50 protein-coding genes, 2 tRNA genes and 1 pseudogene (2 of these 53 only partly in view) are annotated in these 57671 nt (G+C 64.7%); 35 read left to right on the top strand and 18 right to left on the bottom strand.

Going from position 1 to position 57671, the window contains the following annotated elements; genetic code table 11:
* Positions 1-238, bottom strand: partial view of a 1,4-alpha-glucan branching protein GlgB gene (gene glgB / locus MTX34_RS13870; RefSeq protein ID WP_243594188.1) — the beginning only. Its footprint begins 1964 nt before the window's first position; 238 of the gene's 2202 nt are visible here — the first part of the coding sequence; the start codon lies at positions 236-238; its stop codon lies beyond the left edge, outside the window.
* An 11-nt stretch (positions 239-249) separates the two neighbouring features.
* Positions 250-2256: an alpha-1,4-glucan--maltose-1-phosphate maltosyltransferase gene (locus MTX34_RS13865; protein WP_243594187.1), complete on the bottom strand. Its 2007-nt coding sequence runs from the start codon at positions 2254-2256 to the stop codon at positions 250-252.
* A 205-nt stretch (positions 2257-2461) separates the two neighbouring features.
* On the opposite strand from MTX34_RS13865, the gene glgP reads away from it, so the two are divergent.
* Positions 2462-4984 (top strand): alpha-glucan family phosphorylase, encoded by a 2523-nt coding sequence (glgP, locus tag MTX34_RS13860; protein ID WP_243609750.1) that lies wholly within the window; start codon positions 2462-2464, stop codon positions 4982-4984.
* A 6-nt stretch (positions 4985-4990) separates the two neighbouring features.
* On the opposite strand, the gene MTX34_RS13855 is transcribed toward glgP, so the two are convergent.
* Positions 4991-7039, bottom strand: coding sequence for an ATP-dependent DNA helicase (locus tag MTX34_RS13855; RefSeq protein ID WP_243609749.1), 2049 nt, complete (start codon positions 7037-7039; stop codon positions 4991-4993).
* A 50-nt stretch (positions 7040-7089) separates the two neighbouring features.
* Positions 7090-8439: a nicotinate phosphoribosyltransferase gene (locus MTX34_RS13850; protein WP_243609748.1), complete on the bottom strand. Its 1350-nt coding sequence runs from the start codon at positions 8437-8439 to the stop codon at positions 7090-7092.
* 57 nt (positions 8440-8496) lie between these two features.
* On the opposite strand from MTX34_RS13850, the gene clpS reads away from it, so the two are divergent.
* The 8 genes from clpS (at position 8497) to MTX34_RS13810 (ending at position 14345) form a co-directional block, all read left to right on the top strand.
* Positions 8497-8856, top strand: coding sequence for an ATP-dependent Clp protease adapter ClpS (clpS, locus tag MTX34_RS13845; RefSeq protein ID WP_243594183.1), 360 nt, complete (start codon positions 8497-8499; stop codon positions 8854-8856).
* A 40-nt stretch (positions 8857-8896) separates the two neighbouring features.
* Entirely contained in the window at positions 8897-9466 is a 570-nt protein-coding gene (locus MTX34_RS13840) for a DUF2017 domain-containing protein (RefSeq protein WP_243594182.1), read from the top strand.
* 27 nt (positions 9467-9493) lie between these two features.
* On the top strand, positions 9494-10558 hold the full coding sequence (locus MTX34_RS13835; RefSeq protein WP_243609762.1) for a P1 family peptidase: 1065 nt from the start codon (positions 9494-9496) through the stop codon (positions 10556-10558).
* A gap of 59 nt (positions 10559-10617) precedes the next feature.
* Positions 10618-11247 (top strand): rhomboid family intramembrane serine protease, encoded by a 630-nt coding sequence (locus MTX34_RS13830; RefSeq protein ID WP_243609747.1) that lies wholly within the window; start codon positions 10618-10620, stop codon positions 11245-11247.
* Between the two features lie 112 nt (positions 11248-11359).
* Positions 11360-12118, top strand: a complete 759-nt coding sequence (locus MTX34_RS13825) for a cyclic nucleotide-degrading phosphodiesterase (protein ID WP_243594179.1) — start codon at positions 11360-11362, stop codon at positions 12116-12118.
* A 21-nt stretch (positions 12119-12139) separates the two neighbouring features.
* Complete coding sequence (gene rph / locus MTX34_RS13820) at positions 12140-12925, top strand: ribonuclease PH (RefSeq protein WP_243594178.1); 786 nt, start codon at positions 12140-12142, stop codon at positions 12923-12925.
* Complete coding sequence (gene rdgB, locus MTX34_RS13815) at positions 12918-13532, top strand: RdgB/HAM1 family non-canonical purine NTP pyrophosphatase (RefSeq protein ID WP_243594177.1); 615 nt, start codon at positions 12918-12920, stop codon at positions 13530-13532. Before rph ends, rdgB begins: the two co-directional genes overlap by 8 nt.
* A 15-nt stretch (positions 13533-13547) precedes the next feature.
* Entirely contained in the window at positions 13548-14345 is a 798-nt protein-coding gene (locus tag MTX34_RS13810; protein ID WP_243594176.1) for a triacylglycerol lipase, read from the top strand.
* Positions 14346-14347: 2 nt separating this feature from the next.
* On the opposite strand, the gene MTX34_RS13805 is transcribed toward MTX34_RS13810, so the two are convergent.
* The 4 genes from MTX34_RS13805 to MTX34_RS13790 form a co-directional block, all read right to left on the bottom strand.
* A complete protein-coding gene (locus MTX34_RS13805; protein ID WP_243594175.1) occupies positions 14348-14701 on the bottom strand; it encodes a DUF3817 domain-containing protein in 354 nt (117 codons plus the stop codon).
* On the bottom strand, positions 14698-15099 hold the full coding sequence (locus MTX34_RS13800; RefSeq protein WP_243594174.1) for a transcriptional regulator: 402 nt from the start codon (positions 15097-15099) through the stop codon (positions 14698-14700). The genes MTX34_RS13805 and MTX34_RS13800 overlap by 4 nt, the downstream gene beginning before the upstream one ends.
* An 89-nt stretch (positions 15100-15188) precedes the next feature.
* The gene (locus MTX34_RS13795) at positions 15189-15848 is read right to left on the bottom strand and encodes a maleylpyruvate isomerase family mycothiol-dependent enzyme (protein WP_243594173.1); all 660 of its coding nucleotides are present in this window, start codon (positions 15846-15848) and stop codon (positions 15189-15191) included.
* Between the two features lie 62 nt (positions 15849-15910).
* A tRNA-Leu gene (locus tag MTX34_RS13790) sits at positions 15911-15995 on the bottom strand.
* Positions 15996-16078: 83 nt separating this feature from the next.
* On the opposite strand from MTX34_RS13790, the gene MTX34_RS13785 reads away from it, so the two are divergent.
* Positions 16079-16867, top strand: a complete 789-nt coding sequence (locus MTX34_RS13785; protein WP_243594172.1) for a TetR/AcrR family transcriptional regulator — start codon at positions 16079-16081, stop codon at positions 16865-16867.
* On the opposite strand, the gene MTX34_RS13780 is transcribed toward MTX34_RS13785, so the two are convergent.
* Positions 16834-17565 (bottom strand): hypothetical protein, encoded by a 732-nt coding sequence (locus tag MTX34_RS13780; protein ID WP_243594171.1) that lies wholly within the window; start codon positions 17563-17565, stop codon positions 16834-16836. The genes MTX34_RS13785 and MTX34_RS13780 overlap by 34 nt on opposite strands.
* A gap of 435 nt (positions 17566-18000) precedes the next feature.
* Between MTX34_RS13780 and MTX34_RS13775 the strand changes: the two genes are divergently transcribed.
* Both MTX34_RS13775 and MTX34_RS13770 read left to right on the top strand, forming a co-directional pair.
* A complete protein-coding gene (locus MTX34_RS13775) occupies positions 18001-27300 on the top strand; it encodes a type I polyketide synthase (protein ID WP_243594170.1) in 9300 nt (3099 codons plus the stop codon).
* On the top strand, positions 27300-27692 hold the full coding sequence (locus MTX34_RS13770) for a holo-ACP synthase (protein ID WP_008715184.1): 393 nt from the start codon (positions 27300-27302) through the stop codon (positions 27690-27692). The genes MTX34_RS13775 and MTX34_RS13770 overlap by 1 nt, the downstream gene beginning before the upstream one ends.
* Before the next feature lie 77 nt (positions 27693-27769).
* Here MTX34_RS13770 and MTX34_RS13765 read toward each other — a convergent pair whose 3' ends face one another.
* Positions 27770-28411 (bottom strand): TetR/AcrR family transcriptional regulator, encoded by a 642-nt coding sequence (locus MTX34_RS13765; RefSeq protein WP_279393272.1) that lies wholly within the window; start codon positions 28409-28411, stop codon positions 27770-27772.
* A 385-nt stretch (positions 28412-28796) separates the two neighbouring features.
* Here MTX34_RS13765 and MTX34_RS13760 point away from each other — a divergent pair, with 385 nt between their 5' ends.
* Positions 28797-30077 (top strand): hypothetical protein, encoded by a 1281-nt coding sequence (locus tag MTX34_RS13760; RefSeq protein WP_243594168.1) that lies wholly within the window; start codon positions 28797-28799, stop codon positions 30075-30077.
* Positions 30078-30138: 61 nt separating this feature from the next.
* Entirely contained in the window at positions 30139-31518 is a 1380-nt protein-coding gene (locus tag MTX34_RS13755) for a dipeptidase (protein WP_243594167.1), read from the top strand.
* Here the strand turns inward: MTX34_RS13755 and bcp are convergent.
* Complete coding sequence (gene bcp / locus MTX34_RS13750) at positions 31507-31980, bottom strand: thioredoxin-dependent thiol peroxidase (protein ID WP_243594166.1); 474 nt, start codon at positions 31978-31980, stop codon at positions 31507-31509. The two genes, MTX34_RS13755 and bcp, sit on opposite strands and share 12 nt — an antisense overlap.
* Positions 31981-32057: 77 nt before the next feature.
* On the opposite strand from bcp, the gene MTX34_RS13745 reads away from it, so the two are divergent.
* Positions 32058-32279, top strand: a complete 222-nt coding sequence (locus tag MTX34_RS13745; protein ID WP_032375974.1) for a DUF3618 domain-containing protein — start codon at positions 32058-32060, stop codon at positions 32277-32279.
* Between the two features lie 92 nt (positions 32280-32371).
* Positions 32372-32445 (top strand) — tRNA-Lys (locus MTX34_RS13740).
* A gap of 507 nt (positions 32446-32952) precedes the next feature.
* On the opposite strand, the gene MTX34_RS13735 is transcribed toward MTX34_RS13740, so the two are convergent.
* Both MTX34_RS13735 and MTX34_RS13730 read right to left on the bottom strand, forming a co-directional pair.
* A complete protein-coding gene (locus MTX34_RS13735) occupies positions 32953-34008 on the bottom strand; it encodes an aldo/keto reductase (protein ID WP_243594165.1) in 1056 nt (351 codons plus the stop codon).
* Positions 34009-34032: 24 nt separating this feature from the next.
* Positions 34033-35025, bottom strand: coding sequence for a trans-acting enoyl reductase family protein (locus MTX34_RS13730; RefSeq protein WP_243594164.1), 993 nt, complete (start codon positions 35023-35025; stop codon positions 34033-34035).
* Positions 35026-35116: 91 nt separating this feature from the next.
* Here MTX34_RS13730 and MTX34_RS13725 point away from each other — a divergent pair, with 91 nt between their 5' ends.
* From MTX34_RS13725 to MTX34_RS13720, 3 genes and pseudogenes are all read left to right on the top strand, one after another.
* Positions 35117-35731, top strand: a complete 615-nt coding sequence (locus tag MTX34_RS13725) for a TetR/AcrR family transcriptional regulator (protein WP_243594163.1) — start codon at positions 35117-35119, stop codon at positions 35729-35731.
* Between the two features lie 139 nt (positions 35732-35870).
* Positions 35871-36062 (top strand): annotated as a pseudogene (locus MTX34_RS26140) (MerR family transcriptional regulator); the annotation flags it as partial.
* Between the two features lie 60 nt (positions 36063-36122).
* Positions 36123-37076, top strand: coding sequence for an alpha/beta hydrolase (locus tag MTX34_RS13720; protein ID WP_243594162.1), 954 nt, complete (start codon positions 36123-36125; stop codon positions 37074-37076).
* A gap of 48 nt (positions 37077-37124) precedes the next feature.
* On the opposite strand, the gene MTX34_RS13715 is transcribed toward MTX34_RS13720, so the two are convergent.
* Entirely contained in the window at positions 37125-37727 is a 603-nt protein-coding gene (locus tag MTX34_RS13715) for a TetR/AcrR family transcriptional regulator (protein ID WP_243594161.1), read from the bottom strand.
* A 94-nt stretch (positions 37728-37821) separates the two neighbouring features.
* Here MTX34_RS13715 and MTX34_RS13710 point away from each other — a divergent pair, with 94 nt between their 5' ends.
* Positions 37822-39054 carry an MFS transporter gene (locus MTX34_RS13710; protein WP_243594160.1) on the top strand — a complete coding sequence of 411 codons (1233 nt, stop codon included), beginning with the start codon at positions 37822-37824 and terminating at the stop codon, positions 39052-39054.
* A 361-nt stretch (positions 39055-39415) separates the two neighbouring features.
* Here the strand turns inward: MTX34_RS13710 and MTX34_RS13705 are convergent, their stop codons facing one another.
* Positions 39416-40135: an SDR family oxidoreductase gene (locus tag MTX34_RS13705; RefSeq protein ID WP_243609746.1), complete on the bottom strand. Its 720-nt coding sequence runs from the start codon at positions 40133-40135 to the stop codon at positions 39416-39418.
* 83 nt (positions 40136-40218) lie between these two features.
* Here MTX34_RS13705 and MTX34_RS13700 point away from each other — a divergent pair, with 83 nt between their 5' ends.
* From MTX34_RS13700 to MTX34_RS13680, 5 genes are all read left to right on the top strand, one after another.
* Positions 40219-40779 (top strand): TetR/AcrR family transcriptional regulator, encoded by a 561-nt coding sequence (locus MTX34_RS13700; RefSeq protein ID WP_243594158.1) that lies wholly within the window; start codon positions 40219-40221, stop codon positions 40777-40779.
* 368 nt (positions 40780-41147) lie between these two features.
* Positions 41148-42923, top strand: coding sequence for an alpha/beta fold hydrolase (locus MTX34_RS13695; RefSeq protein ID WP_243609745.1), 1776 nt, complete (start codon positions 41148-41150; stop codon positions 42921-42923).
* Positions 42924-43224: 301 nt separating this feature from the next.
* A complete protein-coding gene (locus MTX34_RS13690) occupies positions 43225-44118 on the top strand; it encodes a S9 family peptidase (RefSeq protein WP_243594156.1) in 894 nt (297 codons plus the stop codon).
* Between the two features lie 42 nt (positions 44119-44160).
* Positions 44161-45183 carry a DUF418 domain-containing protein gene (locus MTX34_RS26010; RefSeq protein WP_243594155.1) on the top strand — a complete coding sequence of 341 codons (1023 nt, stop codon included), beginning with the start codon at positions 44161-44163 and terminating at the stop codon, positions 45181-45183.
* A 279-nt stretch (positions 45184-45462) separates the two neighbouring features.
* On the top strand, positions 45463-46797 hold the full coding sequence (locus MTX34_RS13680) for an alpha/beta hydrolase (RefSeq protein ID WP_243594154.1): 1335 nt from the start codon (positions 45463-45465) through the stop codon (positions 46795-46797).
* A gap of 11 nt (positions 46798-46808) precedes the next feature.
* On the opposite strand, the gene MTX34_RS13675 is transcribed toward MTX34_RS13680, so the two are convergent.
* Positions 46809-47531, bottom strand: coding sequence for a MerR family transcriptional regulator (locus MTX34_RS13675; RefSeq protein ID WP_243594153.1), 723 nt, complete (start codon positions 47529-47531; stop codon positions 46809-46811).
* Between the two features lie 178 nt (positions 47532-47709).
* Here MTX34_RS13675 and MTX34_RS13670 point away from each other — a divergent pair, with 178 nt between their 5' ends.
* The 8 genes from MTX34_RS13670 (at position 47710) to MTX34_RS13635 (ending at position 54700) form a co-directional block, all read left to right on the top strand.
* A complete protein-coding gene (locus MTX34_RS13670) occupies positions 47710-48705 on the top strand; it encodes an alpha/beta hydrolase (RefSeq protein ID WP_243594152.1) in 996 nt (331 codons plus the stop codon).
* A complete protein-coding gene (locus MTX34_RS13665; RefSeq protein ID WP_243594151.1) occupies positions 48702-49691 on the top strand; it encodes a PHB depolymerase family esterase in 990 nt (329 codons plus the stop codon). Before MTX34_RS13670 ends, MTX34_RS13665 begins: the two co-directional genes overlap by 4 nt.
* 149 nt (positions 49692-49840) lie before the next feature.
* Complete coding sequence (locus MTX34_RS13660; protein ID WP_243594150.1) at positions 49841-50125, top strand: hypothetical protein; 285 nt, start codon at positions 49841-49843, stop codon at positions 50123-50125.
* Positions 50122-51060: an ABC transporter ATP-binding protein gene (locus MTX34_RS13655; RefSeq protein ID WP_243594149.1), complete on the top strand. Its 939-nt coding sequence runs from the start codon at positions 50122-50124 to the stop codon at positions 51058-51060. The genes MTX34_RS13660 and MTX34_RS13655 overlap by 4 nt, the downstream gene beginning before the upstream one ends.
* Entirely contained in the window at positions 51057-51878 is an 822-nt protein-coding gene (locus tag MTX34_RS13650; protein WP_243594148.1) for an ABC transporter permease, read from the top strand. The genes MTX34_RS13655 and MTX34_RS13650 overlap by 4 nt, the downstream gene beginning before the upstream one ends.
* Before the next feature lie 5 nt (positions 51879-51883).
* Positions 51884-53038 (top strand): sensor histidine kinase, encoded by a 1155-nt coding sequence (locus tag MTX34_RS13645; RefSeq protein WP_243594147.1) that lies wholly within the window; start codon positions 51884-51886, stop codon positions 53036-53038.
* The gene (locus MTX34_RS13640; RefSeq protein WP_243594146.1) at positions 53035-53655 is read left to right on the top strand and encodes a DNA-binding response regulator; all 621 of its coding nucleotides are present in this window, start codon (positions 53035-53037) and stop codon (positions 53653-53655) included. The genes MTX34_RS13645 and MTX34_RS13640 overlap by 4 nt, the downstream gene beginning before the upstream one ends.
* A 208-nt stretch (positions 53656-53863) precedes the next feature.
* Positions 53864-54700 carry a GAF and ANTAR domain-containing protein gene (locus tag MTX34_RS13635; RefSeq protein WP_243594145.1) on the top strand — a complete coding sequence of 279 codons (837 nt, stop codon included), beginning with the start codon at positions 53864-53866 and terminating at the stop codon, positions 54698-54700.
* 66 nt (positions 54701-54766) lie between these two features.
* Here MTX34_RS13635 and MTX34_RS13630 read toward each other — a convergent pair whose 3' ends face one another.
* Both MTX34_RS13630 and MTX34_RS13625 read right to left on the bottom strand, forming a co-directional pair.
* Entirely contained in the window at positions 54767-55132 is a 366-nt protein-coding gene (locus tag MTX34_RS13630) for an Lsr2 family protein (RefSeq protein WP_243594144.1), read from the bottom strand.
* Positions 55133-55410: 278 nt separating this feature from the next.
* Positions 55411-56619, bottom strand: a complete 1209-nt coding sequence (locus MTX34_RS13625; RefSeq protein WP_308198524.1) for an SGNH/GDSL hydrolase family protein — start codon at positions 56617-56619, stop codon at positions 55411-55413.
* A 427-nt stretch (positions 56620-57046) separates the two neighbouring features.
* Here MTX34_RS13625 and MTX34_RS13620 point away from each other — a divergent pair, with 427 nt between their 5' ends.
* Both MTX34_RS13620 and MTX34_RS13615 read left to right on the top strand, forming a co-directional pair.
* On the top strand, positions 57047-57619 hold the full coding sequence (locus MTX34_RS13620) for a TetR/AcrR family transcriptional regulator (RefSeq protein ID WP_243609744.1): 573 nt from the start codon (positions 57047-57049) through the stop codon (positions 57617-57619).
* A protein-coding gene (locus MTX34_RS13615) for an FBP domain-containing protein (protein ID WP_243594142.1) crosses the window boundary here: on the top strand, positions 57616-57671 show its 5' portion. It continues 433 nt past the right edge of the window; only the first 56 of its 489 coding nucleotides appear in the window; the start codon lies at positions 57616-57618; its stop codon lies off the right edge, out of view. The genes MTX34_RS13620 and MTX34_RS13615 overlap by 4 nt, the downstream gene beginning before the upstream one ends.

The following is a 57671-nucleotide window of genomic DNA, read 5'->3' as shown; positions in this document are numbered from 1 at the left end:
GCAACAGCACCGAGAAGAGCCCGTGCGCGACGTGGGTCAATTCGTGGTCGACGCCACCGATGCGGGCGACGACCTTCTCGGCGTCGGGTTTGAGCGCTCGAATCGCCGTGCCGCCCGGCATCGGGTGAGCGCCGAGTACGGAATGCGGGTTGTAGTGCCGCCCCGCGGCGATGAGTTCGAGATCGTTGTCGGACGGGGCTGCGACGGTGTCTTCGGGCGTCGTCGGATTCTCGGTCACGTTGAATCCCTTCACTTTCGGTTGCCGCGGTAGGCCAGTTCGATTCGTGCCGGGTAGGGGATGTGGGGGAGCGTGAAGATGTGCGCCACCGACGTCCAGGGCTCGAGCCGGACGAAATTGGTGTGGCCCCAGTCGTAGTGGACGCCGCTCACTTCGTCCTTGATCGTGAGGGTGTCCTGCCAGTCGTGGCCCAGAGCCGGCATGTCCAGGTGGATGGTGCCTTCCTCGGCTCCGAAGGGATTGAGGTTGATCACCACCAGGATCGAGTCACCGGTCTGCGGGTCGAACTTGGAGTAACCGATCAACGCCTCGTTGTCGATGCTGTGGAAGTGGATGTTGCGTAGCTGCTGCAGCGCCGGATGTGCACGCCTGATCGCGTTCAGCGTGGTGATCCAGGGCTCGAGCGACTCGCCGCGGGCGAGTGCACCCTCGAAGTCGCGTGGACGCAACTGGTACTTCTCCGAGTCCAGGTATTCCTCGCTGCCTTCGCGCACGGCCTGGTGCTCGAACAGCTCGTAGCCGGAGTAGACGCCCCAGGTCGGAGCCATCGTTGCTGCGAGAGCTGCTCGGAGAGCGAACATTCCGGGCCCGCCGTGCTGCAGGCTCTCGTGCAGGATGTCCGGGGTGTTGACGAACAGGTTCGGACGTGCGTCGTCGGCGCGTCGTGCATGCTCTTCGGCGAACTCGGTCAGCTCCCATTTCGCAGTACGCCAGGTGAAGTACGTGTACGACTGGGTGAAGCCGCGCTGCGCCAAGCCGTACATCCGTACCGGACGGGTGAAGGCCTCGGCGAGGAACAATACATCCGGGTCGGTCTTCTTGACCTCGGCGATGAGCCATTCCCAGAAGTCCGGCGGCTTGGTGTGCGGGTTGTCGACTCGGAAGACCTTGACACCCAGCGAGATCCAGTATCGGACCACGCGAAGCACTTCTTCGTAGATGCCACGGCGGTCGTTGTCGAAGTTGACCGGGTAGATGTCCTGGTACTTCTTCGGGGGGTTCTCGGCGTACGCGATAGTGCCGTCCGGCAGCACCGTGAACCACTCGGAATGCGTTGCAGCCCAGGGGTGGTCGGGAGCGGCCTGGAGGGCGAGGTCGAGTGCAACCTCCAGGTCGTGCTCCTGTGCGGCTGCGACGAAGGCGCGGAAATCGTCCTCGGTGCCCAGCTCGGGATGGATGGCGTCGTGTCCGCCGTCCTTCGATCCGATGGCCCACGGTGACCCGACGTCCTCGGGGCCCGGGGTCAACGTGTTGTTCGGGCCCTTGCGGTTGATGGTGCCGATCGGGTGGATCGGCGGCAGGTAGACGATGTCGAATCCCATGCGCGCGACGCGAGGTAACTGCTCTATCGACGTCGCGAACGTGCCGTGCCGCGGTGATCCGTCCTCGTTCCACCCCCCGGTCGACCGTGGGAAGAACTCGTACCAGGCACCGTTGAGAGCGAGATTGCGATCGACCCAGATGTTGACGGCACGCGAGCGGGTCACCAGCTCGCGCAGGGGGTGCGCGAACAACAGGTCGGCGACCGACGACGCGAACGCCGAGGACACGCGGGCCGGGAGCGGGCGGTCGGTGTCGCGCAGCGCGGCGGCGACGTCGGCCAGCAGTTGCCTGCTCTCGGCAGGAACTCCGGTGGCAGCGCGCAGGAACAGCCGTGCACCGATCTCCAGGTCGTTCGCGAGTTCGTGTGCACTCTGGCCCACTCCGAGCTTGGCTTCGACCGCATGGCGCCAGGTGCTGATCGGGTCGCTCCATGCTTCGATGCGACAGATCCAGTAACCCGGCCGAGAGGGGACGAACACCGCGTCGAACGTGTCGGGTTCGCGGCCCGGTGTCATCGGGATGCGTTCGAGTTTGCCTCCCGGTCCCCGCACCGACAGTGTGGCGGCCACCGCGTCGTGACCCTCGCGCCAGACGTCGGCGGAGACCGGAAAGGTCTCGCCCACCACCGCTTTCGCGGGGTATTTCCCGGTCGTCGTATCTGGAAGGACATTGTCGATACCAAGTCGACCTGTCACTTCACACTCCATTCTTCGCTAGAGGTATGGCTGCGCGGGCGCAACCTCTTGTCGAACCGATATTGGTGTGCTTCTACTCGTCAACCGTAGTGCAGCAGCGGAGATGGCGCGTGCGCCGACGCATACTTTCCGCGCCCTACGCAGCAGAGCAGATTTCACGTAAGACACCCATCGACACCGGTGTCCGTGGGTAGGGTTCGACTCTGTGAAAGCTTTGCGCCGATTCACCGTCCGAGCCCATCTTCCCGCCCGCTTGAATGCCCTCGCCGAGCTGTCGACAAACCTCAGGTGGTCGTGGCACTCGTCGACGCAGGATCTGTTCGAGCACATCGATCCACTGTTGTGGACCGAACTCGAGCGCGATCCGGTGGCCGTACTGGGAGCCGTCGCACCTGCGCGACTCGAGGAACTCGCGGTCGACGATCGCTTTCTGGCCGGGCTGGATGCCGCCGAGGCGGATCTGCACGACTACCTCGCCCGTCCGCTCTGGTACCAGAACGAGCTGTCCGAGGGTCGGGCTCTGCCGTCGGGTATCGGGTACTTCTCGATGGAGTTCGGCGTCACCGAGGTGTTGCCCAACTACTCCGGCGGCCTCGGAATCCTGGCCGGTGACCACCTCAAAGCCGCCTCCGATCTAGGTCTGCCGTTGATCGGCGTCGGGTTGCTCTACCGCTCGGGATACTTCCGCCAGTCCCTGACGGCCGACGGCTGGCAGGCCGAGCGCTATCCGTCCCTCGATCCACACGGTCTCCCGCTGCGGTTGCTCACCGACGACAGCGATTCTCCGGTGTTGATCCACGTGTCGATGCCGGGATCGAGGGTCCTGCGGGCGCGCGTGTGGATCGCCCAGGTGGGACGCGTCCCGCTGCTGTTGCTCGATTCCGACATCGCCGACAACGACCCGGAGCTGCGCGGGGTCACCGACCGGTTGTACGGCGGCGACCAGGATCACCGCATCAAGCAGGAGATACTCGCCGGTATCGGCGGAGTTCGTGCGATCCGGGCATACACGCGTGCACACGGATTGCCCGACCCGGAGGTGTTCCACATGAACGAGGGCCACGCCGGTTTCCTCGGCGTCGAACGCATTCGCGAACTCGTCACCTCGGGCGCGCTGGACTTCGACGCGGCGCTGGCCGCGGTGCGAGCCGGAACTGTCTTCACCACCCACACCCCGGTCCCCGCCGGAATCGACCGGTTTCCGGCGGATCTGGTGCGGCACTACTTCGGTAGTACGGACGGAGGGCCGGACTCGGCGCTGCTGCCGGGGTTGCCGATGGACCGAATTCTCGCCCTCGGCGGCGAGAGCGACGCCTCGGTGTTCAACATGGCGCACATGGGATTGCGTCTGGGGCAACGCGCCAACGGAGTCTCGAAACTTCACGGCATCGTCAGCCGTGAGATGTTCAACGACCTGTGGCAGGGCTTCGACGCCTCCGAGGTGCCGATCGGGTCGGTGACCAACGGGGTGCACGCGCCGACGTGGTCTGCCCGGGAGTGGGCACAGGAGGGGGAGCTGTCCTCGGAGCGCGTGTGGTCGACACGTAACGCTCTGCGTGCGCAATTGGTGGACGAGGTGCGGCGTCGGGTGCGGCGCTCGGCACTCGAACGCGGCTCCACTCAGGCCGAGATCAGCTGGACCGCGAATGTTTTCGATCCGAACGTGCTGACCGTCGGGTTCGCTCGGCGCGTGCCGACGTACAAGCGCCTGACCTTGATGCTCCGCGAACCCGAGCGGCTGCGCGCCATGTTGCTCGACCCGGTTCGCCCGGTCCAGTTGGTTGTCGCGGGCAAGTCGCACCCCGCAGACGACGGTGGAAAGGCGCTCATCCAGCAGATCGTCAAGTTTGCCGATCAAGCCGACGTACGGCACCGCATCGTGTTCCTGCCCGATTACGACATGTCCATGGCGCGCTTCCTGTATTGGGGATGCGATGTGTGGCTGAACAATCCGCTGCGACCGCTCGAAGCGTGCGGCACCTCGGGCATGAAGTCCGCACTCAACGGCGGTCTGAACCTGTCGATTCGCGACGGGTGGTGGGACGAGATGTACGACGGGGAGAACGGCTGGGCCATTCCCACTGCGGACGGCGTCACCGACGACAACCGCCGCGACGATCTCGAAGCCGCCGCGCTGTACGAACTGCTCGAACAGGCTGTGCTACCCAAGTTCTACGACCGCGGGGACGACGGGGTGCCGAGTCGCTGGATCGAAATGGTGCGGCACACCCTCGAACAGCTGGGCCCGAAAGTGTTGGCCTCGAGGATGGTTCAGGACTACACACTGGGCTACTACGCGCCTGCTGCCGAATCCGCCCGTGCAGCCTCGGCCGAGGATCATCGCGGTGCCACGGACGTCGCGTCGTACCGCCGCCGCGTCGAACAGGCTTGGGGCGCAGTGAAAGTCACCCGCGTCGACAGTGACGGCCTGCCGGACACCCCGGTGATCGGTGCGGAGCTCTCGCTGCGCGCCAACGTCGATCTCGGTGGACTGGACGCGTCGGACGTCGTGGTGCAGGCAGTGGTGGGCCGGGCCGATGACGAGGAGAACCTCACCGACATCAGGACGACGGCCATGGCGCACGTGGGAACCGAGGGCGGTGAGCACATCTATGCCGGGCAGACGTCGCTGCCGCACAGCGGTGCGGTGGGGTACACGGTGCGCGTGCTACCTCATCACCACGGTCTCGCCTCGGATGCCGAACTCGGGTTGGTGGCGACGCCGTAAGGGCAGCTACTTTCCGGCCAGGCGGGTGAGCGCCTTGCGGACCACCTCCGGGTCCGAGGTCTCCCAGAACGGCGGCAGCGAGGCACGCAGGTACCCGCCGTAGCGGGCGGTGGCGAGCCGCGAATCGAGAACGGCCACAACACCTTTGTCGTCGACGCTACGGAGCAGTCGGCCGACACCCTGCGCCAGCAGCAGGGCCGCGTGGTTGGCGGCGACCGCGAGAAAGCCGTTACCGCCGCGGGATTCGACGGCCTGCTGCCGGGCCACCAGCAGTGGATCGTCGGGCCTCGGAAACGGAATACGGTCCAGGATGACCAAACTCAGCGACGGGCCAGGGACGTCGACGCCCTGCCACAGCGACAGCGTCCCGAACAGGGAGGTGGCCTCGTCGTCGGCGAACTTCTGCACCAGTGCGCCGGTGGAGTCGTCGCCCTGGCACAGGATCGGTGTGTCGAGGCGTTCGCGCATCTCCTCGGCGGCGGCCTTGGCGGCGCGCATCGACGAGAAGAGTCCGAGTGTGCGGCCGCCTGCGGCGCTGACCAGGGACTCGATCTCGTCGAGGGATGACTTCGACAGGCCGTCACGTCCGGGCGGCGACAGATGCTTGGCGATGTACATGATCCCGGCCCGCGCGTGGTCGAACGGCGAGCCGACGTCGAGCGAATTCCACCTGATCGACCCGGTGTCGGACGGCGGTTCGACGCCGGACGCCATCGCGGTGTCACTGCGCGACGGCTTCTCTGCCGGCAGCCCCCAGTTGACGGCCAACCCGTCGAACGATCCACCGACGGTCAAGGTCGCGGAGGTGAGCACCACGGTGGACTCGGCGAACAAGCGCGCTCGCAGCAGTCCGCCCACCGACAGCGGAGCGATGCGGACGGTGCGTTTGACGTTGCCGCGGAAATCGTCGACGGCATGCCAGACGACGTCCTTGCGTTTGGCCGGATCGGGTTCGTCGAACGCCGTGAGAACACGGACAGCGCTGTCGTGCACCTCGTCGACCGCGACGAGTGCGGCGCTGCGGGCCGCGGCAGCCTCGGGATCGCTGGCCGCCATGCCCTGCTTGTTGGGGCCGATCGCGGTCCGCACCGCCCAGGCGGCGTCGCGGATGGAGGCGAGTGCGGGGCCGACGCCGTCGGGGAGGGACTGCCAGCGGCTCGGGGGTAACTCGTCCAGAATTGCGGCCCAGTTCTCGGCAGCTCCCTCGAGCTGGTCGACCGTCTCTTCTTCGATGAGTTTGGCGCTACGACGCGCCGCGGCGGTGACGGTTGCGGCCGACAGTTCCTCGGTGGCCACCCCGGTCACCCGGTCGACCAGTTCGTGGGCCTCGTCGACGACCACGACGTCGTGCTCGGGCAGGATCTGGATGCCGGTGATCGCGTCGATCGCCAGCAGGGCATGGTTGGTCACGACCACGTCGACCTGGGCGGCCTCGGTGCGGGCGCGCTCGGCGAAGCAGTCCTCGCCGACCGGGCAACGTGATTTGCCCAGGCATTCCCGCGCGGTGACGCTGACCTGACGCCAGGCTTGATCGCTGACCCCTGGCACCACGTCGTCACGGTCACCGGTCTCGGTCTCGGACGACCACTTCGTCAGCCGGACCACCTCTCGTCCCATGCGGGAGACGGCGAACGGGTCGAACAGTTCCGCGTCCGGTGCCTCCTGCGCAGCGCCGGTATGGATCTTGTTCATGCACAGATAGTTGTTGCGGCCCTTGAGGATTGCGAACTTCGGGCGACGGCCGACTGCCTCGGTCAGGGCGTCGGACAGGCGGGGTAGATCGCGGTCGACCAGCTGTCGCTGCAGCGCGATGGTGGCCGTCGAGACGATGACGGTCTTGCCGGATTCCACCGCGTGCCGAATGCTCGGCACCAGGTAGGCGAGGGACTTGCCGGTGCCGGTGCCCGCCTGCACCGCGAGATGCTCCCCGGTATCGATCGAGTGCGCTACCGCCGAGGCCATCGTCAGCTGATTGCTGCGTTCCTTGCCGCCGAGCGAGTGCACCGCGACCTGCAGTAGAGCGGGAACGGTTGGCAACTCGGTCTTCGACGGCACCGAAGCAGACTACTGCCGATCGCCCACCCGGTTCGGTATCGACACTGCAGTTACCCCTCGACGAAGCGGGTGGGGATCGCCGGCTCGCCCTGGGACAGTTTCAGGCCCTCCCACGGGAGGCTGACCAGCCGTCGGGCCAGCAGGTCACGGCCGTCGGTGAGGGTCGGAAGATCGGCGACCCGTTCTCCGCCGCGGACCAACGGGGTGGTCAACGTCTCCACCGTCAGATCGCTCTCGACGGTCGGGGGAGCGTCGAAAGGATGCACGATCTCCTCGATCGCGGTGCCTGTGCTCCGCGCCGTCCGCACAGCAGCCTTGGTACCCCCACGCGATTCCTTGTGGCTGCTCCGCTTGGCGACGGGGATGCCGTCGACGGTGACCAGCTTGTAGACCATGCCCGCCGTCGGAGCACCGGAACCGGTGACCAGTGACGTGCCGACGCCGTAGGAGTCGACCGGCTCGGCCCGCAGTGCGGCGATGGCGTACTCGTCGAGGTCGCCGGAGACGACGATCCTGGTCCTCGGCGCACCCAGTGCGTCCAGTTGGTCGCGAACCTGGCGCGCGAGTACGCCGAGGTCGCCGGAGTCGATGCGCACACCGCCGAGTTCGGGCCCGGCCACCTCGATGGCGTTGGCGACGCCCTGGGTGATGTCGTAGGTGTCGACGAGCAGGGTGGTGCCCACGCCGAGCGCGCGCACCTGAGCCGCGAAAGCGGACCGTTCGTCCGGGCCGTCGGCGGTGGTGTGCAGCAGCGTGAAGGCGTGCGCCGATGTACCAGCGCCAGGGACGCCGTGGCGTCGGACGGCTTCGAGGTTGGATGTCGCGGTGAATCCGGCGAGATATGCCGCCCGCGAGGCAGTGACGGCGGCCTCCTCGTGGGTGCGCCGCGATCCCATCTCGATGATCGGACGGGACTTGGCTGACGCCACCATCCGCGCAGCCGCGGAGGCGATCGCACTGTCGTGATTGAGGATGGAGAGCACGAGCGTTTCGAGGACGACGCACTCGGCGAAGGTGCCGCGGACGGTCAGGACGGGAGAGCCGGGAAAATACAGCTCGCCCTCGCGATAGCCGTCGATGTCGCCCGTGAACCGGTAGTTGCGCAGCCATTCGACGGTGTCGGCGTCGAGGAATTCGGCGACGATCCGCAGCTCGTCCGGGCCGAACCGGAACCGCGTGATGGCGTCGAGAATGCGTCCGGTGCCCGCGAGAACTCCGTATCGCCGGCCACCAGGTAGGCGTCGCGCGAACACCTCGAAGCTGCAGATGCGATCGGCGTAGCCGCTGGCCAGAGCCGCGGACAGCATCGTGTACTCGTACTGATCGGTCAGCAGCGCGGTGCTGGCACCGTCGCTGGAATTCGCGTGATCCGTGGTCGCGTCGTTGCTCACCTCGCCCACACTACGAGCGAAGGGGCGAGCGTGGGAGGCTGGCCCGACACGCCGTACCCTGTTGCCATGCCTTGGTTGACGGTGGATGGAACGCTTCTGCCCGTGGACGGCTTCTCGGCAGGTGAGGTGGTCGCCGCGTCACCGCAGGCGGTTCCGGCGCAGTCCGAGGCCGTTGCAGCGGACGAATCGCACGACACCCCCTGGGTCACCATCGTGTGGGACGACCCGGTCAACCTGATGCACTACGTGACCTACGTGTTCCAGAAGCTGTTCGGCTACAGCAAGGCCAAGGCCACCGAGCTGATGATGCAGGTGCACTCGGAGGGCAAGGCCGTCGTGTCCAGTGGTGAGCGCGACGCGATGGAGAACGATGTTCGACGGCTGCATGCGGCGGGTCTGTGGGCCACCATGCAGCAGGACAAGTAGTAGCTCGCCCCCTCTTCGTCAGATAAGGACATCAGTAACAGTGCGCACGTGGACGAGACGTAATTCGTTGTCCGGGGTCAAGATCAAATCCGAGATCGATGCTCGTGAGGCCGCCGTGCTCCGGTCGCTCGTCGGCTCCGTTCTCGGATTGCTGCGCGACCGCTCCGCCGCCGCCCCCACCGACGAGCTCGCCGCGCTGACCGGTCTGCGTACGGGCCACAACAGTCCGCCCGAGGATGCCGCGCTGGCGCGGTTGCTGCCGGACTTCCATCGCGCCGACCCGGGCCGCGACGAAGAAGATCCGGCCGACCTCAACGGTGCGCTGCGCGGACTTCACGAACCCGAGATCATCGACGAGAAGATGGCCGCGGGATCGATGATCCTGGCCACGCTGCCCGAATCCGGTGGCAAGATCGTGCTGACCCAGGAGCAAGCGGACGCATGGTTGACCGGACTCAACGACGTGAGGCTGGCGCTCGGCACGACGCTGGGGATCAATGCGGACACACCCGACGTCCTCGACGAGGGTGATCCTCGTGCTCCACATCTCGATGTCTACCACTGGCTGACCTGGATGCAGGATTCACTCGTACAGGTCCTCACTCCCTAGGACGCCCGCGTGACCGCTGCCTTCCAGATGCCCGGACCACGGGACAGTTTGACCGACGTCGCAGGTCTGCTGGTCGGTCATCATCACGAACTCGACGACGCCACGATGGGATCCGGTTCGGCCACCGGGTGCACCGTGGTGCGCGCCCTCGGAGGTGCGACGGCCGCCGTCGACGTCCGCGGCGGCGGGCCGGGAACACGCGAGACCGACCTGCTCGATCCGAGCCATTCCGTCCAGCACGTCAACGCGATCCTGCTGACCGCGGGGAGCGCCTACGGGCTCGCGGCCGCCGACGGTGTCATGCGGTGGCTGGAAGAACACGGCCAGGGCATTCCGATGGGCAGTCCCGACCACGTCGTTCCGATAGTGCCGGCCGCGGTGATCTTCGACCTTCCGGTCGGCGACTGGGCAGCGCGTCCGACGGCGGAGTTCGGCTATCTTGCCGCGGCAGCGGCGGCGACCGAATTCGCGACGGGATCGGTCGGTGCGGGTGTCGGTGCCCGCGCCGGCGTGCTCAAGGGTGGTGTCGGTACCGCCAGCACGGTGATCGAGGGCGGCCCTGCCGACGGGGTGACCGTCGCTGCGCTGATGGTCGCCAATCCGGTCGGCGCAGTGTTCGACCCACGCACCGGTCTGCTGTGGGGTGTCGGCACGCTCGGGCCTGCGTCGTTCGGCATGCGCACGCCCGACGTGAACCAGCTGTGGGCCGCGCTGGCCCTCGAACCCAAGGGCACTGCCCTGAACACCACGATCGGGGTCGTCGCCACCGATGCCGCGTTGTCGTCGGCGTCGTGCAAGCGGATTGCCGTTGCCGGTCACGACGGTCTGGCACGGGCCATTCGACCGGCACACTCGCCACTCGACGGCGACACGATCTTCGCCGTGTCCACCGGCACCAGACCCGTCACCGCAGAGTCCATGGTGCCCGCGGCGTTCTCGGCGGAACTCCCGGTACTGGCCGCGGTCACCGAGGCCGCAGCGATCGTCGTCGAGAAAGCAATCGTCCGAGCTCTGCTCGACGCCACATCGGTGGCGGGCATCCCCACGTACCGCCAGATCTTCACGTCCGCGTTCGGCGGATCGGGAGCCTGAGCGCAGCTCACTCGATACCTCTGCCCGGTACCGTGGAGGTACCGAATCCGGAGGCGATCATGAGCGAGATCAGTAACCGTCCAGCGCAGCGTGAGCGGCCGGTCTGGATGCAAGCCGCCATGCTGGTGGGAGCTTTCACCGTGCTGCTGTGGGTCATCGAGTTCATCGATGTGGCCAGCGGATCGAGACTCGAACGCAATGGCATCGAGCCGCGCTCGATCGAGGGGTTGTGGGGCATTCTGTTCGCGCCCGTGTTGCACGACGACTGGCAGCATCTGATCGCGAACACCGTGCCCATCGTCGTGCTCGGATTTCTGGTGTTGCTGTCCGGACTTGCGCGCGGTTTGGCCGCCACCGGGATCATCTGGGTGGTCGGCGGATTCGGCACCTGGCTCATCGCCGGTTCCTACACGAACACCATCGGCGCGTCGATTCTGATCTTCGGCTTCATCGCGTACCTACTGGTTCGAGGGTTCTTCACCCGCAAGCTCGGGCAACTCGCGATCGGCGTCGTGGTGTTCGTGCTGTACGGCAGCGCTCTATGGGGTGTGCTCCCTAGCGAACCGAACGTCTCGTGGCAGGGGCATCTGTTCGGCGCGGTGGGCGGAGTGGTTGCAGCTCGACTGCTCTCGGCCGACGCCAGAGCCGAGCGAGCGCGCGCGAAATCGCTCGATCGGCCCACTTCGTAGTCACGAGGTAACTGCAGACACATCTGTCGTCGGCGGTGAATTTCGCCGACTCGCGCTGTGAATACTGCCCGAACGTTTCGAGTGACGCACTCGGCGTGGCAGCATGGCTTTCATGCGAATTACCGTCCTGGGATGTTCGGGCAGTGTGTCCGGACCCGATTCGCCCGCGTCGGGCTACTTGCTGGAAGAAGAGGAGACCTCTCCGGTCGTCCTCGACTTCGGTCCGGGCGTTCTCGGGGCGTTGCAGCGCTACGCCGACCCGGGCGATGTGAGCGTTCTGCTCTCGCATCTACACGCCGATCATTGCCTCGACGTTCCGGGTCTGCTGGTGTGGCGTCGCTACCATCCCACTCCGCCGGAGGGGCGCGCGATCGTCTACGGACCGAAGGACACAGCGTTCCGGCTCGGAGTGGCCTCGGCCGAGTGCGGTGGCCAGATCGACGACATGTCCGACACGATCGATCTGCGTCGCTGGGTGGACGGGCGCACCGTCGAATTCGGCAAGCTGTCGATTCTGACTCGGCAGGTGTTTCACCCGCCGGAGTCGTACGGCATGCGAGTCACCACGGGCGCGGGCCGCACGTTCGCGTACAGCGGCGACACGGGAATGTGTCAGGCGGTGCGAGATCTGGCGCACGGGGCCGATGTGTTCCTGTGCGAGGCATCGTGGACCGACAGTCCCGAGCGGCCGGAGGGCGTGCACCTGTCCGGAACCGAGGCCGGCCGAATCGCTCGCGAGGCCGGAGTCGGGGAGTTGCTGCTCACCCACATTCCGCCCTGGACGTCCCGCGAGGACGTCATCGCCGAGGCCAAGGCGGAGTTCAGCGGACCGGTTCATGCCGTTCTTCCGGGGGACGTATTCACCGTCTGAGGACGCGCTAGGCTTCGAGTCGTGTCCAGACGAGAAGACGGCAGAGCGGACGACGAGCTCCGCAACATCAAGATCACCCGCGGATTCACCAGTCACCCGGCAGGGTCGGTGCTGGTCGAGTTCGGCAACACCAGGGTGATGTGCACGGCCAGCGTCGAGGAGGGCGTCCCGCGCTGGCGGAAGGGATCCGGCCTCGGTTGGCTCACCGCGGAGTACGCGATGCTCCCGGCCGCGACGCACACCCGCAACGGTCGCGAATCCGTCAAGGGCAAGGTCGGCGGACGAACGCAGGAAATCTCCCGCTTGGTAGGACGTTCGCTGCGTGCCTGCATCGACCTCGCCGCCATCGGTGAGAACACCATCGCACTCGACTGCGACGTGCTGCAGGCCGACGGTGGTACCCGAACCGCAGCTGTCACCGGGGCGTTCGTGGCGCTCAACGATGCGGTCACCTACTTGCGTGCAGCAGGACGACTGGCCGATCCGCAGCCCATCTCGTGCATGATCGCCGCGGTCAGCGTCGGCGTCGTCGACGGTCGAGTGCGTCTCGATCTGCCCTACGAAGAAGACTCACGCGCCGAGGTCGACATGAACGTCGTCGCCACCGACACCGGCACGCTGGTGGAAATCCAGGGAACCGGAGAGGGCGCGACGTTCCCACGCACCACCCTCGACAAACTGCTCGATTCGGCATTCGTCGGTATCGAGAAGTTGTTCGACGTGCAGAGGGAAGCTCTGGCGTTGCCGTACCCCGGCGATCTGCCCGAGCCCGCGGCCGCGGAATCGAAGAAGAAGTTCGGTGCCTGATACCAAGCTTCTGGTAGCAAGCCGGAACGCGAAGAAGCTGCGCGAACTCCGGCGGGTGCTCGATGCCGCCGGAGTGGTCGGAATCGAACTGGTCGGCCTCGACGAGGTGCCGCCGTTCCCGGAGGCTCCCGAGACCGGAGCGACCTTCGAGGACAATGCGTTGGCCAAGGCGCGCGACGGCGCGGCGGCCACCGGATTGCCCTGTGTGGCAGACGATTCCGGTATCGAAATCGATGCCCTGAACGCGATGCCCGGAGTGCTGTCGGCACGCTGGTCCGGTACACACGGGCAGGACGAGGCCAATACCGCGTTGGTTCTGGCGCAGCTGAGCGACACCCCCGACGAGCGCCGCGGAGCCGCCTTCGTCTCGGCGTGTGCCCTCGTGATTCCCGGCGGCACCGAGACCGTGGTCCGCGGCGAGTGGCGCGGTGCGGTTGCCCGAGAGCCGCAGGGGGAGAACGGCTTCGGCTACGACCCCATCTTCGTGCCCGAGGGGGACGGCCGCAGCGCAGCACAGCTGAGTCCCGAGGAGAAGGACGCCGCCTCGCATCGGGGTCGCGCGCTACGCACGCTGATTCCGGCGCTCGAAGAACTGGCAGGGACGTAGCTCGTGGATGCGCGCGTGATTCTGAGGCGTACTGCGGTGGTGCTCGCCGCCGCCGCGGTGTGCCTGGCGGGTACGCCTGCCTCGGCGGCACCTGTGTCAGGCTCCTTCGTCGAGGCTTTCGCCTACTCGATCGCGCACCCGGGAGTGACGCCTGCCGGCTCGAACGACTTCTCGTGCGTTCCGAGCGCGCAGCATCCCGAGCCGGTGGTGCTGGTGCACGGATTCCTGGAGAACTCCTATGCCAACTGGGCATCCCTGTCGCCGAAGCTGGCCGCTGCCGGATACTGCGTGTTCGCGATCGACTACGGCAAGACCGGACCGGTTCAGGCCCTCGGTGCGCTCGAACCCATCCCCGAGAGTGCTGCGGAACTGTCGACGTTCGTCGATTCCGTGCTCGCGGCGACGGGCGCGCAGAAGGTGTCGATCGTGGGCCACTCGAAGGGCGGCACGGTTCCGCGCTACTACGCCCGCTTCCTCGGTGGCGACCGCACCGTGGCGCGGATCGTGGCGTTGTCTCCGCCGAACTACCCGACGGCAGGTCCGCCGGTGCAGGACGACGTGCTCGAGCGACTGAACGAGGGGAGCGACACCGTCTCGGGAATCGACTACACCACGATCGTCACCCGATACGACCAGGTCGTCGTTCCGTACACGGCCTCCCTGCTCAGCGGAGCGGGAAACACGAACGTGGTGCTGCAGGACGTGTGTCCGTCCAATGCCGTCGAGCACACGGGAATCTCGTACGATCCGCTGGCTCAGCGGCTGGTGCAGAACGCATTGGATCCGGCGATCGCGCAGCCGATCGGCTGCTGACGTCAGACGGCGAAGTCGGCTTTGACCTGCTCGGTGCGCTTGTGCTCGACGTAGAAGGACAGGAACGGAATGGTCCCGGCGAGCAGTGTGCCGATCGTGCGGGCGGCAGGCCACCGAACCTTGATGGCGAGATCCACCGTGAGCACGAGGTACACGAGGTAGACCCAACCGTGCACGACGGCAATCCAATTGGGCACGTTCTCGACCTCGAAGATGTACTTCGCGACCATCTCGGTCACGAGAACGAGCAGCCAGATGCCAGTGGCGTAGGCCAGAACGCGGTAACGCAGCAGCGCGGACGCGATCTTCCGATTCTTGTCGGTGGACGGCTGTGTCTTGTCCGGTGCCGAACTCACGTGGTGCTCCTGTCGGTCCCGCGGGATTCGTTCAGCTCCGCGAGGTAGTTGTTGTACTCGAGTAGTTGCCTGGCCTCGGGATCGTCGAGGTCCGCAGCGTCGGTTGCCGGGGCGCCCCGCTGGGGGAGCAGGTCGAGCGGCACCTCGGTGGGCCCGTCGGGCCGAGCCGCCGCCGCCTCCTCGGGGTCCTCGTCCTCGAGGCGGACGAACTTGCGGTAGGCGTAGACCACGAACACAGCGAACAGGGGCCATTGGAACGCGTAGCCGAGGTTCTGGCCGTTGCCACCGACTGCCTCGAAGCGTTCCCATTGCCACCAGCCGAGGCCCAGGCACACCGCCGCGGACACGATGACCAGCGCGATCAGTGCTGGCCGACGGTTCGGGCGGGATGACGTCATCCCTCGACGGTACCGGAGGTACTACTACTGGAGGTAGTCGCGTGCTGCGGCCCGGCGGTGATTCTCACCATGGACGACTCGGGTGCGACTCATGCGCGACGACGGTTCGCCCGTGCTCGGGCGAGTTGCTCGGCACCGGGGCCGGTGACGTCGGCGAGAGCGCTGCTGCGCCCCGTCAGCACCAACGCCAGGGTGCCGGCGGATCCCTCGATGAGGGGTCCTTCGCCGCGGCTCCACTCCAGATCGGTTGCTCGCCACCGCAGTCGAAGTTCGGGGCCCTTGAACGGTGCGGCACCGCTCGCGGGCACCAGGAAATCGAGCATCGTGATCATGCGGTGGTCGGGAACGTGGTGCTCGATTCCCAGCGGCCTGCACACGTCGAGTCCGTGCACGATGACGTCGGACAAGGGGGCCAGCGGACCGTGGCCAGGCGGGGTGAATTTCTTGTCGGCGTGAGCTGTCAGGAGCGCGGGTAATTCGTCGCCGTGCTTGCGCCTCACACGCTGGGTCATCAGCTGATTGGCCCGGTCGAAGTTGCCTCGGGTACGTGCCATGGCAAGGCCGAACTGCCTGAGCGGGATGATCAACGGGACCACCAGATGGGCGGCGACGTCGCGCACCGTCCAGGCCTCGCACAGCGATGGGGTGTCCCATTGTTCGGGGGTGAGAGCCTCGAGAGTTCTTGCGAGAGAACGCCTCTCGTCTGAAATCTCGGCGAAGATCGCGTCGTTGTCGGGGTTTCTGGACATTCGAGCCGCCTTCACACGTCGGAACCTGCAGAAGTCTCGAGAAAAGCCGGGTCGAACGACCGTGGTGCGCGAGGGGGGACTTGAACCCCCACGTCCTGAGACACTGGAACCTAAATCCAGCGCGTCTGCCAATTCCGCCACTCGCGCGTGCCGGTGAAGTCTACAACCGATGCTCCGGTGCGCGCGACGCGGTTCTTCGAGCCAGGTCGACCTCCGATTAGGCTCGCCGGGTGGTGAAGAAGGAGAACTCGTTCGACCCAGCGCGCATCCTCGAGTTGCTGTGGCGAGTCGATGCCAAGCCGAGTCGAACCGGACTGAGCGTGGATGCGATCGTCGACGCCGCGATCGAACTGGCCGATGCGAGCGGTCTGGCCTCGGTATCGATGCGGAACGTGGCAGAGCATCTCGGTGTCGGTGCGATGTCGCTCTACACGCACGTGCCGGGCCGGGAAGAGTTGGCCGATCTGATGATCGATCGAGCACTCGCGGGCCTCTATTCGGACGTCGACGAGCCGTCCTCCGTCGCCGGCGGCTGGCGTCCTGCTCTGCGGTTCGTCGCCGAGCGCAATTGGTCTCTGTACCAACGGCATTCGTGGCTACTCGAAGCAGAGGGGGCACGCCCTGTGCTCGGTCCGCACACCAACGACAAGTACGAGGCAGAGTTGCGCGCCCTGGTCGGCATCGGCCTGGACGACGTCGAGATCGATTCCGTTCTCACGTTGGTTCTGACCCACGTCTCCGGTACCGCGCGAGCCCTTGCAGGCGTGAGGCGTGTGAAGGAGCAGTCGGGCCTGACCGATGCCCAGTGGTGGTCGGCCACGGCTCCGATCCTCGAACGGGTGATGGACCGTGATCGCTTTCCGGTGTCGTCTCGGGTCGGGACGGCCGCGGCGACGTCGTACGACGCCGCCAGCGACCCCGTGCACGCCTACCGGTTCGGGTTGGAGTGCATTCTCGACGGTGTGGAGGCGCTGATGTCGCGCACTCAGCCCACCGACCGGAGCGCTGCCCCGGAGTGACGCCGCTTGGGCCTGCGCAACTTGTGCTGGTATCGCCACACGGCATGCTCGAGTGAGGCGAGGTCGGTGCCGAGTGCGTTCGCTGCCGCGGTGAGAATGACGGGGGAGCGGTCTTCGGCGATTCCGGCGGCGAGGTTCTGATGGAGGGGTTCGAGTGCGTCGGCGACGAAGGAGTTCAGATGTGCGGCCGCTGTGTCGGTCCGCACCCCGAGATGCATGAGCATGCATTCCCAGGTGGTCTCGCCGAGACCGGGAATCGCGCAGAACGCCTCGAATTGTTGCTCGGTGTGCTGCTCGAAGTCGCTCGATCGGCTCAGTCCCACCGACACGAGCGTCTGTGCTGCCACGGCTGCAGCTGCTGCCTTGGTTCGGCTGTTGCCCGGAACGAACTGACGGTTGGACAGAATCTCGACGAGTACGTCAGGATCTGCATTCAGTTCGGCGAGCGTTGTCAAATCATCGAGTCGGTTGTCGCCACGATGCGATCGCCATCGCGCGAGCACTGCGCGGACCCCGCTGCTGGGTCCGCCGTAGGGTGCGCGAGCAGAGAAGATCGCATCCAGTAGCGCGACCTCGCTCTCGCCGCGCCACCCGGGCGTCCAGTGCGGCGAACGTGATTGTGACGCAACAGATTCGATATGCGTCAGCAGTGCGTTCAGTTCGTCTTGGGTGCAGATATCTGTAACCGATGAATACATGAATTCCCCCCGGAGTTCGTCGACCACTCTCCCGAGGAGTGGTTCGATCGCCCACGGTAGAGGGCGTCACCGACAAGCTCTGCGGATGACAAACTGTGCTCGACATCACATCACGAAAAGATAACGAAAAATGCGAGGGTTTCCTCATGTTTTTCGATACCGGGCGATGCTCTCGCCAGCGTGGATACGGGTTACCGGCGGGTCGGGTAAACAAAAAGTAAAGCCGCTTCCAGTGGCGTACTCGCTGGTAGCACTCGGACGTCCGAGCAAACCTGAGGATTTCCTCATGATTTTGTGTCAACCTTGAGCAGCGCGGAAGAGATCTGTCGACGAGGACCGGCTCACCGCTTCGCCCATGTAGCCCACGACGCACCCGGGCGGCCATTACAGCGAACGCCCCGACCCCCGAGGCGTCCACGAGAGGAATCTTCAGCCTTGACGATCAACGAGAGCACACCATCACACGGACGAGGCTCGCGAAGCACCGGCAACGCAGACAAATCCCCTAGAAGCAATGGCGGCTCTCGGACTCTGGCAGATCGTTTCGCCGCGGGCGAGCCGTACGCACTGGCCTTCGGTGGCCAGGGTGCACCGTGGCTCAGCTCCCTCGAAGAACTCGCTCGCGACTCCGCACTCGAGCCCGAACTGACCGATCTCGTCAACGAGGCTGCAGCCACTCTTGCGCCCGTTGCCGACGAGCTGCTGGTCGTCCGGTCTGTCGGCTTCGATCCGATCGGCTGGATGCTCGAGCAGGACCTCGCCGACGACGACACCGTCGGTTCGTACGGCCCGTCCGAGGCTGCACTGACCTCCGCTGCCGTCTCGCTTCCCGGAGTGTTCCTCACTCAGGTCGCAGCACTGCGCGCGCTGAAGCTGCAGGGACTCGATCCCGCCCAGACCCCGCCCGTCAAGGTCGTCGGACACTCGCAGGGGCTCATCGCCGCCGAATCCGTCGCAGCCGACGGAGCGCAGGACGCGAGCTTCCTCGCGATCGCCCAGCTCGTGGGTGCTGCTGCAGGCCTGGTCGGCCGCCGCCGCGGCATCATCGGTGCCGGAGACCGCGCGCCGATGGTCTCGGTCGCCAACGTCGAACCCGCGCGACTGCAGGCGATCATCGCCGATCTCGCAATCGATGGAGCGCCGGAGCGATCCGCCGCCCTCGCCATCCGCAACGGCCGTCGTCGCGTCGTACTCTCGGGCCCGCCTGCCCAGCTCGCCCGCGTGCAGGAGAAGTGCGAGCAGATCGCTGCCGAGGAAGAGCGCGACCGTGACGCGAAGAAGCGCGGCGGTGCCGTGTTCGCTCCGGTCTTCGAGCAACTTCCCGTCGAGATCGGTTTCCATCACCCAGCCCTGGAAGACGCGGTCGAACTCGTCAGCGCGTGGGCACAGCGGTGTGGACTCGACGTCGAGCTCGCTCGCGACCTCGCACAGAAGATCCTCGTGGACTCCGTGGATTGGGTCGACGCCATCGACGGTGTCGTCGACGCAGGTGCCGACTGGATCCTCGATCTCGGCCCGGGCGACCTGCTCACCCGCATGACCACTCCGGCGCTGCGTGGACAGGGCGTGGGCATCATCGCCGCGTCTTCTCGCGGGGGCCACCGGAATCTGCTCACCCCGGGAGCTGCACCCGAGGTTCAGCCCGCATGGTCGGCGTTCGCACCTACCCCGGTCACGTTGCCCGACGGCCGCGTCGTGGTCGAGACGTCCTTCACCAAGATGACCGGACGTTCACCGATCCTGCTGGCCGGCATGACGCCGACCACGGTCGACGCCAAGATCGTCGCCGCAGCTGCCAACGCAGGCCACTGGGCCGAGCTCGCCGGTGGCGGCCAGGTCACCGAGGACATCTTCACCGATCGCGTCGCCGAGCTCTCCACCCTCCTCGAGCCCGGCCGCGCCATCCAGTTCAACTCGCTGTTCCTCGATCCGTACCTGTGGAAGCTCCAGCTCGGCGGACGCCGCATCGTGCAGCGCGCTCGCGCAGCAGGTGCAGCCATCGACGGCGTCGTGGTCACCGCGGGCATCCCGGAACTCGACGAGGCAGTGGCCCTCATCGAGGAGCTGTCCGAGGCAGGCATCAGCTACGTCTCGTTCAAGCCCGGCACCGTGGCGCAGATTCGCGCCGTCATCCGCATCGCCAACGAGGTTCCGTCCTACCAGGTCAACGTGCACATCGAGGGCGGCCGCGCAGGCGGACACCACTCGTGGGAAGACCTCGACGACCTGCTGCTGACCACCTACGCGGAGCTGCGGTCACGGCCCAACCTCGTGGTCTGCGTCGGCGGCGGCATCGGCACCCCCGAGCGCGCAGCGGAATACCTCACCGGAACGTGGTCGGCAGTGCACGGCTACCCCAAGATGCCGCTCGACGGCATCCTCGTCGGCACCGCTGCCATGGCCACCCTCGAAGCCACCACGGCTCCCGAGGTCAAGCAGCTGCTCGTCGACACACCCGGAACCCCCGACTGGGTCGGTGCCGGTACCGCCAACGGCGGAATGGCCTCGGGCCGCAGCCAGCTCGGTGCCGACATCCACGAGATCGACAATGCGGCATCGCGGTGCGGTCGACTGCTCGACGAGGTCGCCGGCAACGCCGACGCCGTGGCCGAGCGTCGTGAGGAAATCATCGCCGCACTCGACGGCACCGCCAAGCCGTTCTTCGGTGACGTAGCCGAGATGACGTACCAGCAATGGCTCGCTCGCTACCTCGACCTCGCCATCGGAACCGACTCGCGCAGCGACTTCGATTGCGGTGGTGAGTTCACCGACGCCGTGTCCGAGGCACGCGAATCGGTGTGGCTCGATGTCACTTGGCGTACCCGCTATCTGGAGATGCTCCAGCGCGCCGAGGCTCGGCTGCACCCGGTCGATCGTGGCCCCATCCCCACCTTGTTCGCCGACGCCGAGGTTCTCGAGCGTCCGCGCGCAGCACTGAAGTCTCTGCTCGCGCAGTTCCCCGACGCCGCCGACGTGGTGCTGCACCCGGCCGACATCACCTTCTTCACCTCGCTGTGCCGCATGCCAGGCAAGCCGGTCAACTTCGTCCCCGTCGTCGACGGTGACGTGCGCCGCTGGTGGCGCAGCGACTCGCTGTGGCAGGCACACGACGCTCGTTACTCGGCCGATCAGGTCTGTGTCATCCCCGGAACCGTTGCCGTCGCAGGCATCACCCGCGTGGACGAGCCGGTCGGCGAACTGCTGAACCGATTCGAGAAGGCCACTGCGGACCAGCTTCTCGCCGAGGGCATCGAGCCCGCGGCCATCGCGAGCCGTCGCCACGCCGAGATCGCACCCGGACTGCTGGGCATCGTGCTGGCAGCTCCCGACGTCACCTGGGCCTCGCGGATGACGCAGAACCCCGTTGCACGCCTCGGCGATCCAGCCGACTGGACCGTCGATTCCGATTCGGTTGCCTCGCATCCGCAGACCGGCTCCTCGCTGACCGTGCTCGATGCCGAGCACGTGGAGCTGCTGGTTCCGCTCGCTCCGGGCAAGGAAGTGCGCATCCGTCTGACGGTGCCTTCCTCCACGATCGACGGCGGCGCTCCCGTCGTCACCGCACAGGACGCCCAGCAGGCCATGTCGGCTCTGCTCGGAGTTGCTGCCGGCCAAGAGCTTCCGGCCGTCAAGAGCGGTGTCGCACGGCTGAACATCGCGTGGATCCCCGACCTGATCGCCGACCACGCAGGCGTCACCGGATCCGGACTGCCGGACTCGCTGACCGTCAGCGGGAAGGCGGTTCCCGACGTTCTGGTCGGTGCCTGCTGGCCCGCCGTGTTCGCCGTCCTGGGTGCCACCCGCAACGCCGACGGCATCGACGTCATCGAAGGCATGCTCGATCTGGTGCACCTCGATCACAGCGTGAACCTGGTCGGCGAATTGCCCACCGACACCTCGATTCTCGTCGTCAAGGCGGCCGCCGGAGAGGTGCTCGACACCGACCTCGGTCGCGTCGTCGAGGTCACTGTCGAGATCGGTGCCATGCTCGGTGAGGGGCTCGATGCTCCCGCCGTCGCAACTCTCGTGGAGCGCTTCGCCATTCGTGGACGCACCGGCAAGGGCGAGCTCGTCGACCCGGCTCGTGCAGGCGGCTCCGTCGGTGCCGACGCCAAGGACACTCCGCGTCGTCGCCGTCGTCAGGCCACCATCGTGGCCCCGCGCAACATGGCTGCGTTCGCTCAGGTCTCGGGTGACCACAACCCGATTCACACCTCCGACGCCGCGGCGATGCTCGCCGGTCTCGGCAGCCCGATCGTGCACGGCATGTGGCTCTCGGCCGCAGCACAGCAGACGGTCACCGCAGTCGACCACGCGGACACCAAGATTCCGCCGCGTCGCCTCACCGCCTGGACGGCACGCTTCCTCGGCATGGTTCGACCCGGAGCCGAGATCGATGTTCGCGTCGATCGCACCGGATTCGACCAGGGTGCCGAGCTGGTCGAGGTCTCCTGCCGTGTCGCAGGCGAACTGGTCATGGTCGCCACTGCTCGCACCGCAGCGCCGAAGACCGTCTACGCCTTCCCCGGCCAGGGCATCCAACGTCCGGGTATGGGACTGGACGCACGGGCTCGGTCGAAGGCCGCTCGCAAGGTGTGGGAGCGTGCCGACAAGCACACCCGCAGCGCACTCGGATTCTCGATTCTCGCTGTGGTGCGCGACAATCCGACAACGCTCAAGGCGCGCGGTGTCACACACAAGCATCCCGACGGTGTGCTGCACCTGACCCAGTTCACCCAGGTCGCGATGGCCGTTCTCGGTGTCGCACAGGTTGCCGAACTGCGTGAATCCGGTGCGTTCGTGGAGAACTCCATCCTCGCCGGCCACTCGGTGGGTGAGTACAACGCACTCGCCGCCGTCGCCGGTGTGCTTCCACTCGAAGCCGTCCTCGAGGTCGTCTTCCAGCGTGGCTCGGCCATGCACGCACTCGTTCCCCGTGACGAGAACGGCCGAAGTGACTACCGCATGGCCGCCATTCGCCCGTCGCAGATCGGCCTGGCCGACGAGGACGTGCAGGGCTTCGTCGCCGGTGTCGCAGCAGAATCCGGTGAGTTCCTCGAAATCGTCAACCTCAACCTGCGCGGTTCGCAGTACGCCATCGCAGGTACGGTCGCCGGTCTCGGCGAGCTCGAGAAGAAGATCGCGATTCGCCGGGCAGAGTTCGGTGGCAAGGCCGCCTACATCATGGTTCCCGGCATCGACGTGCCGTTCCACTCCACGGTGCTGCGCGGGGGAGTCGACGACTTCCGCAACCGCCTCCAGACCTTGCTGCCCGAGCAGCTCGATCCGGCGATCCTGGTGGGGCGCTACATCCCCAACCTGGTGCCCAAGCCGTTCTCGCTGAAGCGCGAATTCGCGCAGGAGATCGCCGATCTCGTGCCGTCCGAGCCGCTGAACACCGTTCTCGCGGACTTCGATTCGTGGGCCGCACGGCCGAGCGATCTGTGTCGGGTGATTCTGACCGAGCTGCTGGCATGGCAGTTCGCCAGCCCGGTGCGCTGGATCGAGACCCAGGACCTGCTGTTCGCAGACGAGTCCGACGGCGGCATGGGCGTCGAGCGCTTCGTCGAGATCGGCCTCGGTGCAACGCCGACCGTCGCCAACCTCGCGTCGCAGACCCTCAAGCTGCCGGGTCGCTTCGGCCACCCGGTCGAGGTACTCAACCTCGAGCGTGAGGCCGCGATCGTCTACGGCACCGACACCGACCCGGCTCCGGCCGACGAGGAAGAGTCGACGCCCGTGGAATCTGCCGCTCCGGCAGCAGCTTCGGCACCTGCCGCGGCTCCCGCTCCGGCCGCAGCACCGTCCGGCGGACCTCGCCCCGACGACATCGCGTTCGTCGCGGCCGACGCGACCAAGATCCTCATCGGGCTGTGGACCAAACTGCAGCTCGATCAGATCGGGCCCGCCGACACCATCGAGGCACTGTGCGACGGCGTGTCCTCACGCCGTAATCAGCTGCTCGTCGACCTCGGTTCCGAGCTCTCGCTCGGTGCCATCGACGGCGCAGCCGATGCCGACATGGGCGCGCTCTCGGGCACGGTCAACAAGCTGGCTCGTACGTACAAGCCGTTCGGTCCGGTGCTCAGCGACTCCATCAACGACCACCTCCGCAAGGTCTTCGGCCCCTCGGGTCGACGCCCGGCCTCGATCGCCGATCGCGTCAAGAAGACCTGGGAACTGGGCGACGGCTGGGCGCACCACGTCACCGCCGAGGTCGCCCTCGGTACTCGTGACGGTGCTTCGGTTCGTGGTGGCGCGCTCGGCGGTCTGGCCGACGGCGCTCTCGCCGACGGCACTGCCGTCGACAACGTCATCGACGCAGCGGTTGCCTCGGTTGCCGCTCGTCGCGGAATCGCAGTGTCGATGCCGCAGGCAGGCGGTGGAGCCGGTGGAACCGTCGACGCTGCTGCTCTCGGTGAGTTCACCGAGCACATCACCGGCCGCGACGGCGTTCTCGCCTCCGCAGCCCGGTTGGTGCTCGAGCAGCTCGGACTTGCGGATGCACCGAACGCACTGCTGGCCGAGGATCCCGACGCGGCTCTGGTGGAGCTGGTCTCGGCCGAGCTGGGATCCGACTGGCCCCGCCTCGTCGCCCCCGCGTTCGACGCCAAGCGCGCCGTCCTGATCGACGACCGGTGGGCGACCGCCCGTGAGGACCTGGCCCGGTTGTGGCTCGGTACCGCAGGCGATATCGCTGTCGAGTCCTTCGCCGGCGCGGGCAATGCCGTTGCGTCGCAGGCACAGTGGTGGAAGGCCAAGGCCGACTACGAGAACAAGACTGTGCTGGCCGAAACCTTCGGACGCATCGCGGACATCGCGGTCGCATCCGAGGACAAGGGCCAGTGGACCGATCAGGTCGCAGTCGTCACCGGCGGCAGCAAGGGCTCCATCGCAGCTGCGGTGACGGCCAAGCTGCTGGCCGGGGGAGCGACGGTCTTCGTCACCACCTCCAGGCTCGACGACGAGCGGCTCGGCTTCTACCGCTCGCTGTACCGCGACAACGCACGCAGCGGAGCGTCGCTGTGGGTGGTTCCGGCCAACATCGCGTCGTACACCGACGTCGATGCACTCATCGAGTGGATCGGCAGCGACTTCATCGACACTGCCGGTGGCGCAAAGACTCTGGTCAAGGCCGGCGTCACACCGACAATGCTGTTCCCGTTCGCCGCACCTCGGGTCATGGGCGAGATGTCCGACGCCGGAGCTCGCGCCGAGATGGAAATGCGCGTGCTGCTCTGGTCGGTCGAGCGTCTCATCACCGGACTGTCGAAGGTCGGTTACGACACCGACATCGACACCCACCTGCACGTGGTGCTGCCGGGATCGCCGAACCGCGGAATGTTCGGTGGCGACGGTGCCTACGGCGAGTCCAAGGCTGCACTCGATGCGGTTGTCGCCAAGTGGGGCTCGGAGAAGAACTGGGCCGAGCGGGTGTCCATCGCCCACGCTCACATCGGGTGGGTGCGCGGCACCGGCCTGATGGGTGGCAACGATCCCATCGTCGAGGCCGTCGAGGCCGAGGGCGTACGCACCTGGTCGACCGAGGAGATGGCGACCGAGCTGCTCGAACTGTGCACACCTGCCGCTCGCCGTCAGGCCGCGCAGGAGCCCATCGTGGCCGATCTCACGGGCGGCTTGGCCAACACCAAGCTCAACCTCGTCGAGCTCGCTCGGGATGCAGCTGCGGCCGCTGCCGAGAAGACCGAAGAGGCAGTGGACAACTCGGTGATCGCGGCACTACCCGCACCGCCGCGGCTGTCGACGTCGACCACCGCTCCGGCGTGGCCGACACTCGATGTGGACCCGAAGGACCTGGTCGTCATCGTCGGTGCAGGCGAGCTCGGACCGTATGGTTCGGCGCGTACCCGCTTCGAGATGGAGGTCGACGAGCAGCTCTCTGCCGCAGGCGTTCTCGAACTCGCATGGAACACCGGTCTCATCGCCTGGGAGAACGATCCCAAGCCGGGTTGGTACGACATCGAGTCCGGTGACCTGGTGCCGGAGGAGGACATCGCCGACAAGTACCACGACATCGTGGTCGAGAAGTGCGGTATCCGCACTTACGGCGACGACGGCGCGATGGTCGGCAACACCGCTCCGCTGATGACCTCGATCTTCCTCGACAACGACCTCACGTTCGTGGTCGGAACCGAGATCGATGCCCGGTCGTTCGCAGCAGCGGATCCCGAGCACACGCTGATCACGCCGGTCCCGGATTCGAGCGACTGGCAGGTCACCCGCAAGGCTGGCACCGAGATTCGCGTTCCGCGCAAGATGAAGCTCACCCGCACCGTGGGTGGACAGATTCCGACCGGATTCGATCCCACCAAGTGGGGCATCTCGCCCGACATGGCCAGCTCGGTCGACCGAGTCGCCCTGTGGAACATCGTCACCACGGTCGACGCGTTCATCTCCTCGGGCTTCAACCCGTCGGAACTTATGCGCTGGGTGCACCCGACACTGGTCGCCAACACGCAGGGCACCGGCATGGGCGGCATGGAATCCATGCGCTCGCTGTACATCGACACCCTGCTCGGTGATGCTCGTGCGAACGACATCCTGCAGGAGGCTCTGCCGAACGTCGTTGCCGCGCATGTGGTCCAGTCGTACATCGGTAGCTACGGCGCGATGGTTCACCCCGTCGCTGCCTGTGCCACCGCTGCAGTCTCGGTCGAGGAAGGCGTCGACAAGATCAAGCTGGGCAAGGCACAGCTCGTGGTCGCCGGCGGATTCGACGACCTGAGCACCGAGGGCATCATCGGCTTCGGTGACATGTCGGCAACTGCCGACTCGGCAGCGATGACCGCCAAGGGCATCAGCGATCGCCGGTTCTCGCGAGCCAACGATCGCAGGCGCGGTGGATTCGTCGAATCCCACGGTGGCGGAACGATTCTGCTCGCTCGGGGCGATCTGGCACTCGAGATGGGCCTACCGGTCCTCGGAGTGGTGGCCTACGCACAGTCGTACGGCGACGGAGTGCACACGTCCATCCCGGCTCCGGGACTCGGCGCGCTCAGTGCCGGTCGCGGCGGCAAGGATTCGGCGCTCGCGCTCTCGCTCAACGCGCTCGGCGTCAGTGCAGACGATGTGGCCGTGATCTCCAAGCACGACACCTCCACCGCGGCGAACGACCCGAACGAGGCGGAACTGCACACCCGCCTCGCCAAGGCCATCGGCCGTTCGGACGGCGCTCCGCTGTTCGTCGTCTCGCAGAAGAGCCTCACCGGACACTCGAAGGGCGGAGCGGCTGCCTGGCAGCTGATCGGCCTGTGCCAGGTGCTGGCCAACGGAGTCATCCCGCCGAACCGCAGCCTGGACTGCGTCGACGACAAGATGACCGCGTTCGAGCACCTGGTGTGGGCACGGGAGCCGCTGCGCTTCGGCGACTCGGTACCGCTCAAGGCAGGTCTGCTCACCTCGCTGGGCTTCGGGCACGTGTCCGGACTCATCGCGCTGGTGCACCCGCAGGCATTCCTCGAGGCCGTTCCGGCGGATCGACGTGCCGCGTACATCGCCAAGGCGAACGAGCGGCGCATCGCCGGTCAGCGCAGGCTGATCTCCGCGATGGTGGGAGGAGATTCCCTCTACGAGCGGCCCGACGATCGACGGCTCGGACATGACGGGACGCCGTCCACGGCGTCACGCGAACTGGAGGCACACGTGTTGCTCAACGAGTCCGCTCGCCTCGGCGAGGACGATGTCTACTCCTCCGGTCTGCCGGGTGCCATCTGATGGCGATCCTGGGAGTGGGTTTCGACCTGGTGACGGTGTCCGACTTCGCCGAGCAGATGGAGAAGGTCGGCACGACGATGATCCGCGACAGCTTCACCGCGGGCGAGCGCCGTCATGCCGCAACGAAGAGTTCCGACCCGACCCGCCACTACGCAGCACGGTGGGCTGCCAAGGAAGCAGTGCTGAAGGCATGGGCGACATCGCGATTCGCTCGGCCGCCGCAGATCGGTGACAACCCGTATCCGTTGATCGAGGTCGTCAACGATGCGTGGGGCCGTCCGTCGATCAAGTTGCACGGCATGGCGCAGGAGTTCCTGCCGACGGTGAAGATTCATCTGTCACTGACCCACGACGGTGACATCGCCGCCGCGGTGGCGATCCTGGAGGAGTGAGTTCGCTCCGAAAACGAGTCAGGCCCGTCCGATCCAGGTGATCGGGCGGGCCTGTCGTTTGTGCGGGGTCGGGTTGGTCAGGCTCGCTCTGTATCGCTCGCCGAGCCGCCGGAGCGCCTGCTCTCTTTCTCGGCGACGAGCAGATACGCCATCATGATGCGTTTGAGCTCGGCGACGGCGTCCTCGTGGCTCTGGCCGTCCTGCACCGAGAAATTGAGCATCGAGTAGACGATGTGCACCAACACCTGAGCCATCAGGTTGCGTCGGTGCCGGGGTGTGCGCGGAGTCAGTGGACCGAGCATGCGGGAGACCTGATCGGCGAATTCTCGCTCATGGATCACTCCGGTCGCGCGTGTCGAGGGCGTCGACTGCATGGCGAGCCACACCTCACGGCGTGAGGGATCGGTCATCCACATGCCCGCCATGTGGTCGACGAAGTTGTTGAGGAACCGCACCCAGTCCAGCGATGGGACCTCACCGTCGAACTCGGCGAGCTCCTGCTGAACCCCGACAAGGTCTTGGCGATTGAGTTCGCAGACGATGACGTACTTGTTGGCGAAGAACTGGTAGAGCGTGCCGATCGGCAGTTCGGCTCGTGACGCCACCTCCTCGCAGGTGAACGACTCGAACCCCACGTCGCTGAGCAACTCGCGGGAAGCCTGCAGCAAAGCGTCGAACTTGCGTTGGCTGCGTTCCTGGGTGGGACGCCGTCGCGGCATGAGCTCCTGAGTCTGTGCCGTCGACTCGAGCGCGGCGTCGAGACGGCGCGAGGACTGGGCACGAGCAGAGGATTCCACCCGGTCAGGCTATCCGGCGCAGGTGCTCGGTATCCACAACTGGGTCCGACACGCGCGCCACGGCTGGAGGTCTCGGAAATAAACCTGGGTTCGACGACAATTTCTCGTTCCCCATACTGTGACAAACTCCAAGCCCGATCCGGACCGATTTAACCGTCAACAGGTATGGTTTGGTAGACAGAATCAAATTCCGTGCAGGGTGATCGTTATTCGGAACAACAGAATGGCGTTCATGGTCGGGTGCCTCCACCCTGAGCACAGGGAGACTGCCATGGCAACTATTGGTGTAGCGATCGAATCTGGCTCGATGCAGACAGTTCTACTCGAGCCGACCTCGGGCGTGGTGCTGGCCGATCGGACCGCCCCTCTCGACCCCGACGTGGCCTCCGTATTGGCGACAGCGATCGAGACCATGCGCGCCGAGGCAGCGGCGCTAGACACCGACGTGGACGCAGTAGGCGTGGTGTACCGAACCGAGGACGAGCGCGCCGAGTTCGCAGCCACGCTGGTCCACGAGCCCGTAGTTCTGTCCTCCGCGGCCGAGTCGTTCCTCGGTTGGCTCGAGCGCTCGAAGGAATTCGCCGACGCGAAGACCGTACTGCTGTATCACATGGGCGGCACGGGTGTCTCGATATCTCTCGCCGACGCAGCCGAAGCCTCGCTCACCCCGACCAAGACCACTGCGCTGGACTCGATGTCGCCCGAGCGCATCGGCAGCACCATCCCGCTGGCGTGGGAAGTGGTCGATCAATCCGGCAAGAAGCCCGAGTTCGTGGCCCTGTTCGGCGACTCGTCGAGCAATCGCGATCTCCTGGACATCCTGTCGCTCGGACTCGGCGTCCCCGTCGTGCGCGTGAGTCACGCGGACCAGGTCGCAGCGCGAGGAGCTGCGCTGCTGGCGCACGAGGGCGAGTCGGCACCGCTGGCCGTCGCGCCAGTGACGGCGGCCGCGGATTCGGAGCCGGTCGAGACCGTCGCCGCCGATGCCGGGCCCGAGGAGACCGTCGAGGTCGAGAAGGTTCCGGATCTCGTTGTGGTGCCAGCGCCGCTTCCGCCGTCTGCAGTGCCGCGCGTTGTGGGTGCACACCCGGCCCGGTCGGGAGGCTCTGGGCGCAAGCTCGTGTTCGCCGCTGTGCTGCTGGCCGGTGTGCTGTCGGCAGGTGTGGCTGTTGCTGCGACATTGCCGGGTGAATCCGAGACGACCGCCGAGCAGAGCGTGGATCGGCGCGATGCCGGGGCGGATCTGGTGGGGGCAACCCGGCCGGCGGATTCGACGACCCCGGACCCGGTTGCGATCGTGGTTCCGCCTGCACCGGTGATTGCGCCCCCGCCCGAGATAATTCCTCCGACAGTGGACCCATCGACAGTTGTCGAGTCTGCACCGACGACCGAGGCGTGGGCGACCCAGGATCCACCTCGCCAGGAGGTGGCGGCACCGGTACCAACACGGGTGGACCCGCCACAGTTCACCGTTCCCGTTCCCGTTCCGGAGCCGGGCAAGTCGCCCGAACAGCTCGAGCAGGAAGCGTGGGATCGGCACTGGCAGCAGACGGGTCAGTGGTTCGAGCAGGAGTTCTCCGGCCGCTGACGGTGACGAGTGATGACAGACTGGCGAGAGCCCGTCTGTCATTTTCTCGTTTGGAGGATTCATGCCCGCCGATGCTCGACCCGTCGACGTTCGATCTGCAATTGCATCGCAGATGCCCCGAGCGAAAGTTGAGTTGGCAGAGCTGGTCCGATTCACTTCGGTACACGATCCCCGGCAGTTTCCGGCCGAGCAATGCATCGGGGCAGCGCACTGGGTGCAGCAGGCTTTCCTGGATGCGGGCGTCCCCGACGTCCAGTTGATCGAGACGGTCGACGGCTCCCTGGCCGTTGTCGGTTCGCGTCCGGCACCCGCGGGAGCGCCGACCGTTCTGCTCTACTCGCACTACGACGTCCAGCCTCCAGGAGATGAAACGCTGTGGGACAGTGAGCCTTTCGAGCTGACCGAACGGGACGGCCGGTGGTACGGGCGGGGTTCGGCCGACTGCAAGGGCAACGTGATCATGCATCTGTTGGCGTTACGGGCGCTGGGGGAGTCGCTCGACGTCGGCGTGCGGATCGTCTGCGAGGGTTCGGAAGAGGTGGGTACCGGCGGGTTGGAAGCGCTCGTGGAGCAGCGACCGGAATTGTTCGCCGCAGACATGGTCGTCATCGCCGACACCGGCAACGCTCGCGTGGGTTCGCCGACGGTGACGACCACGCTCCGCGGTATCGCGAATGTCGTGGTGCACGTGGAAACCCTTGCCGGTGAGGTGCACTCGGGCATGTACGGTGGGTCGGCACCCGACGCGCTCGCCGCGTTGGTGCAGGTGCTCTCCACGTTGCGCAACGAGCAGGGCGACACCGTGGTCGACGGTCTCGACGGCACGCAGGCCTGGGACGGCGTCGAGTACGACGCCGAGCAGTTCCGCTCCGATGCCGGGGTGCTCGACGGCGTCGGGCTGGCGGGCTCGGGCTCGGTGGCCGAGGCGGTGTGGGCGCGGCCTGCTCTGACGATTCTGGGGATCGACTGCCCACCCGTCGTGGGGTCGGCAGCGGCGATCTCACCGCGTGCGTCGGCACGGCTCAATCTGCGGGTGCCGCCGGGAATGGATTCGCTGCGGGCTCAGGATGCGTTGGTGGCTCATCTGGAGGCGCGTACGCCATGGAATGCGCGGGTCACCGTCGAGCGTGAGGCGATCGGGTCGCCGTTTCGGGCCAGAACCGACGGGCCGGGTTACGCGGCGCTCTCCGAGGCGTTGGAGGAGGCATTCGGGCAACCGATGGGGACGGCTGGGCAGGGCGGGTCGATTCCGCTGTGCAACGCGCTGGCTCAGGTGTTGCCGAACGCCGAGATCGTGCTGATGGGCGTCGAGGAACCTCGGTGCCGGATCCACGCTCCCAACGAGAGCGTGGATCCGACGGAGATCGAGAAGATGGCCGTCGCCGAGGCGTTGTTCCTGCAGCGACTGGCCGGCTCGGGTAGTGGGGACTCAGACAGCTAGATCGCGACGGAGCTTGGCGACGTGGCCGGTGGCGCGGACGTTGTACTGCGCCACCTCGATCTTGCCGGCCTCGTCGACGAGGAACGTGGAGCGAATGACGCCCTCGTAGACCTTGCCGTAGTTCTTCTTCTCCCCGAATGCGCCCCACGCCTGCAGCGTCGACTTGTCTTCGTCGGAGAGCAAGGGGAACGTCAGCTCTTCTTTGTCGCGGAACTTGGCGAGCTTGGCGGGCTTGTCGGGGGAGATACCGATGACCTCCAGGCCTTCGCCGTTGAGCTCGGCGAGGCTGTCTCGGAAGTCGCACGCCTGCTTGGTGCAGCCCGGGGTGCTCGCAGCAGGGTAGAAGTACACGATCACCTTCTTGCCTGCGTAGTCGGCGAGAGAGACGTCGTTGCCGTCGGCATCGGGCAGGGTGAACGCCGGAGCGGTGTCGCCCGGCTCGAGCTTGCTGTATTCGGTCACCGCACGAGAGTATCGAAATGTCGTCGTGCTCTAGGCTCGACTGCGACCGAGACTATTTGCAACAAGTTGGAGGACACGTGGCCAAGGACACCGACCGAATCGAGCGCGAGATCGAGGCCGCTCGCAATCAGCTCGCCAGCACCCTGGACGAGCTGAGCGTCCGTGCCAGCCCCAAGAACATCGTCGCCAACACCAAGCAGTCCGTGGTGGCCAAGCTCAACGAGCCGGCAGTGAAATTCACCCTCCTCGGAGTCGGCGCAGTGGTGGCAGTTCTCGTGGTTCGCAGGATCTTCAACTGACGCAGCAGGTGCTCCGACCAGCCGATTTCACATCTGGCGGCATCTGCTGTTAATGTTTCTCCCGCACCGCAGAGAACACGCGGTGCGGATCGGCGCCATTAGCTCAGTTGGTTAGAGCAGCTGACTCTTAATCAGCGGGTCCGGGGTTCGAATCCCTGATGGCGCACACTGAAACACCCCGTCACCAGTTTGAAGCTGGAGGCGGGGTGTTTTGTTTTTCCTCGGCTTAGTCCCAGCTCATCACTTCGAGGGAAAAGCGGTGAGTTGAGTGCTCCTGGCCTGGTCGAAAAGACCGGGCACGTTGTGGACGGCGTGACAGCGACAGAAAGGGGAGATCGAAGTTCGCGACATCGATCGTCGACGACGGATGGTTGTTCCGCCGATTGGCGGAACGGCCGGCTTGCTGTGCCATTCCGAGCGTCGAGGCAAATACCTGACCTGGGTGTGGGTCGGCTTACAGGATTCGGTGCACCCCGGCGCGCTCCGCCTTCTGCGAACGGTCGACGGCGAGACTCGAGAAGTGGGGAAGCGCTTTTCGCCCGAAGTCAAGTCGCAACCGATGACCGAAACACTCGAAGTAACCACACTCCGGCCGGCCGCGGGTCGGACCCACGACATCATGGGTCACGCACGTTTCGGCGCGCCTGGATCGAGACGGTGAACGCCCCTCCGATCAGGCGATCGGGGTGAGTGGACCCATGAACCGACTCGCATCCCCGCCCAGCAGGTTGGGACGAATCTGTGCGTTGATCCAGTGGGGGACACCGAGTTCGACGGCGCTGACCGCGTCGAGCCGCGTGTACTGCTCATCGGTCAACGTGACGTCGAGCGCGCCGAGATACTCGTTCAGCTGAGCAACTGTGCGCGGTCCGACGATAGGAATCAGTGTGGCGGCGGATCGATCGCCCCGTTCCCGCAGCCAGGCCATCGATACCTGAGCGGCGCTCGCACCGGTCTGTTGTGCAATTGCCAGGACTTCGTCGATGACGGCCGTGCGCTGTGCAGAGTGTTCCGGAGTGACGAATCGGTCGGGATCCGTAGCGCGACCTTCGGCACCGGTTCGATATTTTCCGGTCAGTAGTCCGCCGGAGAGTGGCGACCACAGATTGACGGCCAATCCGAGGCTCTCGGCCATTGGCATCAGCTCACGGTCGGCGGTCCGCTCGACCAGGCTGTATTCGGTCTGGATTCCGACGATCGGTGCCCACCCACGCATGTCCGCCAGGGTCGCCGCGGCCGAGACCTGCCATGCCGGATAGTTCGAGAGGGCGACGTGATGGATTTTGCCCGAACGCACGAGATCGTCCATCCCGCGGACGATTTCGTCTATCGGTGTGACTCCGTCGGGAAAGTGCACCCACAGCAGGTCCAGGTAGTCGGTGCGGAGCCGGCGAAGGCTTGCTTCGACCGAAGAGATCATGTTCTTTCGTCCACTTCCTGTCGACGAGACGTGTGGCTCGGTTGTGTCGCTCGCACCGTATTTCGTCGAGACGACGAAATGATCGCGGTCTGCTGCAACGAGGTCTCCGAGAATGACCTCGGACTCTCCCGCTTGATACATGTTGGCGGTGTCCAGGAACGTACCGCCGGCCTGGGCGAACCGGTCAAAGATGATCCGGGCCTCCGCGGCGTCCGTACCGCTGGACCAGGAGGTCCCGAAATTGCCGGTGCCCAGAGCGAATTCCGAGACTCGCAGGCCTGAACGTCGTCCGAAGGTGGTGTAGCGCATTTTATTTCCTTTGTTGTAGTGATGTCAGAGATCGGTGATGTGGCTGTCGGCAATACTTGTGGCGAATCCGGGGCCGAATGCCGCGGACGGAGTCCGAAACCCTGCAGAGTGTTGGCCGGCAAGGACGCGGCGAGCCGCCTGAACGGCCGAGAGTTGGGTGTAGACGTAGCCGTTCGGAGTGTCGATGACCGACCGCACGACGGTGCCGTCCTCGTCGGTGACTTCGGCCAGTGCGCGATAGCGACCTTCGAGTCGTTCGGCCTCGGTCGGGCCGTCGGGGATGTGGTCACCCGGCGCGGGCATCCCGTTGGTCGACCGCATGAACACTGCAATGTTGCCGAGCCCGAGAGACCGTTGTGCTGTGATGAGATCACCCATCGGTACGGGTGCGAAGTCCTCTGGCCCTGAGCCGAAGTCGAAGGTTTCAGCGGTGGCGTTCGGCGTGCGTACCAGTCCACCATCGGCGCGGACCAGCCCGAGGAGGTCGCCGATTCCGGCCGAGCTCGAGATGGACCCCCGAGAGAAGCCGCCGGTGATCTCGAGTGCGATACGGAGCCGGACCGGTCGTGGTGTCCTCGAGGCCGCGTGCACGGCGACGGCGTCACTCGGAACGACGTCCCAGCCCACCCCGGGCACCAACATCACGCCGGCCGCTGCGGCAGCAGCCGACCGTTCCTCTGCCAGAGCGTAGGTCGCAAATTCGGCAGTCGTGTCGAGGTAGTGGATGCCCTCCGAGATGGCTGCGCGAATGAGCGGTTCGGCTGTCACGCCGAATGGACCCGCAACATTGAGTACGACGCGCGTGCCTTCGAGGTTGTCCAGGACGGTGATCGGGTCGTGCAGAGCGAAGACCCTACCGGGAACCCCGAGCCGTTCCGCCAGGGCCTCGACCTCGACCCGGTTACGTCCTGCCACCGCGAAGTCCAGTCCGATGCGGGCAGCTTCCTCGGCGATCAGGCGTCCGGTGTAGCCGGTTGCGCCGTAGATGAGGAGTGCGGGGGGCGCGCTGTGTTCCATAAAGACGAACGTAGCATAAACGGAGAGGTACGCTCCGATCGGAGGTAATGGCTCCGAGGGGAGAGATACTATCCGCGCTATGGTTGTCGGTATGACGAACGCAGCGGGTGCCGGCGAGGCTCCGAGAGAACGCGCGGACTCGCGCCGCAAACGCCTGCGCCTGATCGAGGCGGCACGCGCGGCTATTGCCGAACACGGACTTCAGGCGTCGACGACGGATATCACCGAACGCGCCGAGGTCGGAGTCGGAACGCTGTATCGACGGTTCGGGTCGAAGGAGGCCTTGGTGGCCGATGTGCTTCTCGATGGCGTGGCGGAGATCGAATCGTGGGCCGAGGCCGCTCTCGAGGACGCCGACGCGTGGGAAGGGCTCTCCCGCTTTCTCTATGCGTTCACCGAGGCGCAGATGAACAATCTCGGATTGGCCGAATTCACCAGCGGGACAAGTTATCAGCTGCCGAAAGAGCTGGTGGACCGTAACGCTGTGCTCGCGGAGATGGTCGACCGGCTCGTCCGTCGGGCGCAGGAGCAAGGGACGTTGCGCAGTGACGTGACGTGGCGGGATGTCGTTCTGCTGTCGCTGGCACCGATCGGCGGCAAGGAATGTCTGGGGGCCACCAGGGGAGAAGGGCAGTGGCGCAGAACGATTGCCATCGCACTGGACGGGCTACGTACCCCCGCAGGGACCGCCCTACCTGCTGAGTGATCGTCCCGGAACGGACTGGTCGCTGCCGGCTGTGACGGGTAGCGTCCAAGCTGCCCAACGAAGCGAGTGCGTCGGCGCTGGGTGACCCAACGGGGGCGGTGGCAACGCAACGCCGAGACACCGAGAGGGGGTGAGGGCGATGCCGTGGAACAGGCGACAACTGGCCGACCTGGTGGGCGCCACCGCGAATAACGTGCGCCTTTATCACCGTCTCGGACTGCTCGACGAGCCCCCGCGCCGACTCGACGGCCAACGACACTACGAGGTTCGGCACCTCGTGCGCCTGTTGCATGTGAGAAGGCTTGCGCACCTTGGAGTACTACTGCACGACATCGCCGAGATGGGTTCCGAAACACCGCCATCGACGATGCTTCGCTTGTTGGAGACGGAATTGACTGAATCGATCGCGCATCTGGGCACCGTGCGAGGAGATCTCGCGACCGCGATCGCTCTCGACGCGCCCTACGACGTGCCCGCGGAGTTCGGCGATATCGCAGGCCGGTTGACGGCCGCGAACCGCGCGCTCAACCTGATCTGCTCGCGACTGATCCCCGCGAGCGCCCTGGACGTGATTCGAGAACAGTTCACGACCGAACGCACCGAACCGCAGGTCGAGTTCGATTCACTGCCCTCACTTGTCGACGATGTGACCCTAGGACACCTCGCGGAGGCAGTGCCACCGCATCCCGTTCTCGTCTACATCGAGGGCGTGTTTGCCGGGGCCGACGCGAACACGCGGCTGGGTGACGATCGCACTCGGGACATCCTGCTGGATGCGGTTGTCGGCGTGCACAACGCGGCCCAGTCCGAGGTGCTTCGCCGTCTGCATCCGCTGCTCGACAGTTGGCTCGACTGGTCCGAGCTCGAACTGTCATCCGGCGAGAAGACCCGCTCGCCGGATGACCTCGATCTGGGCGCTGTTGTAGAGCTCGAAAACGCCTCCACCGTCGTCGATTGCGCGAACGCCGCGGAGACGGCGCCCAAGCGGGCCGTGTTCGACGCCGCGCCGTTCATCGACCCCGGCATTGCGGTCGAGAACTCGCGAAACGGCTGCGAGAACTGGCCGGTCGATCCCACGCTCAACCCGCTCCTGGCCGACGAGGTCGACGGCCTCGCCGACACTCTGGTGGTCTCGGTGACCGGCGACGGTATTCCTCCGCACGCCGGCGGCATCGCCCTCGCCGAGGCGCTCGGCGGCAGCCTGCTCACGGTCGAAGGTGAACAGCACGGTGCCTCTCTCGCGGGTAATGCGTGCGTAGACGCAATCGTCTCGGCCTATCTGGTGGACCTCGAGTCGCCCGCACCCGACGCGCGGTGCAACCTCGCCCTTCGGCCCACACCCTGATCGCATGCAGGGTTTGGGCCGGAGATGTTGTGGCAGAGGGTGGTTCGTCTACCGCGGGTGCATGGAATCCCAGAACGTCATCATTGCCGAGACCGATGCCTGAAGTTCATCGGCGGGCACACCGTCTCTGGCCAGGGGTGACAATCCGAGTAGAAAGCCGTGAAACAGTGTCGCTGTTGCGTCGATCGGGATGCTCGGGTCGAGTTGACCTCGATCGACAGCCCGTTCGACCAGCGCGGCAATGTTGCGGCGATCAACAGACCTCCGGGCTGCCAGGGCAGAGTGCTTTCCGGCGTCCGGACCCTCGATGATTCCGCCCAGGCCGACCAGGCATCCGAGGGGATGCGTCGCATCGGTCTGCATGGTCACCGAGCCACGCAATGTCTTCTCCAGAGCGGCTCGAGGGTCCATGGATTCGTCTGCCAGTGGGGCGGTCGCACGGCCGTAGCTGTCGATGTACCGCTGGACCACGGCGGCGAACAATCCATCCTTGGATCCGAACGCACCGTAGAAGCTGGCCGAAGACATACCCATGCTGCTTCGTAATTGCGTCAATGACGTTGCCTCGTAGCCGTTCTCCCAGAAAAGGACCATGGCCGCTTCGAGAGCGCGGTCCTCGTCGAACTTTCGCGGTCTCCCGGTTCTGCTCATCGCGGTTCCATTCCGTGTTTCGGTGTTCAGTGAATTACAGACTAATCAATCCAATAATTTGGCAACAGGGGTGTCGGTGGTGTTGACTTACGGAATGATCAATCCAGAAGTCATTCAGGGCACCACCGACAGCTCGACAATTCCGATGCCGGCCGGGGGCGGAAGTAAACAGCGACTTCCATGGTCAGCGCTGCTGGCGATGTCAGCGACCGCATTCATCGTCATCATGACCGAGACACTTCCTGCCGGGCTTCTACCTCAGCTCTCCGCGGGTTTGAGCGTCGGGGAGGCCGCGGCAGGGCAGTTGATCAGCGCATACGCACTCGGAGCGGTGCTCTTCGCGATTCCTGCGATCACGTTCACGCGAAGTTGGCGACGCAAACCGATCCTGCTCGTCGCAGTCGGCGGATTCGTGGTGGCCAATACGATCACAGCGTTGGCACCGGGGTTCGAGATTGCACTGTTGGCGCGTTTCGTTGCGGGGGCTTTCTCCGGGGTGGTCTGGGGGATGCTCGCCGGGTACGCCCGCAAAATAGCCCCGCCCGCGTTGGCCGGGAAGGCGCTGACCGTGGCGATGGCGGGTACGCCTGTTGCGTTCGCTATCGGCACGCCTCTTGCGACGTATCTCGGAACGCTGGTCGGGTGGCGCTGGACCTTCGGTCTGATGTCTGTGATTGCCCTTGGTTTGATCGCGTGGGTGGTCGTATCAGTTCCCGATTCCGACGGCCAGAATTCCACTGCGCAAACGCCATTGAATCGCGTCTTTCTGCTCTCCGGTGTCGCGCCGATCATCGCCGTGGTGCTCGGATGGTTCCTTGCCCACAACCTGCTCTATACCTACATCGCACCCATCATCGACGATATGGACGTAGGGCTCAGAGTCGATGTGGTGCTAGCGGTGTTCGGGGTGGCTGCGATGGCCAGTATCGCCGTTGTCGGGGCGCTGGCGGACCGCATCCTGCGAAGGCTGGTCCTGATCTACTTGGCCGCGTTCGCCTTGGCGGCCACCTCGCTGGCGATCGCGGGAAGCACTCCAGTGATGTTCTTGCTAGCAGTGATCCTGTGGGGCATGTCGTTCGGTGGCGCTGCACCGTTGTTGCAGACCGCACTGGCGGACGCATCGGGCCCCGATGCCGATGTTGCCAATTCGATACTGACGACCGTCGCGAACGCGGCAATCTTTCTGGGAAGCGCTCTGGGTGGGGTACTTCTCACTGCTGCAGGACCAGGGTCGTTTCCCGCCGTCACCCTCGGTCTGGTCGCATGCACCTTGCTCGCCGCAGCTGCTGCCCGCCGCCATGGTCTTCCTCCCGGCGCGCGGCAGTAGGCGACTCGCCGACAAACTCGAGGCATCGTTCGCCGCAGTCGATCGGCTCGGACGACACGTGACCAGAAGACACCGCGACTCGATAACCCATTGCCGACACCCGCCAGGATCGAATCTGTCGACGACGTCCTACTGAAGCAGGTTCGTCTCGTCTCCAGCGAGATCCGAGGAAAGACCCGCGCTATCGAGGCTTCGTGGGCACGCCCAGCACATCAGTCAATGAGAAAGCATCCTGAGTGTTCGCTTCCCCGACACAGCTCTCAGTTTTTCCGTCGGTCGGGAAGCCGGCCGACGGATCAACAGCCGCTATGGGTGTCGAGGTCGCGACGTACCCGACGACGATCGATGCTGTGGTCGGCGCTCAGCTGATACCGAGGGCGGAAAAGATCTGCCGGTACCGTTCTTTCGGGTCGAGCGGGAGGCCGGCTTTCACGAACTCCGCCCAGTCGTCGCCCAGCACTTCTTGCGCCCCCGACTCGATTGCGTCGAGACCTGCATTCGCGAGGTCGGCCGGTGCGACTTTCACCGCGTCCACTCCTTTTGCCATGTCGGTGTCGACCAGCCCCATGTGCACGCCGACCACATGTGTGCCCTGCGATGAGAGCTCGAGGCGCGTGCTGTCCGTCAACATCCAGGCCGCGGCCTTCGACGCGGCATAGGCACCCGCGCCCGGCGCAGTGAACCACGACAGTGCGGAGACGACGTTGAGGATCGCACCGCCTCCGTTGGCCCCCAGGATCGGGGCGAAGGCGCGGGTCATCTGCAGCGGACCGTAGAAGTTGGTGTCCATTTCCCGCCTGATGTCCGCCATATCTCCGCTCAGCAGGGCAGTGCCTGTCGATATTCCTGCATTGTTGATCAAAACCTGCACGTCGCCGGCAGCGCGAGCCGCGGCTTCGATGTGCCCGGCATTCGTGATGTCCAGCTCGATCGGCTCGACGCCGTCGGCTTCGACCGCGCTCGCGTCGCGGGCAGCCGCGTAGATCTTCGCTGCCCCACGTGTTTTGAGCTGTTTCGCGAACTCGGCACCGATGCCTCGGTTCGCTCCGGTGACGAGCACAACTGCACCTTCGAGCTTCATACGGATCCTTTGTGTAGTGATCACTATCGATTGCCCAGCGAGCGTAGCACGTTATGTAGTGATCGATATGTTATTCTTCCGGCATGGCTGGCCGACCACGTGGTTTCGATCGTGACGCGGCATTGGCGGTGGCTACCGAACTGTTCTGGCGCAGGGGCTTCACCGACACCTCGGTCGCGACACTCACTGCAGCCATGGGTGTGACGCCACCGAGCCTCTATGCCGCGTTCGGCGACAAGCAGAGTCTCTTCGAGGAAGCCTCAGCCGAGTACTTTCGCCGCACGTGCGAGGCCGTGGACGAGGCGGCCGAACTACCCACGGTCCGTGAAGCCCTGGGCCGAATGCTCGACGACACAGCACGAGCTCACACCGATACCGCGACGCCCCCGGGCTGTCTGATGCTGACCGAGCCACGGCTGGCCTCGCAGCGAGAGATCCTGCGAATACGGCTTCGAGATCGGCTCGATCGCGGTGTCCATGCCGGTGAGCTGGCTACGACCACCCACACCGATCACCTGGCTTCGTTTCTCCTGGCAGTCATGCGTGGCATGTCCGGCTGCGCCCGCGACGGCGGAACTACCGAAGACCTTCTTGCGATCGCCGATGCTGCTATGACGGTGCTACAAACCCCGCCCACGGAATAGTTCCGCGAGAAGGCCGGCGTACAGATAGCTGAGTCGAAGTGGTGGGGCCGACGCAATGGGTCGACTCGATCCGACTATCTCGTGGTCCTTGGCCGGCTGGTAAGCGGCGAAAGGCGAGTCGACCGTCTGGATGCCTTCTTGTCGATCGATCGTATGCAGATCGGATCTTGGCGTCGGATCCGATGCGCCGCCTCCGCGGCCTGATATCGGCATCTCAGGTGCCGGGACTGTTCGACCATCCCTGAGGGGTTCGGACGTTTGACCCTGTTGCGGGAACACGGAATAGCTTTGTCATGCACACATCAACGCACGCACATCTTGCCGTGCGCCGGGCTGGACCGACTGATGATCGATGAGGAGGAGCTCACGTGCCGTTGGACAAGAGTGTGCTCAGTACGGCACCGCGCGGGCGGAGGTACTTGCTCCCGGCTGCGATCGCTGCCGGTGTCATCGGATTGACCGGCGTCGTCGTGATGGCTGCCATGGCGTCACCGCCACCAAGCGCCCCGACTGCGAGTGGCGACGAATCCGGTGATGGAACACCGGATATCGCTGCGCTCGCAGGGTCGTTGGCCGGCCAGCAACTCAGCTGGGAGACATGTGAGTTCAACGACGACGGACCGCCCATCCCTGGTGCCGACGTCTCTAACGTCGAGTGCGCAACTATCAAGGTTCCACGCGATTGGAACGATCCTGATCCACAGCAGACGTGGGATGTACGAATCTCTCAGGCACACAACATCGATCGCACCGATCCTGACTACCACACCACGGTGATCACCCACCCGGGTGGACCGTACGCGTCGGGGTTGTCTTACAGCTCGACCGTTCAGATGTACACCCCGGAATTGCGGCAGACCACGAATTACGTGAGCTTCGATCAGCATGGTCTCGGTCAGTCCAGTCATGCGCAGTGCGAGTACCAATACGATCCGGCGGATGGACCCGACGCGGAGACGCGCGCGATCGGCGAGTCGTGCTCGGTCGATCCCGAGGTCGCGACCATGACGACCGAACAGACCGCGTTCGACATGGATTTCATCCGTCACCTTCTCGGGCTCGAATCGGTGACCTATATGGGCTACTCCTACGGCACGTGGCTCGGTGCCTGGTACGGCGGCCTGTTTTCGGACAACATCGAGCGCATGGTTCTCGATTCGGCCACGGACCCGACACAGGACTCGATCCAGGGCCTGTACGACCTGGCCCACGAGGGCCGCGATCGGCAGTTCCGGCTCCACATGATGAACTGGATTGCGCGCAACGACGCCACGTATGGGCTGGGCGGCGACCCTGAGGTGATCTGGAATCGCTACTTCACAGCTACCGGAAGTGCGGAGCAGTCGTTGGCTGCTCGGTACGCGTGGGCGTCGACGAACCTCAACGTTGCGTTCTCCAGTTCGGTGGTCTATCCGTTTGCTGGACAGCTCGTTTCGCTGATCATCGCCGAAGGTGAACGTGCCGTGACCCCTACGACTCCTGTTGCCTCCGCGAGCCGCATCGTCGACGGGATGGACACCCTCACCGGGGAGCAACGCACCGCGGCCCACGACGTGCTGGCGGCGCTGTCCGCGGCACCGGAAGACGATTCCAGTGGGTTGGTTCGCGGTACCTACGACGAGGTCATCGACTTCACGAAATGCACCGACGGACAGTGGGTTCAGGGCCTCGAATACTGGAACGAGTTCAACGAGCGAACGGCGCTCGCTGCGCCCTTCTCGGCGCAGAGTGGACTGCTCGACGGGCCACAGGCCTGTGCATTCTGGCCGACGGACTCGGCGATGCCTCCGTTGACCGAGGACTTCCCGGAAAGCATTGTTCTGCAGAGCGAACTCGATTCGATGACGCCGTGGGAGGCGGGTCAGGTTGCGGGCACGCAGCTGCCGAACACGAGCCTGATCGCGGTCGACAACGAGAGCGTCCACGGCGTCTTCCCCTACGGCACGGACGAGGTCGATCGTCCGGTGATCGACTTCCTGCTCGGCGGAGATCGGCCACCACGGACGATCGTGGCACATGCCAAACCCATGCCCCTGGAGGAATTCACCTATGAGTCCTGGACGCCGATCGACGGGAGCTCCGAGCATGACGGTCCGGTACCCAGGTTCACCGATCCGACCATCCGTGCGGAATCGGGCGAGTGAGAACCGTTGAACCGGTCGAATCGTTGGGCTTGACCCTGTCCTTGGGGCGCACTGGTTTCGGTCCACGGCGCGTGCGAGCGAAGGACACAGACGTCGCCTCTGACAGAGCAACCTTGGAGAGATTGACATGAAGTTCACGACATCGACGGCGATACTGACAGGCCTGTCCATGCTGGTCATAGTCTCCTGTGGCAGCGCCACTTCCGACTCGCAGAGTGCGAGCCCGGCTGCACAGTCGGTAGGCAGGGACCACGAGGTCACGTTCGAAAATGGGGCGTTGACGGTTCATGGAAGCTTACGAATGCCCGACGACACCGGCGTAGCTGTTCCGGCTGTACTGCTGATTGCAGGTTCCGGGCCGACGGATAGGAATGGCGACAACATCCACGTCGAAGGAGCCATCGGCACGTTGAGCTACTTTGCCGACGTCTTGGCGCGCCGCGGCATTGCCAGCCTGAGGTACGACAAATCCGGCACCGGTGCAACGGAACTGGACCCAGAGACAAACCCGTCGAAACTCGGACACGATGTATACCTGCACGAGGCCGCCGCGGCGGCGAACTTTCTCGCGGATCGCCCGGGTATCGACAAATCGGGAGTCGGACTGGTCGGACACAGTCAAGGTGCCCTTGTGGCGTTGGCGCTGGCCACCGACAAGGCCGGCGGGGTGCCGCCGATAACATCGTTGGGCCTGGTGCAACCACAGACGGCACGAACGTTGGACATCATGATGCGTCAGGTCGCCGGACTGGTGGAATCCGGACAACTGGTGGATGCCGATGGTGCCGACCTCGTATCGTCGTTGAACCGCGCGGTGGACCAGATCCGGACTTCGGGGACGATTCCGAACGATCTCCCGGAACCTTTGCGTTCGATAGGGATGGTTCCGGCAGGCGCCACCATGCTGGCCACTCAGGACGAACTCGATCCGATCGCCATGGCGGCGTCCCTGCCGTCCTCGATGGCAGTATTCACAAGCTGTTCGGACAAGGACATGCAAATTCGTTGCGTCGACGTTGCCGGTCTCAACGACGTCTTGGCGCAAACGCAGCTGAGTACAACGCATCTCGACACGGCGAACCATGTGCTCAAGGATGTAGGCGACCAGCCGTCGACCGGTGCCGAGTACGGAGAGCCGTTGCCCTTCTCGCAGCAGTTCACCGACGCGTTCGAGTCATGGCTTTCCGTCCGTTGATGTGCGGGCGGCCCCGGTCGAACCTCGGAGGAAGGTGAACACGTGACATCCATTGCACAGCAGTCTGTTTCGGTAACCGGTGTCAGCAGAATCGCCACTCTCGATGTGATTCGTGGTGTTGCATTGTGCGGCATCATCTTTGTCAACATCGGGCCACTCACCGGCTTCCGCACCGCACCGGGCCTCTACGAGCGTCCTTCGCTCGACAACACAGGCGGCTGGTTGCACCTTCTCGTGCAACAACGCTTCTTCCCGATCTTCGCTCTGCTCTTCGGCATCGGATTTGCGATGTTCTACGAGTCCGCTGCCCGCCGAGTGGTACGTCCCCGGCTACTACTGCTCCGGCGACTGCTGCTCCTGCTCGCCATCGGAATCCCGTTCAACGTGCTCCAACCCGGATCTGCGTTGCTACCGCTGGCGGTGGTCGGCCTGGTCATCTTGCTTCCGAGCACGTGGATGTCGCGGCGGGTCTCCGCGGTTGTGGCACTGGCGCTCATCGTGGGGAGCCTTGTCCTCGCGGGCGGTGGAATCAGCCTGACTCCGGGGATGCTCCTTCTGGGTGCGGTCCTCACCCGGTACGGTGTCATGCCGGCCATCGGTCGGTCGCGCCGTGGTGCGACGATCGTGCTGATCGTCGGTGCAGTTGCCGCGGTCCCGCTGATCTTCCTGCAGACCAAAACAATCGAGATGTCGAATTACAGTACAGAGTCCGCTGCAGCGGGTCTGGCTGTCGCAGGGGTGTACGTTTCGTCGCTCGCCTTGCTGATGACAACCGGTATGTCTCGAATTCTGGAAGCGGCCTTCGGTCCGTTGGGCAGGATGGCCTTGACCAATTACGTCGGTGCCGCACCGTTGATGCTGGCGGCGGGGTGGGTGTTGAACTTCTCCGACAGCTCCTCGTGGGCAACACTGTTGGGCACGGCAGGCGCGATACTCCTCGCACAATGGGTCGCCAGCGTGTTGTGGCTAAGGCGCTTCACTCGAGGACCGCTCGAATGGTTGTGGCGGTGGGGCACGTGGGGACATCGGCAGCCCGTTCGCCGGCACATCACCACGACCCACTGATTGCGCGGACCCTATCGTTCTTGACTGTGTGCCGACGACATAGTGCGTAATGGACGTATGCGTACTCACCGAGGACTGAAAGCGGGTGCGGCTGTGGCAGCATTGGTGTTGCTCGCGTCCTGCAGCCAGAACACCACACCCCAGGACAGCGAGCCCCAAGCCGGACCTCTCGACACGTTCTACAGCCAGCAATTGAACTTCGTGGATTGTGCCCCGCCTGCCTCGAACCTCTCGCCTGGCGAAACTGGTAGGTCACCAATGGAATTCGAGTGCGCACGCATGGATGTGCCACTCGACTACACGAATCCCGACGGGGAGATTGCCGAGATCGCGCTCTCCCGGGTTCCTGCACGTTCGGCTGATCCGATCGGTTCCATCGTGCTGAACCCAGGTGGGCCCGGGTTCTCGGGGACCGAGTTCGCGGCAACCACCGCAGGCGCGTGGGCGCAGAGCGACCTCACCGACAGGTTCGACCTGGTCGGGTTCGATCCGCGTGGTGTGGGTGCGTCGACACCCGCGGTGAACTGCTTCGACGACGACGAGCGTGAATCCGACGCGATCAGCGCTGCGATCAGCGTTCTGCCGCATGCGAAGTCCGAAGAATCGACCCGCGAATTCTATGAGAACTGCGCCGCAGGGTCCGGGGGAGAGGACGCGCTGGCCCACCTGGGCACCCGTGATGTCGCACGCGACATGGATGTCATGCGCGCTGCGCTGGGCGACGACGAGCTCACCTACGCGGGTGCGAGTTACGGAACCCGACTGGGCGCCGTGTACGCAGAGATGTTCCCGGGGAACGTCAGGGCGCTCGTTCTCGATGGTGCGATGGATCCATTCGCCGGAACGAAGGAGCGACGCGTTCAGCAGGCCGACGGTATGCAACGTGCGTTCGACGAGCTCGCAAAGTTCTGTGCCGCACAACCCGATTGCGCGCTGGGACCGGATCCGGCACAGGCAACCGAGGTCTTCCACAGCCTCGTGCGGCCCCTGGTCGACGCACCACTGCCGGCGGCAGACGGTCGTGAACTGACATTCACCAAAGCAATCGGGGGCGTCGTCCTCGGCCTGTATTCGCAGGAGGCGTGGCAGCCCGTCGTCATGAGTCTTGCCCAACTGCGTGACGGCCGAGGAGACTCACTGATTGCGCTGAACGATATCTACCAGGGACGCAACAGCACGAACGGAACCTACGCGAACACACTCGAAGCGACGGGTGCGATCAACTGCATCGACGAGGAACGCCACAGTCCGGTTCAGGAATCGGCGCTCATTCGCGTAGTGTTCGATGCGAGTCCGTTCGTCGATTCGGGACGGTCGGCAGAGAGCGCGCGGGATACATGCGAGCAATGGCCTGTCGAGCCCACATTGGGCTACCCCTACGCGACCGAAATCGAAGGATTACCAGACACTTTGACGGTCTCCGTGACCGGTGACGCGTTGACTCCGCACCAGGGTGCCATCAACCTTGCGGACGCACTCGGTGGAAGCCTGTTGACCGTCGAGGGTGAGCAGCACGGATCGATCATCGCGGGGAACGCCTGCACAGACGACATCGTTGCCGACTACCTCATCGACCTCGTGACGCCCCCCGACGACTCACGCTGCGTCCTGTGACGGGAGACCGGTCACCGGTGTCGCTGACGAGCGATGACGGTGGCACGAAGCAGTACGTCGAGTTGGGCAGTGTTGTAGAACTCTCGGATGGTCTCGGCGATGGCCTCTCCCGCCAACGACGGGCTTCCCATCAGACGGGAATTCGGTTCGCTCATCCACGGGTACTCGACCAATGCTTTGGCGATGGTGTCCGCGAACTCGTCGGCGAGGCGTGTACGCGTGTCCTCATCAGCGTCCGCGGGCAAAGCTTCGAACGCGATTGTCGCCGCGTCGTCGTCGGATTCGATGATGTCTCGGACATCGTCCATAGCTTCGGTGTCGTATACCTGCGAGTAGACCAGCGCCATGGATCGCTCGGCCGGAGTCATGCCCAGTGCGGTGCGCTCGAGGCCGGCCGGGACCTCGGTGATCGATCCGTGCTCAAGCAACAACGCGATTTGGGCGCGAGTGCGAAGGCTGCTTGCAATGACGTCGGCAAGATTCGCGTCGATGGCGGTGAGTACGTCGGCCGAGGTTCCGACGCCCGAACCGGTGGCCTGGATCTCCGCGAGTGGTACGCCGATGTCGCGTAGCCGTCTGATTTGCAGGAGTCGCACCAGGTGCGTGACGCCGTATTGCTTGTAACCGTTGGAGCGACGATATGGCTCGTCCAGCAATCCGCACCGATGGTAGTGCCGGACGGTGTTGACGGTGGTCGTCGCCAACTCTGCAAGCTCACTGGTGCTCCATGTCATGGGCACCCCTTTGCTCGAATCGATCGGAGCCCAACCCTAGCGCCGAAGTGGCAAGAAGCGGTACGAGCCGACCCAGCGTCGGGACACTCACCTGGCCCATTCCGCACGGCCCTGGCGCATTGTGCGCCGTACCCCATCAGTTCGGCGCGGTTCGCGGCCGGACAAGAGAAAGGCACATATGACACACACCTTCGAGGTCACTTGGATGCTGGATGGCATCACCATGGAAGGCACGGTGGTCTGCCCCGAAGGTGACGGGCCTTTTTCTGCAGTGGTTTTCGTGGCCGGTAGCGGGCCGACCGACCGCGATTGGTGTTCGCCCCTGCTGCCCGGCGAAAATGGGAGCGCTCGGCTCATGGCAGAGGCGTTCGCCGATGCGGGTATCGCCTCTCTTCGTTACGACAAGCGGGCATCCGGTGCACACGCGATGGACAACGTCGAGACGCTGACCGGCAAAATGAGTATGCAATCGCATCTGGACGAGCTGGTCGATGCCGTCACGGTGCTCTCCGGGCTGGAGTGCGTCGATTCCGCGAGGATCGTGGGGTTCGGGAACAGTGAAGGAACTCTGCACGTGCTCCATTACGCCACGACAACCCATGACGTCCCCTTTGCGGGAATCGTCCTCGCGGCACCACCTGGTCGGCCGATACGGGAATTGCTGCTTGCGCAATTGGGGCAGCAGACCAACCAGATTTCTGGTGGCAGCGAGCTGATGGCGAAAGTTCGGGAAGCCGCTGAGAACTTCACAGTCGGTCGACCGATGAATGCTGACCCGAGCTTGCCGGACAGCGTGAAGACAGTGCTCGCCGGATTCGAAGAACCGGCGAATCTGCCGTTCATCCGCGAGCTGTGGGTCGAGTCTGCGGCCGATTCGCTCGGGAAGGTGCAGATCCCTGCGCTGGTGCTGATCGGCGCCAAAGACGTCCAGATCGATATGCACGCCGATGGCGTTCCTCTCGAAGAGGTCGCCGCTGGGATGGCGAACGTGACCTTCGCCTTCCCGGCCAATGCGAATCATGTGTTCAAAGAAGACCTGCGCACGCCTGCGGACATCGCCGCGTCGCCAGGGAGCGGATACAACGAGCCGGGCACGCATCTCGACCCTGAAAGTATGCAGACGGTTCTCGCCTGGCTTGCGCAGCACATCCTCTCGACAGAGATGGCGACGTGAACGTGAAGTCGTTTGCGGGAAAGGGCTTTCTGGTCGTTGCTCTCGCAGCGACGCTGGGGAGCTCGACCCTGACTGCGGCGACAGCAGGGGCGTGGTCCGGTGACCGTGACGAATACGGTCAGTTCGTCGGCGACGCAGGTGTGCTCGACTATCAGGTGCATCTTCCGACCGGTTACGATCCGTCCTCGCCGACACCGATCATGGTTGCCCTTCACGGTTGTGGCATGACGGGGTACGGGATCAATTCGATGAAGGACACGACCCGGTTCGACGTCGTCGCGAACGAGGAGGACTTCATTGTCGTCTACCCGACGCAGACCTTCGACCGAAGCCCTCAACTGTGTTGGAATGCAATCGAACCGGCCCATCAACGTCGGGGCAGTGGGGAACCGGCATTGATTGCAGGAGTGACGGAATCGGTGATCGCGAAGTACAACGGTGACCGGTCGAATGTGCACGTGTCCGGTGCGTCGTCGGGCGCGGGTCTTGCTGTCGCGATGGCCGTGACATATCCCGATGTGTTCGCGACGGTGACGTCGACGGCCGGGGGCGAGTACAGCTACGACAAGGCCCAGCACGATCTGGACCGTGTCACCCCTGATTACACCGCAAGCCTGGCCGTTGCCGAAATGGGTGATCGCGCGAGATATGTTCCGCTGCTGGTGGTTCAGGGGGACCGTGACGACGTCGTACGGCCGGTCATGGCCGAACGGTTGACTGCGCAGTGGCTGGCGATCGGTGACGCACTGGGTGAACCGGCGTCGATGATCGAATCCGCTCGGGTCGAAGGACAAGACAAGTATCCGTACACGTACACCCGCTACGGCGACGAGGGCGGGCGGCCGTCGGCCATCGAGTCCTACCTCGTCGAAGGTATGGGTCATGTCTGGCCCGGTCCCGGCACGGGCTTGTTCACCGACGCTGCGGGCATAGATGCCTCGCGTGTGTCGTGGCAATTCGCGGAGGCGCACACCACGCCTATCTAGCGGGCTGTGTGCACTGCGGGAATCGCATTGCTATCCAGAGAAAATGGCCGGTCGATGACATCGGTCATGGTTCGGACGTGCAGATAGCGGTGTGTTTCGATGTTCGGGTGCACTGGTGGCCGCTGCTCCGTTCGGACAGGCTTCTAGTCATGAACAGAACAGGAATGAACCATCCGCACACTCCTCCCGATCGTCGCGAAACAAGCTCGCAGGGAATCACTCTCGGCACCTTCATCGCAGACGGAATGCGTCTCGGTCCCGCCCCCACTCGTGGCCGGGAGGCTGTTGCTGCGATCGGCGCGGTCGTTGCGTTGGGCATCGTGTTGGGTGTGCTGCAGCCCGGAGTCATCGTCTCCGCGGTCGCGGCCGGAGCCGGTGTGGCAATCTTCGCAGTCCGTTGGATCGTCGGAACCCGCAAGTGGGGCCAGCGATGAGCGCGGTGATCGCGGCCCGCGGGTTGCGTCGGGTGTACGGAACGGGAGACGACGCATTCGAGGCAGTGAAGGGCATCGACATCGACGTCGCAGAGGGGGAGGTCTTCGCGCTACTCGGTACGAACGGGGCAGGCAAGACCTCGACCTTCGACCTGTTGGAAGGCCTGCTGGCACCGACGTCGGGGGAGGTGGAAGTCTTCGGACACGATCCTCGGTTGGAGCGCAAGAAGGTCCGTCCGCAGATCGGCATCATGTTGCAGTCCGGCGGATTGCCGGCCGAGTTGACGATCGCCGAGACGCTGGAGATGTGGCGCGGTACCTGCAGCAATCCCACCACAACGGCAGCGGTCCTGGCGCAGGTCGACCTCACGGACCGGGCTGATGTTCGGGTGGGATCGCTGTCGGGCGGCGAGAAGCGTCGAGTCGACCTCGCATGCGCTTTGCTCGGCCAGCCGCGGTTGCTGTTTCTGGACGAGCCGACCACGGGCCTCGATCCCGAAAGTCGCCGAGCCACATGGAAGTTGCTGGCCGGACTCAAAGCATCCGGCGTGACAATCCTTCTCACGACGCACTACCTCGATGAGGCCGAAGCCCTCGCCGACACTATCGCGATCATGCACAAGGGTGAGATCGCGCGCCGCGGAACGCTTCGGAACATCGTCGACGAGCATCCTGCCCGGATCGTCTTCGATCACCCCGGTTTGATGTTGCCGTCGTGGGACGGCGCGACCGTCGACGCCGGGGCGAGGGTCACGGTCTACACCCACCACTTGCAACGACATCTGTCCGAGCTGCTGGCCTGGGCCGGTGCCCACGGCGTTCAGCTGACCGGTCTCGAAGCGCGAGCCGCATCACTCGAATCCGTATTCCTCGACATTGCCGCCGACCATTCCGCGTCGCCGACGTCCACCCCCGAATTGATCGGAGCATCATGACCACCACGACCACCGCGCCGCCCTCCGTGGGGTTCGGCCGGCGCCCGCTGTCCTCCCTGGCCGTCGCTGAATATCGACAGTTCATCCGCAACAAGACTCTCGTCGTCATGGGCACTCTGTTTCCGGTGGCGATTCCCCTCGCGACCTTCTTCATCGCGCGCAACAACTCCGGGGCTACCGTCGGTGTGGCCACCACCGGACTGGAAATGTTCGCCCTGATGGCGCTGCTGTTCGTGATGTACTACTCGGTTCTCTCGATGGTCACGACCCGGCGCGGTGAGGGCGTACTGAAGCGGCTACGAACGGGCGAGGCTGCCGACTGGCAGATTCAGGTGGCACCCGCTGTGCCAGGGGCGTTACTCACCCTCATCGGTGCCGTCATCGTAGGAGGGGTGATCTACGGAGCCGGCTCGCCGGTCCCCGTCAATGCCATCGTCCTCGTTCTCGCGCTGCTCGGCGGAATAATCGTGTTCTCGCTGCTGGCACTGGCGACCAGCGCGGTCACCAAGAACGCCGAGGCTGCCCAGATCACGTCACTGCCGGTGATGATCATCGCGATGGTCGGTCAGGATTCCATCCGGACTCTACTGCCCGATCGTCTCGGTTCTGTGGTCGATTGGACACCGTTCGCCGCGTTGTCCGACCTGATCTCGCTGGGCTCGGCAGGGCTGCCGGCAACAGCCCCCGAGGGAGCGGTTGCCGCGAACTTCATGGGAACTTTCGCCGAGGTGGGCCAGCCGCTCGCCACTCTGGGGCTGTGGACCCTGCTGACGCTCTGGATTGTCAAGACAAGCTTTCGTTGGGACGACCGAGGATGACACAGATGGCCATCGGGTGGCGTGAGTTGTCGGAGCCGGCCAAGTACCGGCTCTACGCACAGGTCACGCTCCTGGCGGCTATCGCGTCGGTCACGGTTTTCGCGGGCATCACCGCCGCCGGCGCCCCTTGGGCGTCGGCGACGGTCGTGATGTCAGGGCTTGCCTCGCTTGCCGCCTTGCTCAGCCGGGCCGATCTGTTCGCCGGGTCGAACCCCGCGCTGCGACGCTGGGGATTGCCGGTAGGAGCGGTAGCCCTGGCTGTGGTGTGGGCATCCTGCGCCATTGCAGCAGAGCTGGCCACCGACACGTCGGGCGTAGCTGCCGTTCGCGCAACGGGTTTCGCGGCGACGCTCTTCGCAGCGCAGTCGATAGTCCCGTTCATTCGGTATCGGTGGTGGGTCGTCCTTGGGATGAGTGTCGCCACCGGAGCGGTCTTCGGAGCAACTACCGGCAAGGCGGTGCAAATGATGGCGCTTACCGGTCTGATCTCGGGTGTCCTGTTCTCCAGCACCCTTCTGACGCGGTGGGGGCTCCGGATAGTGGAAGAGCTCGAGCGCGCAAAGACTGTCGAGGCGCGGTTACAGGTAGCGGAAGAACGACTTCGTTTTGCTCGTGACCTCCACGACGTCGTTGGGCGCAGTTTCTCGGCCATCGCGGTGAAAAGTGAACTCGCCTCCACATTGGCCAAAGCCGGCGCACACGACCGTGCTCGCATCGAGATGGACGAGGTCAAAACCGTAGCGGTCGAGTCCATGAACCGGATGCGAGCACTCGTTCGGGGGTACCGTGACATCAACCTGGACGGAGAAGTGGCCGGCGCTCGCTCGTTGCTCGCGGCGGCAGGATGCCTGCTCGACATCGAGGGCGACCCGTCGAACGTCCCGGCGCGCTTCCATGAGGTATCCGCCTGGGTAGTGCGAGAAGGGACGACGAACATCGTGAAGCACTCCACGGCGACCTCGGCGACGATGACTCTCGGGAAGGCTGGAATGTCACTGCGTAACAACGGAGTTCTCGCGTCAGCCCAGACGCCGCGGGATCACGCCCAGCAGACGGGCCTCCGTGGGCTGACCGAACGGCTGACGTCGGTCGATGCCGGTCTGGACACGACCTCGAATCGGAACGAATTCCTGCTCGAAGTCCATTGGGAAACAACGTGATACCGGTACTGCTGGCCGACGACGAGAACCTGGTGCGAACGGCAATGGCGGCCATGCTCGATCTCGAAACGGACATCGACGTGATCGCCGACGTCGAGTCGGGCGAAGATCTGATTGCGATCTGGCGGCGTCGCGTCGACCGTGGGGAGAGCGCTGCCGTCGCTGTGATCGATCTGCAGATGCCGGGAATCGACGGGATCGACACGGCAATCGAGCTGCTGGCGATCACTCCCAAGGCCGGCATCGTGATCGTCACCAGCCATGGTCGGCCCGGATATCTCAAGCGTGCTCTCACAGCCGGAGTGCGAGGATTTCTACCGAAGACCATTTCGTCGGCAACGCTGGCCGAGGTGATCCATACGATTGCGGCGGGCGGACGCCACGTCGATCCGCAACTGGCGGCGGAGGCGATCAGCACCGGTGACACCGTCCTGACCGGCCGCGAAGCGGATGTGCTGGAGTACGCCATCGACGGTGCATCGATCGACGAAATCGCTGTTCGCGCACATTTGTCGACCGGGACGACTCGCAATTACCTGTCGGCAGCGATGGGCAAACTGGGTGCGTCCAACCGATACGAGGCTGCGTTGAAGGCACGCAGGTTCGGCTGGATCTGACTCGCCTCCGCCTCCTGCTGTCCATGGCACTATTCTCGTTTCGTTCCCGGCGGTGCTCTCGGCGTGCAGGAACCTGTCGGTAGGAGGCGAACGCACGTTGCTTCGGTGATGCGCGTACGGTCACCTGTGCCCGTCGGGGGTCGTAGTTGCTGAGTTTCTCGCGCACGTCAACAAGTGTGAACGTTGCACAGTCAGGGACCCGTTTCCCATGATCGACCCTTCTGGAATTGCACTGGAATCGGCAGCGGCCACAAAGTTCGATGCCGAGGTGTCGGCTGCAGTGTCGGCACCGACTCGAACGCTGCTACAGCCGATAGTCCCGCCGCGCTACTATCCCGACAGCGCCCTCGAGTCGGTCGAGACGTTCCGGGAACTGCTGCTCTCGCACAGCTCCATCGAGAGCCTCCTACAGGGCCTGTGCGAGCGGGTAGCGGCAGTCGTTCCGGGTACGGACATGGTCGGGGTGACCCTCCTGCACAATCGATCACGAGGTCCGGCGACGGTCGCGTGCACCGATTCTCGGGTCGTGGCCATCGAATCCGATCAATATCTGACGGACGAAGGTCCAGGCTTGGAGGCAGCGCGAACCGGCCGGATCGTGTGCGTTCGTGTCGGCGACGCCTGGACTCGCTGGCCGAAGTTCGCTTCCGAGGCAGCTGATGTCGGGGTGCGAAGCTACCTGTCCGCACCACTGGCAGTCGATTCCGAGCACGCCGGCTCACTCAACCTGTACAGCTTCGACGAGCACGGGTTCAACGATATCGACGAAGTGCTGGTGATGATGTTCGTGACCGCGGCGCAAACGACGGTATACAACTCCAGGCTGCTAGTTGAAGCTCTGTCCGAGGTCGAGGGACTGCGCACTGCCATGCTGACCCGTTCTACCATCGACCAGGCCAAGGGAATTCTGATGGCGGTGCGGGCAATATCCCCGGACGCTGCGTTCGCCGCGCTGTCGGAACAGTCGCAACGCGAAAACACCCGGATCAAGGATCTCGCGGCCCGACTGGTCGACACCGTCGTGGGCGGTCACCGCGAGCTGTGACAACCAAACACAATCCGTTGAACAGCGCAGGTCGTCAGCGCAGCTACGGGATCCCCGAGCGAGACATCAGTGGGCTGCTTTGTATGCCTCTTTGATTTCCGACGAGATTCGGCCGCGGCGGCTGATGTCGTACCCGCCAGCGGCTGCCCATTGCCGAACCGCCTTGCCCCGACCCGGTTCGATTTCTACAACGATCGTCGGTGTAGGGGTCCGTGCGCCGGCCGAGAACGTTTTGCGTCTGCGACCGCCCACTCGGGTGGCGTATTTGATGTAGCGATCGAGTTTCCGGTGGAACTCGGTCGCGTTCGAGCTCTTGAGATCGATGACGTAGTCGACCCCGGAGACTGAGAATTCAACTGTCTCCCCTGATTCGTCGGCGATGCGGGACCCGTCCATATCATCGACAAACTCGATCGACACAATCTTGGCCATGATGTCGCGTCACCTCAGGTTCGAAAAAATTTTGTGCGCCAGCGCAACTGTAGACGAAATGTCAAGGAAATCTCGTATGTCCGGATGAATGTGCATTGCCTGAGCTGCCGAATGCCTGCAGTTTGTCGGCTCGGGTAGACGCGGTAGGAAAGGGCAGTCCTGACAATGAGTTTGCCGCATCGATGACTCCGGTCACTGGGCACCGGGCGTCGTCATGCACTGGCGTGGAGCGGCAACAATTCACGGCCGAAGGAACCCTGCAGAGGAAGTCGGCAAATCTAAGGGCGGGATTGACGTAGCTCGAACCCGTTCGGTAGAACTGCATCGATTCCCTCTCCAGGCTCTGAGGGTAAGATCGCGGATATGGCTGCGCCGAAACGTGTTCCGATCCTGAGGTGAGATTCGGCATCGGGATGCAGTCCGTCGGGCAGCGGCAGATCGGCGAAGTCGTCCTCGCCGTACAGGTCGAGTCCGTCGAGGTAGTACAAGTTGGGGTCCGTTGTCGAACGTCGTCGGACAACCTCTGCCAGCGCGCTCCGGACAACGGTCAGAGTCAGCTTCCCTGCGCCAGGACTTCCGGTCGCTATGAAACGGACTTCGCCGACCGCGAGCGCTACGGGATCGAAAGCGCCTGGGCCTGGGATGTTCTCGTGGATTGCACAGTAGAGCGGCGATACGACGACAACAGGAGTAGTTGGATGTCCGTCACGGATCGTGTCCAGGAAACCCTCTACCGCAGGGACGAAGGCGCGAAGGCTCATGGCATCGGTGTTGACAAGGTTGATGCCGATTTCGAGGCTGATGAGATCGGCCGCTGTGTCGCGTACGACGCGTGCGACGAACGGATCGAGGAGGGCGCTTCCCGCGAATCCCAGGTTCACCAGATCGAGACCGAGGGTCGACGCCGCGAGAGCCGGGAACGTCGCGCTCGGTCCTGATGCGTTGGAACCTTGGCTGATCGAGCTTCCGTAGTGCAGCCATGTTCTCGGGGGTGCAGGGTCCGGTTCCACCGGAGCGTCGGTGGACAGTCCGATCAGGGTGACTCTTTCGTTGTGCGGCAGCCAGATCTGAATGCTCTTCTCGACGCTCATATCGCCGGGTTCGAACGCTATGGTGCTGGGGCTTCCGGGCTGAAACTCTTCGGCTCCTGTGCTCACATCGATCGTGATCGTGTCGCCCCCGATCGCGACGGCCCGTTCGCGGAATTCCCCGTTCACCACCATGTCGTATGCGCCGTCGGGCCGTGCAGGTAATCCGAGATACACCCGTTTGGTGGGGAGTACGGCGAGTTCGATGTGAGCGGCGGCCGTACGAAACATCAGACGAACACCGGACGGATGTGCCTGTGCCAACGAGAATTGCACGTCGGGAAGGCGTTCACGTGCCCATGCCGGGAGCCGATGCGGCACCAACCCGTCGGAGGTGCGTTCGTGGTCGAGGGCGCCGCGCAGCAAATCGGGGGTGATGGGTGTTGCTGTCATGCTCATGGGCGCACCCTACGCCTTTCCGAATCCCACTCCGCCCCCAATCTCGTAGTGACACAATGAAGATGACACCATTCGTAGTGAGAATGGCCGGTAGGTGACTTGGCGGCCACTGGGGCAACACAAGCGAGCTGGATGATTGTTCAGAGTGTGCAACGAGTGTCCTCACCCTGTTCCTTTACGTCACCGCACTACGCGAACGAGCCGCAGCAGGAACGCAACTCACCGAGCCTGCGGCTGCGGTCGGCTGACGTGCATACCGAACTTTGTGCGGACAAGGGTTCCCAGCGCCCAATATGGTTGTCATGCGAGACGTGCAGCGGTGGTGAAGTCTTCCATGAGCTCGCCACCTGGCACCGAATGTAATTAGGCAGTTGCCTAAAGGTGTTAGGTAGCTGTACGGTTCTCCTCAACCGACTAGGAGGCCGACATGGCACGCGCTGGATCGAACGTCGATCGCATCGTTCGCGCTGGAGCGGATCTGGCCGACGAAGTCGGTTTCGATCGGGTGACTGCGAGCGAGGTCGCACGGCGTTTCGACGTCAAGGTTGCCAGTTTGTATTCGCATCTGAAGAGCGCGCACGAGTTGAACGTCGGCATCGCATTGTTGGCGCTGGACGAACTCGCCGACCGGGTTTCGGAAGCGTTGGCGGGCCGGGCCCGCAAGGATGCGTTGATCGCTGTGGCGAATGTGTACCTCGACTACTCGCGTGAGTATCCCGGCCGGTACACGGCAACCCAATTCCCACTCGATCACGAGACTGCGATCAACAGTGCCGGCGTACGCCATTCGGCGATGATGACGGCAATTCTGCGGGGATACGACCTCGACGAAACCGATCGGGTCCATGCGATCAGATTGTTGGGCAGCATCTTTCATGGATACGCCACTCTGGATGCATCCGGCGCATTCAGCCACAGTAGTCCGGACTCGCAGCAGTCGTGGACACGCATCCTCGACGGAATCGACACTCTCCTACAGCAGTGGAGGCAGAAACAATGAAACGCTTGTCCGGCCCCGACATCAGAACGTCGTTCATCAACTCGACCAAGGG

The sequence above is a fragment of the Rhodococcus sp. ARC_M5 genome (assembly GCF_022810405.1).
GTDB lineage: Bacteria > Actinomycetota > Actinomycetes > Mycobacteriales > Mycobacteriaceae > Rhodococcoides > Rhodococcoides navarretei.
The sequence above is the reverse complement of the archived record's forward strand: the minus strand, read 5'-3'. Positions and strand labels throughout refer to the sequence as shown.

Coding starts and splice junctions, on each gene's coding strand:
- clpS (WP_243594183.1), top strand. CDS start 8,497: ATGCCTTGGTTGACGGTGGATGGAACGCTTCTGCCCGTGGACGGCTTC.
- MTX34_RS13835 (WP_243609762.1), top strand. CDS start 9,494: ATGCCCGGACCACGGGACAGTTTGACCGACGTCGCAGGTCTGCTGGTC.
- MTX34_RS13830 (WP_243609747.1), top strand. CDS start 10,618: ATGAGCGAGATCAGTAACCGTCCAGCGCAGCGTGAGCGGCCGGTCTGG.
- MTX34_RS13825 (WP_243594179.1), top strand. CDS start 11,360: ATGCGAATTACCGTCCTGGGATGTTCGGGCAGTGTGTCCGGACCCGAT.
- MTX34_RS13800 (WP_243594174.1), bottom strand. CDS start 15,099: ATGACGTCATCCCGCCCGAACCGTCGGCCAGCACTGATCGCGCTGGTC.
- MTX34_RS13795 (WP_243594173.1), bottom strand. CDS start 15,848: ATGTCCAGAAACCCCGACAACGACGCGATCTTCGCCGAGATTTCAGAC.
- MTX34_RS13780 (WP_243594171.1), bottom strand. CDS start 17,565: ATGTATTCATCGGTTACAGATATCTGCACCCAAGACGAACTGAACGCA.
- MTX34_RS13770 (WP_008715184.1), top strand. CDS start 27,300: ATGGCGATCCTGGGAGTGGGTTTCGACCTGGTGACGGTGTCCGACTTC.
- MTX34_RS13765 (WP_279393272.1), bottom strand. CDS start 28,411: ATGCCGCGACGGCGTCCCACCCAGGAACGCAGCCAACGCAAGTTCGAC.
- MTX34_RS13760 (WP_243594168.1), top strand. CDS start 28,797: ATGCAGACAGTTCTACTCGAGCCGACCTCGGGCGTGGTGCTGGCCGAT.
- MTX34_RS13755 (WP_243594167.1), top strand. CDS start 30,139: ATGCCCGCCGATGCTCGACCCGTCGACGTTCGATCTGCAATTGCATCG.
- MTX34_RS13735 (WP_243594165.1), bottom strand. CDS start 34,008: ATGCGCTACACCACCTTCGGACGACGTTCAGGCCTGCGAGTCTCGGAA.
- MTX34_RS13730 (WP_243594164.1), bottom strand. CDS start 35,025: ATGGAACACAGCGCGCCCCCCGCACTCCTCATCTACGGCGCAACCGGC.
- MTX34_RS13725 (WP_243594163.1), top strand. CDS start 35,117: ATGACGAACGCAGCGGGTGCCGGCGAGGCTCCGAGAGAACGCGCGGAC.
- MTX34_RS13715 (WP_243594161.1), bottom strand. CDS start 37,727: ATGAGCAGAACCGGGAGACCGCGAAAGTTCGACGAGGACCGCGCTCTC.
- MTX34_RS13710 (WP_243594160.1), top strand. CDS start 37,822: ATGATCAATCCAGAAGTCATTCAGGGCACCACCGACAGCTCGACAATT.
- MTX34_RS13705 (WP_243609746.1), bottom strand. CDS start 40,135: ATGAAGCTCGAAGGTGCAGTTGTGCTCGTCACCGGAGCGAACCGAGGC.
- MTX34_RS13700 (WP_243594158.1), top strand. CDS start 40,219: ATGGCTGGCCGACCACGTGGTTTCGATCGTGACGCGGCATTGGCGGTG.
- MTX34_RS13690 (WP_243594156.1), top strand. CDS start 43,225: ATGCCCGACGACACCGGCGTAGCTGTTCCGGCTGTACTGCTGATTGCA.
- MTX34_RS13680 (WP_243594154.1), top strand. CDS start 45,463: ATGGATGTGCCACTCGACTACACGAATCCCGACGGGGAGATTGCCGAG.
- MTX34_RS13675 (WP_243594153.1), bottom strand. CDS start 47,531: ATGACATGGAGCACCAGTGAGCTTGCAGAGTTGGCGACGACCACCGTC.
- MTX34_RS13670 (WP_243594152.1), top strand. CDS start 47,710: ATGACACACACCTTCGAGGTCACTTGGATGCTGGATGGCATCACCATG.
- MTX34_RS13660 (WP_243594150.1), top strand. CDS start 49,841: ATGAACAGAACAGGAATGAACCATCCGCACACTCCTCCCGATCGTCGC.
- MTX34_RS13655 (WP_243594149.1), top strand. CDS start 50,122: ATGAGCGCGGTGATCGCGGCCCGCGGGTTGCGTCGGGTGTACGGAACG.
- MTX34_RS13650 (WP_243594148.1), top strand. CDS start 51,057: ATGACCACCACGACCACCGCGCCGCCCTCCGTGGGGTTCGGCCGGCGC.
- MTX34_RS13645 (WP_243594147.1), top strand. CDS start 51,884: ATGGCCATCGGGTGGCGTGAGTTGTCGGAGCCGGCCAAGTACCGGCTC.
- MTX34_RS13635 (WP_243594145.1), top strand. CDS start 53,864: ATGATCGACCCTTCTGGAATTGCACTGGAATCGGCAGCGGCCACAAAG.
- MTX34_RS13630 (WP_243594144.1), bottom strand. CDS start 55,132: ATGGCCAAGATTGTGTCGATCGAGTTTGTCGATGATATGGACGGGTCC.
- MTX34_RS13625 (WP_308198524.1), bottom strand. CDS start 56,619: ATGAGCATGACAGCAACACCCATCACCCCCGATTTGCTGCGCGGCGCC.
- MTX34_RS13620 (WP_243609744.1), top strand. CDS start 57,047: ATGGCACGCGCTGGATCGAACGTCGATCGCATCGTTCGCGCTGGAGCG.